55 protein-coding genes and 1 riboswitch (2 of these 56 running past the window's edge) are annotated in these 57,671 nt (G+C 39.2%); of the genes, 33 read left to right on the forward strand and 22 right to left on the reverse strand.

Annotated features, from left to right (window positions below; all coding sequences use genetic code 11):
• The 4 genes from crtI to ABJG98_RS17515 all read left to right on the forward strand — a co-directional run.
• Positions 1–399, forward strand: the end of a protein-coding gene (gene crtI / locus ABJG98_RS17500) for a phytoene desaturase family protein (protein ID WP_348280843.1). The gene continues 1,098 nt to the left of window position 1, outside the view; only the last 399 of its 1,497 coding nucleotides appear in the window; its start codon lies beyond the left edge, outside the window; its stop codon occupies positions 397–399.
• Entirely contained in the window at positions 399–1,241 is an 843-nt protein-coding gene (locus ABJG98_RS17505) for a phytoene/squalene synthase family protein (protein ID WP_348280844.1), read from the forward strand. Before crtI ends, ABJG98_RS17505 begins: the two co-directional genes overlap by 1 nt.
• A gap of 44 nt (positions 1,242–1,285) precedes the next feature.
• The gene (locus ABJG98_RS17510) at positions 1,286–1,735 is read left to right on the forward strand and encodes a beta-carotene hydroxylase (RefSeq protein ID WP_348280845.1); all 450 of its coding nucleotides are present in this window, start codon (positions 1,286–1,288) and stop codon (positions 1,733–1,735) included.
• A gap of 93 nt (positions 1,736–1,828) precedes the next feature.
• A complete protein-coding gene (locus ABJG98_RS17515) occupies positions 1,829–2,320 on the forward strand; it encodes an NUMOD4 domain-containing protein (protein ID WP_348280846.1) in 492 nt (163 codons plus the stop codon).
• A 146-nt stretch (positions 2,321–2,466) separates the two neighbouring features.
• Here the strand turns inward: ABJG98_RS17515 and rpmA are convergent, their stop codons facing one another.
• The gene (gene rpmA, locus ABJG98_RS17520) at positions 2,467–2,727 is read right to left on the reverse strand and encodes a 50S ribosomal protein L27 (protein WP_348280847.1); all 261 of its coding nucleotides are present in this window, start codon (positions 2,725–2,727) and stop codon (positions 2,467–2,469) included.
• A gap of 6 nt (positions 2,728–2,733) precedes the next feature.
• Entirely contained in the window at positions 2,734–3,045 is a 312-nt protein-coding gene (gene rplU / locus ABJG98_RS17525) for a 50S ribosomal protein L21 (protein WP_348280848.1), read from the reverse strand.
• A gap of 419 nt (positions 3,046–3,464) precedes the next feature.
• Between rplU and ABJG98_RS17530 the strand changes: the two genes are divergently transcribed.
• Both ABJG98_RS17530 and ABJG98_RS17535 read left to right on the forward strand, forming a co-directional pair.
• Positions 3,465–4,457, forward strand: a complete 993-nt coding sequence (locus ABJG98_RS17530; RefSeq protein WP_348280849.1) for a ribonucleoside-diphosphate reductase small subunit — start codon at positions 3,465–3,467, stop codon at positions 4,455–4,457.
• Positions 4,458–4,492: 35 nt separating this feature from the next.
• Entirely contained in the window at positions 4,493–6,883 is a 2,391-nt protein-coding gene (locus tag ABJG98_RS17535) for a ribonucleoside-diphosphate reductase subunit alpha (RefSeq protein WP_348280850.1), read from the forward strand.
• Between the two features lie 53 nt (positions 6,884–6,936).
• Here the strand turns inward: ABJG98_RS17535 and acs are convergent, their stop codons facing one another.
• Positions 6,937–8,832: an acetate--CoA ligase gene (acs, locus tag ABJG98_RS17540; protein ID WP_348280851.1), complete on the reverse strand. Its 1,896-nt coding sequence runs from the start codon at positions 8,830–8,832 to the stop codon at positions 6,937–6,939.
• A 159-nt stretch (positions 8,833–8,991) separates the two neighbouring features.
• Here acs and rpsT point away from each other — a divergent pair, with 159 nt between their 5' ends.
• From rpsT to lysA, 11 genes are all read left to right on the forward strand, one after another.
• Complete coding sequence (gene rpsT, locus ABJG98_RS17545) at positions 8,992–9,243, forward strand: 30S ribosomal protein S20 (RefSeq protein ID WP_348280852.1); 252 nt, start codon at positions 8,992–8,994, stop codon at positions 9,241–9,243.
• Positions 9,244–9,459: 216 nt separating this feature from the next.
• Complete coding sequence (radC, locus tag ABJG98_RS17550; protein ID WP_348280853.1) at positions 9,460–10,152, forward strand: DNA repair protein RadC; 693 nt, start codon at positions 9,460–9,462, stop codon at positions 10,150–10,152.
• Between the two features lie 37 nt (positions 10,153–10,189).
• Complete coding sequence (locus ABJG98_RS17555) at positions 10,190–10,786, forward strand: DUF1684 domain-containing protein (protein WP_348280854.1); 597 nt, start codon at positions 10,190–10,192, stop codon at positions 10,784–10,786.
• A 66-nt stretch (positions 10,787–10,852) separates the two neighbouring features.
• Positions 10,853–13,264 carry a phenylalanine--tRNA ligase subunit beta gene (gene pheT, locus ABJG98_RS17560; RefSeq protein ID WP_348280855.1) on the forward strand — a complete coding sequence of 804 codons (2,412 nt, stop codon included), beginning with the start codon at positions 10,853–10,855 and terminating at the stop codon, positions 13,262–13,264.
• Positions 13,265–13,266: 2 nt separating this feature from the next.
• Entirely contained in the window at positions 13,267–13,563 is a 297-nt protein-coding gene (locus ABJG98_RS17565) for a hypothetical protein (protein ID WP_348280856.1), read from the forward strand.
• Positions 13,564–13,579: 16 nt separating this feature from the next.
• Complete coding sequence (locus tag ABJG98_RS17570) at positions 13,580–13,864, forward strand: cell division protein ZapA (protein WP_348280857.1); 285 nt, start codon at positions 13,580–13,582, stop codon at positions 13,862–13,864.
• Between the two features lie 67 nt (positions 13,865–13,931).
• A complete protein-coding gene (gene rny / locus ABJG98_RS17575) occupies positions 13,932–15,497 on the forward strand; it encodes a ribonuclease Y (protein ID WP_348280858.1) in 1,566 nt (521 codons plus the stop codon).
• A gap of 23 nt (positions 15,498–15,520) precedes the next feature.
• Positions 15,521–16,024: a hypothetical protein gene (locus ABJG98_RS17580; protein ID WP_348280859.1), complete on the forward strand. Its 504-nt coding sequence runs from the start codon at positions 15,521–15,523 to the stop codon at positions 16,022–16,024.
• A gap of 29 nt (positions 16,025–16,053) precedes the next feature.
• The gene (locus ABJG98_RS17585) at positions 16,054–16,587 is read left to right on the forward strand and encodes a hypothetical protein (RefSeq protein WP_348280860.1); all 534 of its coding nucleotides are present in this window, start codon (positions 16,054–16,056) and stop codon (positions 16,585–16,587) included.
• 45 nt (positions 16,588–16,632) lie between these two features.
• On the forward strand, positions 16,633–17,133 hold the full coding sequence (locus ABJG98_RS17590) for a hypothetical protein (RefSeq protein ID WP_348280861.1): 501 nt from the start codon (positions 16,633–16,635) through the stop codon (positions 17,131–17,133).
• Between the two features lie 180 nt (positions 17,134–17,313).
• Complete coding sequence (lysA, locus tag ABJG98_RS17595; protein ID WP_348280862.1) at positions 17,314–18,522, forward strand: diaminopimelate decarboxylase; 1,209 nt, start codon at positions 17,314–17,316, stop codon at positions 18,520–18,522.
• Here the strand turns inward: lysA and ABJG98_RS17600 are convergent.
• Positions 18,516–19,556, reverse strand: coding sequence for a trifunctional transcriptional activator/DNA repair protein Ada/methylated-DNA--[protein]-cysteine S-methyltransferase (locus tag ABJG98_RS17600; protein WP_348280863.1), 1,041 nt, complete (start codon positions 19,554–19,556; stop codon positions 18,516–18,518). The two genes, lysA and ABJG98_RS17600, sit on opposite strands and share 7 nt — an antisense overlap.
• A gap of 72 nt (positions 19,557–19,628) precedes the next feature.
• On the opposite strand from ABJG98_RS17600, the gene ABJG98_RS17605 reads away from it, so the two are divergent.
• Both ABJG98_RS17605 and ABJG98_RS17610 read left to right on the forward strand, forming a co-directional pair.
• On the forward strand, positions 19,629–19,970 hold the full coding sequence (locus ABJG98_RS17605) for a TfoX/Sxy family protein (protein WP_348280864.1): 342 nt from the start codon (positions 19,629–19,631) through the stop codon (positions 19,968–19,970).
• A gap of 75 nt (positions 19,971–20,045) precedes the next feature.
• Positions 20,046–20,495: an SRPBCC family protein gene (locus ABJG98_RS17610; RefSeq protein WP_348280865.1), complete on the forward strand. Its 450-nt coding sequence runs from the start codon at positions 20,046–20,048 to the stop codon at positions 20,493–20,495.
• A 4-nt stretch (positions 20,496–20,499) separates the two neighbouring features.
• Here ABJG98_RS17610 and ABJG98_RS17615 read toward each other — a convergent pair whose 3' ends face one another.
• The gene (locus ABJG98_RS17615) at positions 20,500–21,696 is read right to left on the reverse strand and encodes an alpha/beta hydrolase-fold protein (RefSeq protein ID WP_348280866.1); all 1,197 of its coding nucleotides are present in this window, start codon (positions 21,694–21,696) and stop codon (positions 20,500–20,502) included.
• Positions 21,677–23,350, reverse strand: a complete 1,674-nt coding sequence (locus tag ABJG98_RS17620) for an AGCS family amino acid carrier protein (RefSeq protein WP_348280867.1) — start codon at positions 23,348–23,350, stop codon at positions 21,677–21,679. Before ABJG98_RS17620 ends, ABJG98_RS17615 begins: the two co-directional genes overlap by 20 nt.
• A 174-nt stretch (positions 23,351–23,524) precedes the next feature.
• Here ABJG98_RS17620 and ABJG98_RS17625 point away from each other — a divergent pair, with 174 nt between their 5' ends.
• The gene (locus ABJG98_RS17625) at positions 23,525–24,355 is read left to right on the forward strand and encodes a mechanosensitive ion channel domain-containing protein (protein WP_348280868.1); all 831 of its coding nucleotides are present in this window, start codon (positions 23,525–23,527) and stop codon (positions 24,353–24,355) included.
• A 63-nt stretch (positions 24,356–24,418) separates the two neighbouring features.
• Entirely contained in the window at positions 24,419–24,799 is a 381-nt protein-coding gene (locus ABJG98_RS17630; RefSeq protein WP_348280869.1) for a RidA family protein, read from the forward strand.
• Here the strand turns inward: ABJG98_RS17630 and ABJG98_RS17635 are convergent.
• Together ABJG98_RS17635 and ABJG98_RS17640 are read right to left on the reverse strand one after the other, a co-directional pair.
• Positions 24,796–25,719 carry an aldo/keto reductase gene (locus ABJG98_RS17635; RefSeq protein ID WP_348280870.1) on the reverse strand — a complete coding sequence of 308 codons (924 nt, stop codon included), beginning with the start codon at positions 25,717–25,719 and terminating at the stop codon, positions 24,796–24,798. The two genes, ABJG98_RS17630 and ABJG98_RS17635, sit on opposite strands and share 4 nt — an antisense overlap.
• Entirely contained in the window at positions 25,685–26,971 is a 1,287-nt protein-coding gene (locus ABJG98_RS17640) for an MFS transporter (RefSeq protein ID WP_348280871.1), read from the reverse strand. Before ABJG98_RS17640 ends, ABJG98_RS17635 begins: the two co-directional genes overlap by 35 nt.
• Positions 26,972–27,053: 82 nt before the next feature.
• Here ABJG98_RS17640 and ABJG98_RS17645 point away from each other — a divergent pair, with 82 nt between their 5' ends.
• Positions 27,054–28,094 (forward strand): helix-turn-helix transcriptional regulator, encoded by a 1,041-nt coding sequence (locus tag ABJG98_RS17645; RefSeq protein WP_348280872.1) that lies wholly within the window; start codon positions 27,054–27,056, stop codon positions 28,092–28,094.
• Between the two features lie 24 nt (positions 28,095–28,118).
• Here ABJG98_RS17645 and hutG read toward each other — a convergent pair whose 3' ends face one another.
• Both hutG and hutI read right to left on the reverse strand, forming a co-directional pair.
• Complete coding sequence (gene hutG, locus ABJG98_RS17650; protein ID WP_348280873.1) at positions 28,119–29,048, reverse strand: formimidoylglutamase; 930 nt, start codon at positions 29,046–29,048, stop codon at positions 28,119–28,121.
• The gene (hutI, locus tag ABJG98_RS17655; protein WP_348280874.1) at positions 29,041–30,267 is read right to left on the reverse strand and encodes an imidazolonepropionase; all 1,227 of its coding nucleotides are present in this window, start codon (positions 30,265–30,267) and stop codon (positions 29,041–29,043) included. Before hutI ends, hutG begins: the two co-directional genes overlap by 8 nt.
• Positions 30,268–30,333: 66 nt before the next feature.
• On the opposite strand from hutI, the gene ABJG98_RS17660 reads away from it, so the two are divergent.
• Positions 30,334–31,101, forward strand: coding sequence for a hypothetical protein (locus ABJG98_RS17660; protein WP_348280875.1), 768 nt, complete (start codon positions 30,334–30,336; stop codon positions 31,099–31,101).
• Here the strand turns inward: ABJG98_RS17660 and ABJG98_RS17665 are convergent.
• Together ABJG98_RS17665 and ABJG98_RS17670 are read right to left on the reverse strand one after the other, a co-directional pair.
• On the reverse strand, positions 31,098–32,366 hold the full coding sequence (locus ABJG98_RS17665; RefSeq protein WP_348280876.1) for a replication-associated recombination protein A: 1,269 nt from the start codon (positions 32,364–32,366) through the stop codon (positions 31,098–31,100). The two genes, ABJG98_RS17660 and ABJG98_RS17665, sit on opposite strands and share 4 nt — an antisense overlap.
• 56 nt (positions 32,367–32,422) lie before the next feature.
• On the reverse strand, positions 32,423–33,295 hold the full coding sequence (locus tag ABJG98_RS17670; RefSeq protein ID WP_348280877.1) for an EamA family transporter: 873 nt from the start codon (positions 33,293–33,295) through the stop codon (positions 32,423–32,425).
• Between the two features lie 103 nt (positions 33,296–33,398).
• On the opposite strand from ABJG98_RS17670, the gene ABJG98_RS17675 reads away from it, so the two are divergent.
• Positions 33,399–34,310 (forward strand): DMT family transporter, encoded by a 912-nt coding sequence (locus ABJG98_RS17675; protein WP_348280878.1) that lies wholly within the window; start codon positions 33,399–33,401, stop codon positions 34,308–34,310.
• Here the strand turns inward: ABJG98_RS17675 and ABJG98_RS17680 are convergent.
• Positions 34,294–35,310 carry a GntG family PLP-dependent aldolase gene (locus ABJG98_RS17680; protein WP_348280879.1) on the reverse strand — a complete coding sequence of 339 codons (1,017 nt, stop codon included), beginning with the start codon at positions 35,308–35,310 and terminating at the stop codon, positions 34,294–34,296. The two genes, ABJG98_RS17675 and ABJG98_RS17680, sit on opposite strands and share 17 nt — an antisense overlap.
• The gene (locus ABJG98_RS17685; protein WP_348280880.1) at positions 35,303–36,622 is read right to left on the reverse strand and encodes an HTTM domain-containing protein; all 1,320 of its coding nucleotides are present in this window, start codon (positions 36,620–36,622) and stop codon (positions 35,303–35,305) included. Before ABJG98_RS17685 ends, ABJG98_RS17680 begins: the two co-directional genes overlap by 8 nt.
• A gap of 392 nt (positions 36,623–37,014) precedes the next feature.
• Between ABJG98_RS17685 and sucD the strand changes: the two genes are divergently transcribed.
• Positions 37,015–37,887 (forward strand): succinate--CoA ligase subunit alpha, encoded by an 873-nt coding sequence (gene sucD / locus ABJG98_RS17690; protein WP_348280881.1) that lies wholly within the window; start codon positions 37,015–37,017, stop codon positions 37,885–37,887.
• Between the two features lie 46 nt (positions 37,888–37,933).
• Here the strand turns inward: sucD and ABJG98_RS17695 are convergent, their stop codons facing one another.
• Positions 37,934–38,395 (reverse strand): MaoC family dehydratase, encoded by a 462-nt coding sequence (locus ABJG98_RS17695; protein WP_348280882.1) that lies wholly within the window; start codon positions 38,393–38,395, stop codon positions 37,934–37,936.
• A 302-nt stretch (positions 38,396–38,697) separates the two neighbouring features.
• Positions 38,698–38,802: riboswitch (SAM riboswitch) on the forward strand.
• Positions 38,803–39,139: 337 nt separating this feature from the next.
• On the opposite strand from ABJG98_RS17695, the gene metX reads away from it, so the two are divergent.
• The gene (gene metX, locus ABJG98_RS17700; protein ID WP_348280883.1) at positions 39,140–40,120 is read left to right on the forward strand and encodes a homoserine O-acetyltransferase; all 981 of its coding nucleotides are present in this window, start codon (positions 39,140–39,142) and stop codon (positions 40,118–40,120) included.
• Positions 40,117–41,094 carry a homoserine dehydrogenase gene (locus ABJG98_RS17705; protein ID WP_348280884.1) on the forward strand — a complete coding sequence of 326 codons (978 nt, stop codon included), beginning with the start codon at positions 40,117–40,119 and terminating at the stop codon, positions 41,092–41,094. The genes metX and ABJG98_RS17705 overlap by 4 nt, the downstream gene beginning before the upstream one ends.
• A gap of 49 nt (positions 41,095–41,143) precedes the next feature.
• On the opposite strand, the gene lpdA is transcribed toward ABJG98_RS17705, so the two are convergent.
• Entirely contained in the window at positions 41,144–42,538 is a 1,395-nt protein-coding gene (lpdA, locus tag ABJG98_RS17710) for a dihydrolipoyl dehydrogenase (protein ID WP_348280885.1), read from the reverse strand.
• Positions 42,539–42,602: 64 nt separating this feature from the next.
• The gene (locus ABJG98_RS17715) at positions 42,603–43,220 is read right to left on the reverse strand and encodes a hypothetical protein (RefSeq protein WP_348280886.1); all 618 of its coding nucleotides are present in this window, start codon (positions 43,218–43,220) and stop codon (positions 42,603–42,605) included.
• An 88-nt stretch (positions 43,221–43,308) separates the two neighbouring features.
• Here ABJG98_RS17715 and fabG point away from each other — a divergent pair, with 88 nt between their 5' ends.
• From fabG to ABJG98_RS17745, 6 genes are all read left to right on the forward strand, one after another.
• Positions 43,309–44,055 (forward strand): 3-oxoacyl-[acyl-carrier-protein] reductase, encoded by a 747-nt coding sequence (gene fabG / locus ABJG98_RS17720; protein ID WP_348280887.1) that lies wholly within the window; start codon positions 43,309–43,311, stop codon positions 44,053–44,055.
• Between the two features lie 147 nt (positions 44,056–44,202).
• Complete coding sequence (locus ABJG98_RS17725; RefSeq protein WP_348280888.1) at positions 44,203–45,972, forward strand: DUF1800 family protein; 1,770 nt, start codon at positions 44,203–44,205, stop codon at positions 45,970–45,972.
• 99 nt (positions 45,973–46,071) lie between these two features.
• Positions 46,072–47,775, forward strand: a complete 1,704-nt coding sequence (locus ABJG98_RS17730; protein ID WP_348280889.1) for a DUF1501 domain-containing protein — start codon at positions 46,072–46,074, stop codon at positions 47,773–47,775.
• A complete protein-coding gene (locus ABJG98_RS17735) occupies positions 47,744–48,607 on the forward strand; it encodes an outer membrane beta-barrel protein (protein WP_348280890.1) in 864 nt (287 codons plus the stop codon). The genes ABJG98_RS17730 and ABJG98_RS17735 overlap by 32 nt, the downstream gene beginning before the upstream one ends.
• Positions 48,608–48,646: 39 nt before the next feature.
• Positions 48,647–49,867, forward strand: a complete 1,221-nt coding sequence (locus tag ABJG98_RS17740) for a hypothetical protein (protein ID WP_348280891.1) — start codon at positions 48,647–48,649, stop codon at positions 49,865–49,867.
• 126 nt (positions 49,868–49,993) lie between these two features.
• A complete protein-coding gene (locus ABJG98_RS17745) occupies positions 49,994–52,024 on the forward strand; it encodes a hypothetical protein (protein ID WP_348280892.1) in 2,031 nt (676 codons plus the stop codon).
• Here the strand turns inward: ABJG98_RS17745 and ABJG98_RS17750 are convergent.
• From ABJG98_RS17750 to ABJG98_RS17770, 5 genes are all read right to left on the reverse strand, one after another.
• Positions 52,021–54,108, reverse strand: a complete 2,088-nt coding sequence (locus ABJG98_RS17750; protein ID WP_348280893.1) for a carboxypeptidase-like regulatory domain-containing protein — start codon at positions 54,106–54,108, stop codon at positions 52,021–52,023. The genes ABJG98_RS17745 and ABJG98_RS17750 overlap by 4 nt on opposite strands.
• Positions 54,105–54,806 (reverse strand): tetratricopeptide repeat protein, encoded by a 702-nt coding sequence (locus tag ABJG98_RS17755; protein WP_348280894.1) that lies wholly within the window; start codon positions 54,804–54,806, stop codon positions 54,105–54,107. The genes ABJG98_RS17750 and ABJG98_RS17755 overlap by 4 nt, the downstream gene beginning before the upstream one ends.
• Positions 54,807–54,857: 51 nt before the next feature.
• Complete coding sequence (locus ABJG98_RS17760) at positions 54,858–55,142, reverse strand: transcriptional regulator (RefSeq protein ID WP_348280895.1); 285 nt, start codon at positions 55,140–55,142, stop codon at positions 54,858–54,860.
• Complete coding sequence (locus tag ABJG98_RS17765; RefSeq protein WP_348280896.1) at positions 55,139–55,711, reverse strand: hypothetical protein; 573 nt, start codon at positions 55,709–55,711, stop codon at positions 55,139–55,141. The genes ABJG98_RS17760 and ABJG98_RS17765 overlap by 4 nt, the downstream gene beginning before the upstream one ends.
• A gap of 101 nt (positions 55,712–55,812) precedes the next feature.
• Positions 55,813–57,671 carry the 3' portion of an ATP-dependent Clp protease ATP-binding subunit gene (locus ABJG98_RS17770; protein ID WP_348280897.1) on the reverse strand. 700 nt of this gene lie beyond the right edge of the window, so the window shows 1,859 of its 2,559 coding nt (coding positions 701–2,559); its start codon lies beyond the right edge, outside the window; the stop codon is at positions 55,813–55,815.

The raw sequence follows: 57,671 nt of genomic DNA on the forward strand, positions 1-57,671 counted from the left end.
GTAGCACCAAAAGGAAAAGAAAACCTGGTGGTGTTAATTCCAGTAGCTCCAGATATTGAAGACACAAACGAAACACGAGAGCGTTATTTTAACTTGATAATGGACAAATTAGAATTATTTACTGGTGAGAAAATTCGTGATCACATCATATCCAAAAGGAGTTACGCACATAAAGAATTCATCAGCGATTATCATTCTTTTAAAGGGAATGCTTATGGTCTCGCAAACACACTAAGACAAACAGCTATCTTGAAACCATCGCTTAAAAACAAGCGCCTAAAAAACCTGTATTATACGGGACAATTGACAGTTCCAGGACCAGGTGTACCTCCGTCACTTATTTCTGGAGAAGTGATCGCTAAAGAAATCGGAAAAGATTTTCCTATTTTTAAAAATTGATGGAAGAACTCTATACTCAGACCGCTTTTGAATGCAGTAAGCTTATTACTAAAACTTACAGCACGTCATTCTCTTTAGGCATCCGCACCTTGCACAAAAGATATCACAAGCCAATTTATGCCATCTATGGGTTCGTCAGATATGCTGATGAGATTGTAGACACCTTCCATGATTATGACAAGAGAATGCTACTTCAAAGATTTAAAGAGGATACTTACAAATCGTTTGAAGAAAAAATAAGCCTTAATCCGGTGCTTCATTCATTTCAGCATGTGGTAAATAACTATAAGATTGATCATGATTTAATTGAAGCCTTTTTGGTTAGCATGGAAATGGATTTAAGCAAGAAAGATTATGCAGATCCAGACTACAAAAAATATATCTATGGTAGTGCTGAAGTAGTTGGTCTCATGTGCTTGAAGGTATTCTGTGGTGGTGAAGAAAATGAATACCAAAGACTATTACCTTCTGCAAAACATTTAGGTTCAGCTTTCCAGAAAGTAAACTTCCTTAGAGATATCAAAAGTGATTATGATGAAAGAGGTCGCATATATTTCCCTGGAATAGATTTCAATAGCTTTAACGAAGAGGAAAAGAAACAAATAGAGGCAGACATTAAAGATGAGTTTAAGAAAGCTGTAATTGGAATACGACAATTACCCAGGGGAGTCCGAGGAGGCGTGTATTTAGCATACATTTATTATTCTGTACTGTTTAAGAAAATAATCAAACTCTCGCCCGAGCGTGTAAAGTCCGAAAGAATCAGGGTTCCTAATTTTCGAAAATTCATACTCTTGATTAAATGCTACTTGCTACATAAACTCAATCTAATTGTAGAGTAAAACAAGATACCTTTGTAAGAGTTAATTAGGTATACATCTTATACATGTCAATATTGATAAACATACTTATAGTAGTTGGAACTTTCTTTTTCATGGAAGGAGTTGCTTGGTTTACTCATAAATATATCATGCATGGATTTTTATGGAGTTGGCATAGATCACATCACAAAGTTCATAATCATTCACTGGAAATGAATGATCTATTCGCAGTGGTATTTAGTATTCCATCAATTCTTACCATTTATGTTGGTTTTGAAAACTATGAACAATATTGGTGGCTACTCTACACTGGAATTGGAATTCTATGCTATGGAATTTTTTATTTCATATTTCATGACATTATTGTGCACCGGAGAATAAAAATTCCGTTTAAAGCAAAGAGCAAATACATGAAACGAATCATGAAAGCTCACTACATACATCATGAAAAACACACAAAAGAAGAAGCTGAAGCCTTTGGTTTTTTATATGCACCAAAAAAATACGAGAAATAACGTTCTTACATTATCATTTGATAATGTGAAAAATTATTACATTTGATAATCATTAGGAATCAGCTTGTTTAATAACCAAAAAAAGCGAGCTAAATGGCAGATCAAAAAAAGGATGAGGAGTGGGGACCTATTGAAGGTTTCTCCAACTATGAAATATCCAATCGAGGCAAAATCCGTAGCAAGAGCAGGAAAGTTTGGCACAAAGGAAGCAAAACACACATGAAATTGCGTGGGAAGCTTATGCGTCAACGATGGAATAAAATATGCAAATGCTACTTCTTAGACTTAATTGATGATAACGGAAAAAGACGAACCGTATATCCTCATAAAGAGACGGCAAAGGTTTTCGTGAAAAGAAAAGATGGTGAAAAATCTATGATCATTCACAAAGACAACAACCCAAGAAATAATTACTTTGAAAATCTGGAGTGGATGACCCCTTCAGAGCATATGAAGTGGCAGTTTGAAGTGGGTAACAAAAACAACTACAAAGTTTGGAAGACGAGGAAGAAAAGATACAAGAACGGTTTTAAGCCAGATACAGTTCTTCCTGGTAGACCAAAGAAGAATAAAACAAAAGCATAACAAGAGTTGATGCAAAAGAGTAAGGGGTTCCAAATGGAACCCCTTTTTTTAATAACTCTAACTAACCTAACCTAAATCAATTAATGCAATATTTTCCCATCCATCACTAATAAGCGATAGTAATTTGTCAGATAAATAAATGGGAATTATTCAGCAGATGGCTCTACGCTCACGTAGGATCTGTCTTTTTTTCCTTTGTGGAATTTCACTACACCATCAGACAAAGCGAATAGGGTGTGATCTTTTCCAAGACCTACGTTTTCCCCTGGATGATGCTTCGTTCCTCTCTGGCGAACGATGATATTTCCAGCGATCGCTTTCTGTCCACCGAAGATTTTCACTCCAAGTCGTTTACTTTCCGACTCTCTTCCGTTTTTCGAACTACCTACACCTTTCTTGTGTGCCATGAGATTTTATCCTTTAATGTCTTCGATCAAAATTTTTGAAAACTGCTGACGGTGACCATTCTTCACTCGGTAGCCTTTTCTTCTTTTCTTTTTGAACACGATCACTTTGTCGTCTTTCACATGCTCAAGAATCTTAGCAGAAACTTTGGCTCCTTTCACAGTAGGCGCTCCTACCTTCACTTTGCCATCATTATCTACTAGTAGCACTTTATCAAAGTCTACTTTTGCACCCTCCTTACTGTCCATCAATGGAGCGTAAAGGAATTTGTCTTTCTCTGCTTTATATTGCTTGCCAGCAATGTCTACTATCGCGTACATTTTATCTTCTTTTGAAAAAAGGATTGCAAAGATAAGATTTCAATGTGAATATCCAAATAGGAAGTGCGTATAAAGTGTAGTTAAAATATTTTTAATTTTTTTTTCACTTTTTTTTACCCCCATTTCTGCGCGTTTTCCTCAAAGTTACGGTTACAAAATTGGATGCTAATCCACTAAAAAACAATTCGTTATCATAAATTAATAATATCCAAATCGCACCTTCCGCACCCGTAATAACTGCTTGGAATTCCGCTCTGTTTTGAACAGATTTGTAGATAAGCCACCGAGAAAAATAAACCACTCATAAGGCTGTATCCCAGGACTTAAAAAGTTTTTAAAAAAGCACACTCTTTTCGTGAGCTTAGGGACGTTTTATTGTTTATATAAATAGAATAAAACTATTTGAATTAACAGACACTATGAGCGACTTAGCAGCACATGCAGAAGAACCTATTCTAAAGGAGAATAAAGATCGTTTTGTTCTCTTTCCAATTCAGCATAATGACATCTGGGAGTTTTATAAGAAAGCTGAAGCAAGCTTTTGGACTGCCGAAGAAATTGACTTAAGTCAAGACTTGAAAGATTGGAACAACACCATGAATGATGAAGAGAAACATTTCATCAAACATGTTCTTGCATTCTTTGCTGCAAGCGATGGTATTGTAAATGAAAATCTAGCTGAAAATTTTGTTGCTGAAGTTCAGTATACTGAAGCCAAGTTCTTCTATGGTTTTCAAATCGCTGTAGAAAATATTCATTCTGAGACGTACTCCCTATTAATAGATACTTATGTAAAAGATCCGAAAGAGAAAGACTACCTATTCAATGCCATTGAGACAATGGACTGTGTGAAGAAGAAGGCCAACTGGGCATTGAGGTGGATTGATGAAGGATCATTTGCTGAAAGACTTGTTGCATTTGCAGCAGTAGAAGGGATTTTCTTCTCAGGCAGTTTCTGTAGTATCTTCTGGTTGAAGAAAAGAGGCCTTATGCCAGGACTTGCATTCTCAAATGAACTTATCTCTAGAGATGAAGGTCTTCATTGTGATTTTGCATGCCTATTATATACGAGTCATATAAAGAAGCAGCTATCAAAAGAGACTGTTCAAAAAATCATTCAGGATGCAGTAGCCATCGAAAAAGAATTTGTAACCGACGCACTCCCTGTGAAACTAATAGGCATGAACTCAGACCTGATGTGCCAGTACATTGAGTTCGTTGCAGATCGCCTACTGATCGAGCTTGGATGTGACAAAATATATAATTCAACCAACCCATTTGACTTCATGGAAATGATTTCTCTACAAGGAAAAACAAATTTCTTTGAGAAAAGAGTTGGTGAGTATCAGAAAGCCGGCGTTATGGATGGAGATAGCGGGAAATCCAAATTTTCATTGGATGAAGAATTTTAAAGAAATTATTGTAATCACCTTATCACGATAGCCCTATGTTAGTAGTAAAAAGAGACGGAAGACGAGAATCCGTAAAATTTGACAAAATCACAGCCCGGATAGAAAAGCTGTGTTATGGTCTAAATGCAGACTATGTAAAGCCAGTAGAGATTGCCAAAAAAGTAATTGATGGATTATACGATGGTGTATCTACAGTTGAACTTGATAATCTAGCTGCTGAAACTGCGGCGACCATGACTACACGTCACCCGGATTTCGCCAAGCTTGCAGCACGCATCTCTATTTCAAACCTTCACAAGGTGACTGAAACCTCATTCTCAAACACCATGAAGAGAATGTATGAGTACATCAATCCAAAAACGGGTGAAAATGCTGCGCTTCTTTCAAAAGAAGTTTATGGCATTATTCGATCCAATGCTAAAAAGCTGGATGATGCTATTGAGTACGATAGAGATTACAACTATGACTACTTCGGATATAAAACTCTAGAGCGCTCGTACCTTATGAAACTTGATGGCAAGATTGTGGAGCGTCCACAGCATATGCTTATGAGAGTTTCTGTGGGTATTCATGGTGAGGATATTCAATCAGCTATTCAGACATACAACCTAATGTCTGAGAAGTGGTTCACACACGCGACTCCTACATTATTCAATGCAGGAACACCAAAACCACAACTTTCCTCTTGCTTCCTTCTTACCATGCAAGATGATAGTATTGATGGCATCTATGACACGTTAAAGCAGTGCGCGAAGATTTCTCAGTCTGCGGGTGGGATTGGGCTGAGCATCCACAATGTGCGAGCCACAGGAGCATACATCAAAGGAACCAATGGCACTTCCAACGGAATCGTGCCGATGCTTCGAAACTTTGATATGACGGCACGCTATGTAGATCAAGGTGGAGGAAAGCGTAAGGGAAGCTTTGCGATTTACTTAGAGCCATGGCATGCAGATATCTTCGACTTCCTTGATTTAAGAAAGAATCATGGAAAAGAAGAAATGAGAGCACGGGACTTATTCTATGCACTCTGGATTCCAGATCTTTTCATGAAGCGTGTAGAGGAAAACGGAGACTGGACAATCATGTCTCCTGACGAGTGTCCGGGACTTTACGAGGCTTACGGCGATGAATTTGAAGCTTTGTATGAAAAATACGAACGAGAAGGAAAAGGAAAGACCATTAAAGCACAAGATTTATGGTTTGAAATTCTTGAAGCGCAAATAGAAACAGGTACTCCTTACATGCTATATAAGGATGCTGCTAACAAGAAATCAAATCAGAAAAATCTGGGTACCATCCGATCTAGTAACTTATGTACAGAGATCATGGAGTATACTTCTAAAGATGAAGTTGCTGTTTGTAATCTTGCTTCTATTGCACTTTCCAGATTCGTAATTGATGGAAAATTTGATCATCAAAAATTGTATGAAATAACCAAAGTGGTAACTCGAAACCTTAATAAGGTTATTGATGTGAATTACTATCCGGTACCTGAAGCAAGAAACTCGAACATGAAGCACCGACCAATCGGAATTGGCGTACAAGGTCTTGCTGATACTTTCTTATTACTTAAAATGGCTTTTGAGTCCGGAGAAGCACAGAAGTTGAACAAAGAAATCTTTGAGACTATCTATTTCGCTGCAATGGAGACATCCATGGAAATAGCAGAAGTAGAAGGTGCCTATGAGACGTTCAAAGGTTCTCCTGTATCTAAAGGCGTATTCCAATTTGATATGTGGGGTGTTACTCCAGATTCAGGCAGATGGGATTGGACAGAGCTGAAACAAAAGGTGAAGAAAAATGGTGTTAGAAACTCATTACTTCTTGCACCAATGCCAACAGCATCTACCTCTCAGATTCTAGGGAATAATGAGTGCTTTGAACCATATACATCCAATCTGTATTTAAGAAGAGTCCTTTCTGGCGAATTCATCGTTGCTAATAAGCACCTGATGAGTGAACTTATTGACCTTGGTCTTTGGGACGAGCGCATGATGAATAGAATCAAAGCAGAGAATGGATCAATCCAAAACATCGCTGAGATTCCAGATGAAATCAAGGAAAGATACAAAACTGTCTGGGAGATTTCTCAGAAAGCAATCATTGATATGTCTGCAGACAGAGGAGCCTATATCTGTCAGAGTCAGAGCTTAAATATCCACTTACAGGATGCCAACTTTGGTAAGATGACCTCTATGCACTTTTATGCTTGGAAGAAAGGCTTGAAGACAGGCATGTACTACTTGAGAACCAAGGCAGCCACAGACGCTATCAAGTTTACTGTATCGAAAGAAAAAGAAGAACAGCCAAAGGAAGCCACAGCCGCTCAGCCGGCAGCAGCGACGCAAGCTCAGATTGATCAGCAAGCAGCAATGCAATGCTCTCTTGACGATCCTGAAGGATGCGAAATGTGTGGTTCTTAAGAATTAAAGTGTAATTCTAATAAAGAAGCCTTGTTCGATTGAGCAGGGCTTCTTTATTTCAATCCTTTAATGATCTCTTCAACCACCTCAGGATTTAATAGGGTTGATGTATCGCCGAGATTTGAGGTGTCCTTACTAGCAATTTTTCGAAGAATTCTTCGCATTATCTTACCGGAACGAGTTTTAGGTAATCCAGGTACTAACTGTACTTGATCAGGTTTGGCAATTGCCCCGATCATTCTACTGACCGTTTCTCTAATCTCCTCCTCTATTCCATCTGTCTCTGCAATTACGAATGCATAGATACCTTGTCCTTTTATATCATGCGGAAATCCGACAACAGCCGACTCAACTACCTTCGGATGTTCATTGATAGCATTCTCAACCTCGGCAGTGCCCATTCTGTGCCCAGATACATTTATTACATCATCAACCCTACCTAGTATTCTTAAATAACCATCGTGATCTCTCCTGGCTCCATCTCCAGTAAAATACATATTCTTATACGTAGCGAAGTAAGTCTGTCTACAACGATCATGATCACCATAAGTGGTTCTTAAAATAGATGGCCATGGGAATTTTACACAAAGATTCCCTTCTACATTATTACCTTCCAATTCTTTACCTTCAGCATCCACGATTACTGGCTGGATGCCCGGAAGTGGTAAGGAGGCATGGGCTGGCTTATTAGGTGTAATACCCGCCAAAGCCGAGATCATGATACCTCCCGTTTCTGTCTGCCACCAAGTATCTACTAGTGGACACCTTCCCTTCCCTATTTGTTCATGATACCAATGCCAGGCTTCTTCGTTGATCGGCTCCCCTACTGATCCTATAACCCGCAAAGAGTCAAGCTTATGTTTTTTCACCGGATCCAACCCATGAGCTTGAAGTGCACGAATGGCAGTGGGAGCTGTGTAGAATTGATTCACCTGATGCTTATCGCATACATCCCAAAAGCGGCCAGCATCAGGGTAGGTAGGCACACCTTCAAACATTATGGTAGTTGCTCCGGTCAAAAGCGGTCCGTAGACAATATAAGAGTGGCCAGTAATCCAGCCTACATCTGCCGTACACCAATATATATCTCCAAACTTGTATTGGAAAACATTTAGGAATGAATAATAAGAATATACCATGTATCCTCCACATGTATGCACAACACCCTTAGGCTTGCCTGTAGACCCAGATGTATACAGGATAAATAACATATCCTCGGAATCCATTTCTTCAGCATCATTTTCCTCTGACATTCCTTTAATTGCGTCATGCCACCATAAGTCTCTACCAATTTTCATATGCACCTCAGATTTGGTACGCTGAAATACGATCACTTTATCTACACAATCACACCTCTCTAAAGCTTCATCTACAACACCCTTCACATTCATGGTTTTGGCTCCACGAAAATTTCCATCAGCCGTCAACACCATTCTGGCTTCACAGTCAGTAATTCTATCCGCCAAAGCACTGGAAGAGAAACCAGCAAAAACGACCGAATGAACCGCTCCGATTCTAGCACATGCCATCATTGCAATAGCAGCTTCTGGCACCATAGGCATATATATTATTACCCGATCTCCCTTTCCGACTCCATTCGCGATCATTGCGTTAGCAAATTGACATACCTTTTTATGAAGTTCATTGTAGGTAATTGATTGAGATGACTCTACTGGATCATTTGGCTCCCACAAGATCGCTACTTGATCCCCTCTTTCTGCCAAGTGTCTGTCAAGCAAATTTTCTGTGATATTAAGTTTCCCTCCAATAAACCATTTCACATCTGGCTCTTTAAAATTCCAAACTAAAGTTTGAGTCCATTTCTTTTTCCAAGTGAAAGAATCAGCTATCTCATTCCAGAATGTTTCGGGATCTTCAATGCTATGATCGTATTTTTTTGTGTACTCGCTAAGTGAGGAAATTCGGTGAGATTCATTCAAATTGTTCATAGTTTTAAATCTAACAAATGCACATCTTAGCACCATATGAATAATGGGCTTTATAAAATTGTGACAAGACCTATTTTTCTATTCTTAAAAAGCTTTTTCATTTAAAGAGAAAACTCCTATCTTTGCCGTCCGAAATTTTTAGAATACTAGAAACGCGTTATGGCAAACCATAAATCAGCACTTAAGAGAATAAGAAGTAACGAGTCGAAAAGACTGAGAAACAGATATCAGCACAAGACGACTCGAACGTTCATCAAAAGACTAAGAGAGACGACTGACAAGAAAGCAGGTGAAGAGCTTCTAACTCAGGTTATCTCTATGGTGGATAGACTTTCCAAGAAGAATATTATTCACAAAAATAAAGCTGGACACCTTAAGTCTCAATTGACTAAGCACGTAGCTGGTCTTTAAGCTTTAGATCAAAGAATTTTTTTTTACCCTGTGTAAGCAATTGCACAGGGTTTTTTATTTTTTCTATTTCCACCTCATTATTCCTAAAACTCCAAATCTCTAGCAACACTTTATAAATAGATTTATCTACCACTTTTTAGTTGATGCATTAATTTACACACGAATTATTACCATCGAAATTCTGCTGTCGGGTTATTAATCTCAGATAAAAAACTGATGGACGATAATCGATTAACAATCAAGCGATGGGCTGAGGAAGATCGCCCCCGTGAGAAATTACTACTCAAAGGGAAATCTGCGTTGTCGGAAGCTGAGCTTATTGCCATTCTTATTGGTTCCGGTAATACCGAGCAGACAGCTGTTGAACTCTCACAACACATTTTAAATCAGTGCGGAAATAGCCTGGCAAATCTGGCTAGACTATCGGTTAAGGATTTAGAAAAGTTTAAAGGTATAGGTGAAGCCAAAGCGATTGTAATTGTCGCCGCTCTTGAGATTGGTCGTCGAAGGAAAGAAGTAGAACCAGCCAAAAGAATAAAAATCACTTCCTCTACCGATGCATTCAATCTATTACATGGAGATTTCATGGATCTACGACATGAAGAGTTTTGGTTGATAATGATGAAGCGAAACAATGAGGTATTAAAAAAAGAGATGTTGAGCCGTGGGGGTGTTTCGGGCACAGTTGTGGACGCCAAGATTATATTCAAACGTGCTCTTGAAGAAACAGCAAGTGGAATAATTTTAGCACATAATCATCCGAGTGGTAATCTAATGCCCAGTCAGGAAGATATAACTTTGACTAAACGTTTGAGAACCGCAGGAATAACTTTGGATATTTCAGTTCTTGATCATTTGATCATCACGGATCAAGGTTTTTTCAGTTTCGCGGACGAAAGCATGATCTAATAGAATCAACATTTAAATTTGTAACAAATTACTCGCTATGAAGAAAATCTGGCTGATTCTAATACCGGCAGTCATTGTTGTTTATGTAATTACGCAATCTAGCGGTTCAGATGAAGTGTACATCCAGGAGATACAATCTTTTTGGAAAGAGCGAAATGAATTCTTTCAATCATCTGAAGCCAGTCCTTTTATTCAGAAAAATGAGGAACACAAAGAAGTAGCATACTTTGAGCCTAATTCGGACTACCGAGTGAGCGGCAAGCTATCGCGTTTCACAAAGAGGGAAACATTGGCCCTTGGCAATAGCGATGGAACAACTACCACCTACTTAAAATTTGCAAACGTCAATTTCAAAATCAAGGACAAGCCATGTTCATTACTAATTCTCAAAGCTCTCGGCTTTGGCAATCAATATTTATTGGCATTTGGAGATGCTACAAGCGGAGAGTCCACATATGGAGGTGGTCGTTACCTCGATGTTGTCATTGGTAAATCAGATCTGCTCACACTCGACTTCAATAAAGCATACAACCCATATTGTGCCTATTTTGATGATTTTACATGCCCATTACCACCAATTGAAAATCTTTTGGAAGTCTCAATTGAAGCCGGTGAAAAGAATTATCCGCATTAGGTTCAGAATCAAGCCTAGCAGCTAAGTAGATTCTTTATTTTTGCCCTCTTAATTCAGAGACTCGAGATGAAGATATCTTATAATTGGCTTAGAGAATACATTGACTTCAAAGAATCTCCTGAGAAATTGGGAGACATCCTTACACAAACAGGATTGGAAGTAGAGGGTATTGAAAAGGTAGAAAAGATACCAGGTGGTTTAGAGGGAATAGTAGTTGGTGAGGTAGTATCTTGTGATCAGCATCCAAATGCTGATAAGCTAAAAATCACCAAAGTTGATATTGGGGCAGATCAACCATCAGATATTGTTTGTGGCGCACCCAATGTTGCAAAAGGTCAAAAAGTATTAGTAGCTACCATCAATGCTACTATTCACCCTGCCAATGGAGAGTCCTTCAAAATCAAAAAGGCAAAGATTCGTGGCGAAGTTTCTGAAGGGATGATTTGTGCCGAGGACGAACTTGGGCTTGGAAGTAGTCACGATGGGATCATGGTGTTGGATACGGACAAGCCAAATGGCACTCCTGCAATTGAACTATTCGAAACAGGTGAAGATTTCATCTTTGAAATCGGGCTAACGCCAAATAGAGGTGATGCTACTTCCCACATGGGTTCTGCCAGAGACTTGAAAGCATATTTCAGGAAGGAGTTAACCATTCCTCAGCCTAAATCTTTCAAAATCAAAAATGATCGTCCCATCTCTATTGAGGTGAAAGATAACGAAAGGTGTCCGAGATTTTCCGGCGTTACAATTAGGGGTATAAAGGTTCAAGCCTCTCCTGATTGGTTACAATGGAAGCTCCGATCCATTGGCCTTGAACCAATCAATAATGTGGTAGATGTAACTAATTATGTTCTTCATTCAATTGGTCAGCCAATGCATGCATATGACGCAACGCATATCAAGGGAGGTAAGATCATTGTCGACACACTAAAAGATAACACCCCATTTACTACTCTCGAGGGTAAGGAAAGGAAGCTTAGCAAAGATGACCTTATGGTTTGTAATGGAGCGGGTGAAGGTATGTGTATGGCAGGTGTACTAGGAGGTCTGAATTCAGGAGTAACTGAAGAAACGACAGATATATTCTTAGAGAGCGCGTATTGGAACGCAGACGGTATTAGATCAACTGCTCAAAGACATACCATATCCACAGATGCTTCTTTCAGATATGAACGTGGTGCCGACCCTGAAATGACCATTCCAGCCGTGAAGCTTGGTACGTCATTAATTCTAGAGCTTGGAGGAGGGGATATAGCATCAGATATTGTAGATATATACCCCAACCCAATCAAGGAAAAAGAAATTGAAATTGAATTCAAAACATTCCATTGGCTAATCGGAAAAGAGCTTGATCATCAACTCATATTAGAAATCCTCAACTGGCTGGATATTAAAACCGAGGAGATATCTAAAAGTGGCTTCAAAGCAATTATCCCAGCTTACAGAAGTGATGTCACTCGCCCAGCAGACCTTGTTGAGGAAGTACTGAGGATTTATGGATTCAATGAGGTTGAGTTAGATGAGGAATTTTCAGCAGATTATCTGGCCGAATTTAATGAATATGAACCTTATCGAGTTCAAGAAGATCTTTCTCGTTTTCTAGCAGGTAGAGGTTACTCTGAGATTTTAACTAACTCTCTAACCAGTCCAAGGTACTATGAAGAATTTCCTCTCGGAGGTGAGCCTGTAAAGATGCTCAACCCTTCCAGTGAAGAATTGACCATAATGAAGACATCTCCAGTATATACTGCATTGGAATCTGTCTCCTACAACATCAATAGACGCAATCCGAATTTGAAATTTTTCGAGTTCGGACGTTCTTACAAAAAAGAAGAGAAAGATTACAAGGAGTCTGAATGGTTATCCTTCTACCTCACTGGCAATACTGCAGAAGCTAATTGGCTAGACGAGCCAAGGAAAAGCTCCTTTCATGATCTCAGCACTTCAGTTTTAGGAATGCTGAAATATGCTGGAATCAGAAAGACTGAAATTATACCTTCTGAGAAAGATACCTTGTATGAGTATGGTGTTGTGATCAAAAAAGAGGGTAAGATGCTTGGAATACTGGGGAAATTGAAAAAAGAGCTACTCTCAATTTATGGAATAAAACAGGCTGTTTTTCATGCACAGCTGGATTGGGTAAATATTATCAAACTTTATAAATCCGACATTGCCTACGCGCCTATTCCAAAGTATCCTGAAGTAAAGAGAGATCTTTCGTTAGTTCTGGATAAAAAGATAACTTATGCTGATATCCAACAACTTGCATACAGACAGGAAAAGAAATTATTAAATAGAATGAACCTTTTCAGTGTCTACGAGGGCGATAAAATAGAAAAAGGAAAAAAAGCTTATGCAATTAGTTTTTTTCTTCAAGATAAATTCAAAACTTTAACAGATAAACAGATCGACAAAAGTATGAACAGCCTAATAAGCTTATATGAAAAAGAGCTTGGAGCTGTGATACGAAAATAATAATGCCTAGCGAGAAATTATATCGTGAATTTCAAAATCTGGAACGAAAGATTCAGTTGGTACTTACCGAAAATAAGCGACTAAAAGATGAATTAAATCACACCAGAGATGAAAATGGTTTACTGAAAGAAAAAATGAAAAGTCAAGAGGCTAATCTGACTACCTTTCAGGATAAAATAAAAATAAATAAACTAGTAAATAGCACAGTAGTCAGTGAGGGAGATTCAGTTGAACTGAAAGAGACGATAGATGGCTACATCAAGGAGATAGATAAATGCATTGCCCATTTGGCAGGATAAAATAACTACAAACCGAATGGCTGAACTATCCATAAAAATCAGAATTGGGAACAGGGAGTATCCCATGAGAGTGAAAGCGGAGGATGAAGAAAGAATTAGGAGAGCAGGGAAATTATTAAATGAGAAAATAAAAAATTACCAAAATCAATTTGGGATAGACGATGCCCAAGATTTGGTTGCCATGGTAGCATTTGATTGTTTGGTGGAGAAACTCAAGCGTGAGGAATCATCTGAAGCTTCAGATGATTTCGCTCTAAGCGAGATTTCAAAATTAAATCAGCTCATCACAAATTCGATTTAGAATTCTGATATATCGCCCTTGATTTAGACATTTCTGACTGTCCTGCTATTTGATAAACAAATACACAATGGACACCGCAATCATCATAATTATCACCTCAGTTGTTGGCACGATAATAGGCCTTCTTGTAGGTAGAACCTTGCAAGGAAAGAATGCCAGTAAGAAGGTTAAGGAAGCCGAAGAGCAAAGCAAACTCATCTTAAAAGAAGCTGAGGTAACAGCAGAAAGCATAAAAAAAGATAAGATTCACGAAGCAAAAGAAAATCTCTTCAAAATGCGAAGTGAGTTTGAAGAAGAGGCAGCTCGAAAGAAAAACATTATCCTCACAAATGAGCAGAAACTCAAGCAGAAAGAAACTAATCTTAACAAGCAATTTGAGCAAGCCAAGCGAAAAGAGGATGAATTGGATGGTTTAAAAGAAACACTTACCAACCAAATGGAAATAGCGCGTCAGCGAAAAGATGAGTTTGAAAAAATGCAGAAACAACAGGTAGCCATTCTTGAAAAAGCTGCCAACTTACCTGCAGAAGAAGCTAAAGTTCAGCTCATGGAAGCATTGAAAGATGAAGCTCGCACAAGTGCATCTGCTCATATCAAAGAGATTGTAGAAGAGGCAAAAATGACAGCTACTAAGGAAGCTAAGAAAGTGGTGATAGAAGCCATCCAACGTACTGCTACTGAGCATGCTATTGAAAACACTGTTTCTGTTTTCAACATCGAAAGTGATGATATTAAAGGAAAAATCATTGGCCGTGAGGGACGTAATATCCGAGCATTAGAAGCAGCAACTGGAGTTGAAATCATTGTGGATGACACGCCAGAAGCTATCATCATTTCCGGTTTCGATCCGGTAAGAAGAGAAATCGCCCGGTTGTCTCTTCATCGATTAGTTCAGGATGGAAGAATTCATCCTGCTCGTATAGAAGAAATCGTGAATAAAACCTCTAAGAACATTGGTGATGAAATCATCGAAATTGGTGAGAGAACAGTCATAGATCTTGGAATACATGGACTACATCCTGAATTAATCAAAATGGTCGGCCGTATGAGATTTCGTTCATCCTATGGGCAAAATCTATTGCAGCATTCCCGCGAGGTTGCTAACCTATGTGCTACGCTTGCTTCTGAACTTGGATTAAATCCAAAGCTTGCAAAGAGAGCCGGTTTGCTTCACGATATTGGAAAAGTGTGGCCTGAAGAACCGGAAAAACCACACGCAATCATTGGGATGGAGCTCGCAAAGAAGTATAAGGAAAACGCAGAAGTTTGTAATGCTATCGGAGCCCATCATGATGAGATAGAAATGACTTCAATGATCTCACCAATCGTTCAGGCGTGTGATGCAATATCAGGATCACGTCCGGGTGCACGCAGAGAGATAATGGAGCAATACCTGAAGCGTCTTAAAGATTTAGAAGGGATTGCTTTGAATTTTGATGGCGTCAATAAATGTTATGCCATTCAAGCCGGACGTGAGCTGAGAGTTTTGGTAGACGCAGAAAATGTAGATGACAAGCAAGCAAGTGACCTTTCATTCAATATTTCACAAAAAATTGAAAAGGATATGCAATATCCTGGACAAATAAAAGTGACAGTTATAAGGGAAACGCGTGCTGTAGCGTTTGCTAAGTAAGAAGTAACTTTAAATAAAAAGATATGAAAAAGATATTACTCACACTTTCTATACTTTCCATCCTCATAATTAGCTCCTGTGGTAGTGACGATGGCGTAGCAGTCAATAATCAAATCACCATAGGAGATCAAACCTTTGATATTACAAATGGAGGGTTTGTAGATCTCGGAGAATCTGAAGGTACATCTCAAGGTGCATTTGCCTTGGCCGATGCCAATATTTCAGTTTCATCTCAATCTTCGTTTTCCATTGGAAGTTCTTCTTCGTTTAGAATCGTATTTAACCTGGTAGCGCTTGGCACAACCTTAGGTTCTGGGGCATACACTGAAGGTGATGTACTCAGTCCTGATGCTGGTAAAGTATTCTTCGTGTCCATACTACAAGCAGATGGGACATCCTATAATGTAGATAGTGGCTCAGTCCAATTTAGTGGTACAAGTCCAAATTTTACCTTAAGCTTTGATCTTACCCTTGATGGAGGTACCCAGATGACTGGCGGCTTTAGTGGTGAGTTTGCCACAAACTGATATTTAGAATATATTGAATCCCGCATATTATGAAAAAAATATTTTTAGCCATCTCAATCCTTTCTACACTCCTTATCACTTCGTGTGGTAGTGACGATACGGTAGAAATCGAGTTAGGATTATCCGGAACTCTTACATATTCTGGAACAGAAATAAGTGCAAGCGATGGCCTCTTCGGAGAGGTTGCAGATGGAGGTGAATATGCGGCTTCATTTTTCATATCAAATGCTCCTATCACCTTTAACGCTGAAAGCAATCAAGCAAATTTTCAAGGTGAATACCTGATCAACATCGTAATCTATCGAGAAGGAGATGCATTTGCGTCTGGCAATTACAATGTAGCAACTCTGGGGAGCCCTGTGGAAGATAAAAGCGCATTCGTGGTTTATGCAGATTTAGATAATGCAAGCTCAGGAGGAATCCTTGCTATCGGAGGCACAATTAATATTCAAGGTTCTGGAAACAACTTTACATTGACCTTAGCGGTCGATTTTGAAAATGACGTAGAACTTGTTGGAAATGTCGCTGGTGAATTTGAACGAATTGAGATTCCTGCTCAATAAGTATTTTATACGCTTACTTTTAATCATTAATATTCAATTACATAAATGAAAAATCTACTACTAATATTTACTATCACATTGCTAGTTTTTATCACCTCATGCGGTAAAGATGATGGAGCCGAAATTCAACTGGGATTAAGTGGGGCTGTAACATTTGATGGTACTGCTACCACTATGTCAGACGGATTGATAATTGATTTTGGCGCTGATGCCGGCGAATACAATTATGACTTTTATATCGCCAATGGAAATATCGCTGTGGATGGAGTTGAACTCACTGTAAGTGGAAATACATTGATTTACCTAGAATTGTACAATGAAGGTACAGCGTTTAGTCCCGGAACTTTCGCTGTTGCTCAAAGTGGTGCAAAGTATTGCTTTGCAAGTATCCGTGTGGACGATGAAACAAACATAGCCACCGGAGGTACTGTTACTGTTACAGGATCAGGTCAAAATTATGAGGCTGTATTCAATCTCGAATTTTCGGGTGAGAGAACGCTGACAGGAACCGTAGAAGGTGGATTCGCACTTCAAGGCAGTTTATAGTGAGAAAATATCTCTATTTTAGCGGCATGATATCCAGTAGTGCCAAGAACAATAAATTTAACAAGAAGTCAAATCGACTTCTGCTGTTCGGCTATTGATGATATTTTAGATAAAAGAATTTTCAAAAACCGGAGTTACTGCTTCGGTTTTTTTGTTTAACCTGATTTTAAAATTTAAAAAATGGAATTTGCAAGCTTAATTAAAGCCACTGAGTCTTATGGCTCTCCGCTCTATGTGTATGATGCCAATCAAATGATGGAGAACTACAAACAGTTCATCAAAGCGTTCAAGGTGGATAAACTTAAGGTCCATTACGCTTGCAAAGCATTGAACAATCAAGCCATCTTGAAGCTATTTAAATCAGCAGGTGCCGGATTAGATTGTGTTTCTATTGAAGAGGTGCATTTAGGGCTTCATGCTGGTTACTCTGCGGAAGACATTTTGTTTACTCCTAATAATATTTCCACAGAAGAATATGAACAGGCAATAAAACTCGGTGTGAAAATCAATGTGGACAATCTTTACACATTGGAGTATTTCGGGATTAATCATCCGAAAGTTCCTATTTACATCCGCATCAATCCTCATCTCATGGCCGGAGGTAACCAAAATATCTCTGTTGGGCATATTGATTCCAAATTCGGAATTTCCATACATCAGGTACCTAATATTGAGCGAATTGTGAAAAAACTAAATATCAATGTGATGGGGGTTCATGTACACACCGGATCTGATATTTTAGATGCCGACATATTTATTAAAGCGGCTGAGTTGGTATTTAGTGTGGTTGAAAAATTCGAATCAGTAACTCACATAGACTTTGGTAGCGGCTTCAAAGTCGCATATAAACCAGATGACTTGCATACTAACATTTCCAGTTTTGGGAAAAAATTCAGTAAGGCTTTCAATGATTTTTGCTCCAAACAAGGAAGGGATTACACGTTAGAATTTGAACCAGGCAAATACATGGTTAGCAATGCTGGGTATTTTATCGCTAAGGCAAACTTAATCAAGCAAACGACCTCATGCACATTTGTGGGACTAAACACCGGCTTCAATCATCTGATAAGACCCATGTTTTACAATGCTTATCATCACATTGAAAATCTCTCAAATCCGACCGGTGAAAAGAAAGTTTACAATGTGGTAGGATATGTTTGTGAGACAGACTCATTTGCATCTGACAGAATAATTCCTGAGGTGCGAAAAGGTGATTTGTTGGTTTTCAAAAATGCAGGCGCCTATTGTTCAACTATGGCATCCAACTACAATTCCAGACCCCGGCCAGCAGAAATTCTTTTTTACAAAGGCAAAGATTATTTAATTCGACGCAGAGAGACTCTTGAAGATTTACTAGGTACTCAAGTGGAAGCTGCTATTGACTATTGATTTTCGAATTCATGCTTCAGAAGCCATTGTTTGCGATGAACACCTCCACCGTACCCAACAATGCTTCCATCAGATCCAATGATTCTGTGGCAAGGGATAATGATTGAAATGCGATTTTCACCATTAGCTCTTGCCACAGCTCTTACTGCTTTTACATTACCAACTACGCCAGCTTGTTGCTTGTAAGATCGAGTAACCCCAAATGGTATCTTTATCAAGGCATCCCATGTTTTTTGCTGGAATTCGGTTCCTGGAACTACAAGAGGTATGTCAAATACCTTCCTTTTGCCTTCAAAATATTCACTGAGCTGAGATGAAATTTCATCAATCATCACGTGTTTTCCAGTTATCATCTCCGATTTCATTCTTCGCTTCAAAACGTCCAATTGCGTCTCTATCATTTTTCGATCAGTGAATTCCAGAAGACAAAGCCCCTCATCTGTCACTCCAATCATCATAGGACCGAGTGGTGTAGGTATTCTGTTAATTGTAATTATTTGTCCTTCAGTCCCTGGTGAAAATCCTGTCATATTCTTAAATGTTTCTGAAAATCCACTGAGTGAATTATATCCTTGTTCAAACGCCGATCGAGTAACTGTTTGTCCTTCTTTGATTTTCAAAAAAGCAGTATTGATCCTGCTCATCCTCAGATACGCTTGAAACGTAATACCATGTGTTTTCTTAAAATATCTCCTTACTCGACTTGGGCTAAATCCTAATTGTGCCAATTCGTAATCCTTCCACTTTTTATCTGGTTGACTTTCTATGAGTTTTAAAAGTGGTGTAAGCCATTCAGGGTTAGATTGATATGTTTTCATTGGCCTACACACTTTGCATGCTCGATAACCATTGGTCAATGCATCTTTTGTCGAAGAGAAAAACTCAACGTTTTTATACTTCGGTTTTCGTGCCGAACACGTAGGCCTACAAAATATGCCTGTTGTTTTTACACCTACGATAAAGACTCCCTCATATTGAGAATTTTTGTCCAGTAGCGCCTTATACATTTCGTCAGATGATGGAAGTGTAATCATTATTCAAAAATAGAATAAGCATTATTCATGGTACAACCGAAATTTGAACAAGCATTTTTTAAATTTATAAATATGGCTTTTAACGAACATTTGGCAGATAAACTACGGCAAGCTTTGAACGAACGTAGTGTTGTCTTTGAAGAAAAAATGATGATGGGTGGTCTATGCATTATGGTAGATGATAAAATGTGCATAGGTGTAATCAAAAATGATCTGATGGCACGAGTAGGACCGCATATTTACGCTGATGCTTTGCAAAGAATAAATGCCCGCGAAATGGACTTTACTAAGCGACCAATGAAGGGATATTTATATGTAAATGCCGAAGGTTGGGACGATGAAGCGGAGCTTGGTGAATGGATAGATCATTGTCTGGTTTACAACAAAGAAGCAATATCTTCTAAAAAGAAGTGATCACCCATTCAGGTGATTTTTCAGAAATACTTTTTAACTTTTATAGAAGATTCTATCATTGAAAAAAATAAAACCATGCATTACACCTGCGAAATCGACATTGACAAACCTCGACACGAGGTTGTGAAGCTTTTTGACAACTCTGATAACATGAAATATTGGCAGAAGGGGTTTGTAAGTTTCGAACACATTTCTGGAGAACCAGGCAAACCTGGAGCTGAATCAATAATAAAGTATGACTTAGGTAAGCGAAAAATGGAATTGATTGAAACAATTACTTTTCGGCAACTGCCTGATGAATTTCATGCAAATTTTACCACAAAAGGTGTGGTAAACATTCAAAAAAACTACTTTAAAGAAGTAGATGGTCAAACAAATTGGACATCTGAGGCGGAATTCAAATTTAGAGGCTTTATGAAAATAATGACCTTTTTCATGGGCAAGAAACCATTTCAGAAGCAAACAATGTCCTTTTTGGAAGATTTCAAAGCTTTCGCAGAAGGAAATCCTAAGTATGGGACTTGAATAGTTATTTAGGGAAAAAGAAGATCAGCATATCATCGATGGTTGCTCTCCAAAGCCCCCAACTATGTCCTTCATGCAGTTCTTTCCAGTAAATCTCATAGTCATTCTCAATGAGATAATCTCGTACGCTTCTCATATTTGGCGGAAGTGAACTTCCCTCATAAGTACCCCATATAGAAGCTATTTTGATGTCTTTTTTCACATCATCCATCACGATGGCGTTTGTATGGAAATTATTGGGTTGGAAAGCCCCGGAATGAATCCCACAATTACCAAAAACATCGGGATTTTGAAAGGCTATAATGGCCGAAATATTGCCACCATAAGAATCACCTATGACAGCTCTTCCACTAGGCTCAGCAATTGTATTGTAATTTGAATCGATATACAGAACCAGTTCGCTCACGAAAAATTCCGAATAATCGAACCGATCCTCAAAAGCGTACTCAACATTGCGATTATTAGGTACAACAAAAACTGCTATAAGTGACTGAATTGATCCATCACTGATAAGATTGTCAATTACATTGGCAGCATATGCCAGATTGAGATAGTCCGCACCGTCCTGGAAGTAAACAACAGGATAGCTTTTGGTTTCATCATATCCGTGAGGTAGATATATAAATGCCTCATAGGTTTTATTTGTATTGATGCTCGACAATTGAACGCTGGTGGTTGTCCCTTTTTCCTCAGTTTCTCTCGCTTGAATCTCTCCAGGTTGGACGTATTCAGGCATGGCCAATTCTGAATTAGCTCCGAATCCGCCTCCTATTTGATTTGGATTTTTTGGATCAAGGATCCAATTAGAGCCATTGATTACTAGTTTGTAATCAAGTCTAGCATCTGCCTCAAATGATTCAGTCCTGTACCAAAGCTGAGTATCTCGCAGTCTAACGAATCCTCTCCCAGATGGACTCCATCCGGTAAAGTCACCAGCCACTGATACACTGTTGGCATCTCCTTGATATAGAAAATAGACCGTACTGTCATTCTCTATGAAAGGAAAATCAATAGAATCGATAAAGTCCTCAACAAGCCCATATTGCATGGATGAATCTGATTCATCTACTATTGCAATAAGTTCTGAAAATGAACTTATCACATCTGTTTGTGCCATAGGTTCAGCACGTTCTTTTTTACAAGCAAAAGAAGCAAGCAAAATGCTTCCAACTAAATAAGTTTTACTCAGGTGTTTTTTCATCAGGATATTCTTTCTTGAAACCATCCCAGAAATCAGCAATTGTTTGCTTCATATCTTTTCTAAGCATCAATATACCAAAGAGGTTAGGCAATGTCATCACTGCTATTGTGATCCCCGAAAGGGTCCAAATAATGGTGGTATCAGCAAAAGAAGCAACGAAAAATGCCACGACATAAACCAGTCTATAATACTTGACGGACTTTGGACCAAAAAGATAGGTCATGGCTCTATCACCATAATAGGACCAACTGATTGCTGTACTGAACGCAAATAATAAAAGACCAATAGAAACAATGTATTTTCCTGAATCTCCAAAATAGCTTCTTGTAAATGCTTCGGCTGTAAGTGGCGCACTATGAACAAGTGACTTTCCTTCAAACACAAGCAAGAGGTCTTCTGGTTTGCCATTAATTATGTTAACAGATCCAGTGATAGGCATTCCATCACTTAGAATTCTAACGTCTTCAGCCAGAGATCTTGCGTTTATAATTGATACATCCTCTTGAATTTTGCCGTCTACAACATTGAGAGGTCCATTGAAAAGAGGCAGCGAATTAGACTCGCTTATGTGACCATAAAGTTCTTGCTTCCCTGAATCTGTTGCATCAGTATAAATTCCTTCAACTATCGACATATCTGTATAGTCAAACTCATTGTTAAGTTTTTCATTCCAAACTCCTGAAGAAAGAAGTACTAATGCTGTGACTGAACAAATGACTATTGTATCAATGAATGGCTCTAAAATAGCAACAAACCCTTCTGAAACCGGCTCATGGCCTTTTGCAGCAGCATGCGCAATCGGAGCACTACCTTGACCAGCCTCATTTGAGAATAATCCTCGTCCAACACCCTTATTAAACGCAAAAGCAATAGATGCTCCAAGGAAACCTCCGGTAGCCGCTGAACCTGAAAAGAGGTCGGCAAAAATTGAGACAAACGAAGGAACAATATTTCCGATGTTATAGAAAATCACAGCGAAAGCTCCGATGAAATAGATCAATGCCATAGCTGGAACCAACCGTGAAGTAACCGCAGCTATTCTCTTAATTCCTCCAATAATAACCAACCCAAGAAGTACTGCAAGCACGCCACCGACTAGCATTTCATCCAGTCCGAAGGTAGCATTCAAGGAATCTGCGATACTGTTTATCTGCGGAAGTGACCCTGTACCAAAAGATGAAAGGACAGTTGCTCCAGCGAAAATGGCAGCCAACCAGCCCATATTTAGTTTATTCTTCATGTAGTACATTGGTCCACCCGCCATGGTACCATCTGCTGTTTTTTCACGGTATTTATGTGAAAGTGTAACCTCCACGAACTTGGTACACATACCAACGGCTGCTGTCATCAGCATCCAAAAAACAGCGGCAGGTCCACCTATGTGCACAGCCAATGCGACTCCTGCTATATTACCTGTTCCTACTGTTCCCGAAAGCGCAGTTGTAAGCGCTTGAAAATGATTGGTATCTCCTTCATCATCTTCCTTATCAAACTTTCCCTTTACTACTTTAAAAGCAAATCGGAAATATCTTATCTGAGGAAATTTCAAATAGATTGTAAAAAATAAACCAGTTCCTAAAAGCGCATAGGGAAACCAGGCTGAGCTACCGATGTAACTATCTATTAAGGAAAGAAAATCGTTAAGTTCTCGCATTCAATCTGTTTTTAGGTTTTTTGGAATCCGACAAAAATAGCTTTTTTACTGAATCAACAGCCATTGAAAACATTTCATTAACTAAACTGTTTGATGGATGGATATGAAACGTATCTAAAAGATCAATTTTGTATCTTTCTAGAAACAATCGAAAACACCAAAACCTAACTTTTCATGGAAGAAGTAACGAATGAAGCATCCAAGTATACCGAAATGGCCATTGACCTGGCCATGACCTGGGGACCGAAAGTAATTGCAGCTATTGTCACCTTACTGATCGGCTTGTGGATAATTGGAATAATCACTCGTGCGGTTGGTAGAACCATGCAGAAAAAAGATGTCGATGCCTCGCTCAGACCTTTTATAAAAACATTGATTTCTGCCACACTAAAAGTGATGCTCTTTATTTCCGTTATTGGTATGGTAGGAATAGAGGCCACCAGCTTTGTAGCTGTACTAGGAGCTGCAGGTTTAGCTATTGGTTTGGCTCTTCAAGGAACACTTCAAAATTTTGCCGGTGGTGTAATTATTTTGTTGCTGAAACCTTTCAAAGTTGGAGACTGGGTTGATACAGGTAGTTACTCTGGCACTGTGCATTCTATCCAAATTTTCAACACCTATATGAAAACTCCGGACAATAAAACTATCATTCTTCCAAACGGGACTTTAGCCAATACATCATTGACTAACTATTCTACCGAGCCAAGAAGGCGGATTGACCTTACAGTAGGAGTAGGATATGGAGATAGCACTGAAAAAACGAGATCGACGTTAATGGAACTCATCAATGCTGATGACAGAATATTGAATGATCCTGAACCATTTATTGCAGTTGCCGAATTAGCTGACAGCTCAGTAAATTTCACAGTTCGATTATGGGTTGAAGCCGGAGATTTTTGGGGGGTAAAGTTTGACATGAATGAAAACATTTACAATAAATTCAACGAGGTAGGACTGAATATACCATTCCCGCAAATGGATGTGCACGTTCACAAGGAAGGGTGATTATTCATGAAATAAACAACTTAAAGTCCGGTTTTCGAATCGGACTTTTTTATTTTTATGGTAATGAGAAAGAATATTTCATCCGGCGCACCATGGGAGAATCAGATAGGCTATTGCCGAGCTGTACGAGTAGGCAATACAATTGAGGTTTCCGGAACAGCTCCAGTTCGTGATGGCAAAACAGTCGGTGACAATGCCTATGAACAGACCAAGGCTTGCCTTGAGATAATCAAGGAGGCAATAGAAAATGCTGGCGGTAAAATCGAAGATGTGGTTCGCACCCGAATGTTTGTAACCGATATCTCTCAATGGGTAGCCATTGGCAAAGCACATGGTGAGGTTTTCACCCAAATAAAGCCTGCTACAACCATGGTAGAGGTAAAAGCATTAATTGAAGCTGATATGCTAATTGAGATTGAAGCTACAGCTTTGGTAAGTAGTTAAAGCGCTTCGAAATGGGCAATCATCTTATTCCGCAAATCGCTATGTGGTAATCTGCCAAGGCCTGCTCCCATATTATCTCTCATATGCTTCTCTTTAGAAGTTCCTGGAATCACACAAGTCACAGCTGGATTTGATATCAAGTACTTCAGGAAGAATTGACCCCAACTTTTGCAATCAAATTCTGATGTCCAATCAGGCAGTTCCCTATCTTTTACTCTTCTGAAGAGTGAGCCACCCGAATAAGGTCTATTGATCAGCACAGCTGCACCATTATCTCGTGCTGTTGGAAGCAATGTTTTTTCCGCATTGCGATTACTTATTGAGCAATTCACCTGAACAAAATCAATATTCTCAGTTTTGATGATCCTTTCCAACTCATTGTGTGCCCCATCTTGATAATGGGTTATTCCAATATGTCTGATCAACCCTTTTTCCTTCCATTCGTACAAAGTCTTAATGTGGGTTTTCCAGTCTTGCAGGTTATGAATTTGCATGAGATCCATTGGACTGGCTTGCATTCTTCGCATGGAAGTATTCATCTGATCAATGCCGGATTGTTTTCCGCTGGTCCAGACTTTAGTGGCAAAAAACAGTCGCTCTTGCAGATCGGTTTGCTCAGCTAATTCACCCACTACGCTTTCTGATGAGCCATACATTGGTGAAGAGTCTACAACGGTACCCCCTCCTTCCGCAAGTGCACGAAGTACGGCTTTTAGCGGCTTTCTCTGAGACGATGAGTTTCCTACATCGAAAGTCTGCCAGGTTCCTAAACCAACAACACCTATCTTTTCACCCGAAGATGGTATTACTCTCTTCATGATTTGATCTGTTGATGCGAAAGTCAATTTAGGTATAGAAAGTGCCAATGCTCCAATACCTATTTGCTTAAGCGCTTTTCTTCGAGATAATGATTCTTTCATAGTTATCAGCTTTAGCCGTTTTTGCGTTGAATATTTTTCCTATGCTAAATCCTGTCAACATCCACACCGCAGCAATAGGAACTGCCAACAAAGAAATAACATGAAGCGAGGATATGAGAGCATTAAGCCCTGTAAAAAGCCATCCACTTATCGCATCTCCTCCACGATAGATTACCGTATCAATGAAATTTTTTGAATTATATTTTTCGTGAATGGTAAGCCCTGTGAATAGTAGTTCTCGTGATGGCCTTTGGATGGAAAAGTTTAAGGAACGATAGAGTACCTGAACGATGAGAAGTGTGATTACAGCTTGATGAAGTCCTAGAGATAGAAATCCTGCCACAGCAATTAATGGTACAATCATTAAAGCAATTACAATTCCGGCCTTCCGAAGAAATCGCTCGGTCAAAAAAAATTGTAATATTAAAGTGAAGCTATTTACAAGTAAATCTCGTGTGCCAAAATAAAAGGTACGATCTGCCGACGATGTGAAAGCATCAGAAATTATATGCGCTTGTTCAAAATAAAGGAAGGTAGATACGCTGGTATATAGTAGAATAAAAAGACCAATTTGCTTTAGAAAAAGTGATCGTCGCATCAAAAGTAAGCCTTGCCATACGCTAGATATAGAAGCGGTTTTAAAATTAACTTCTCGAGATTTTTTAGATTTTTTTACAAGATCGACAAGGAATAAAGTAGCTATCGCTAGTAATCCTGCGGAGATCAGAAGAAGATTATTTATTCCAACCAATCCAACGCAATAGGTGGCTATCAATGGCCCAAAAATAGCACCGCAACTACCCCCTGCAGAGATGGGACCATACAGCCTTTTTGCCTGTTCCGAACTAAAAAGATCCGCATTGAAACTCCAGAAAATCGAAATCACAAATAGATTGAAAACGCTTAGCCATATAAAAAAGCACGCTGCTAAAATTGGAGAAGGAGTGATCTTAAACAGTAAGTAGAACAATAGGATATTTGTGATAAAGAACACATAAATCTTAGGTAGGAGCTGATGCCTGGGCACTTTTTTCATAAGGAAACCAAAAATCGGAATGATGAAGAGCATGACTGTGAAAGTGCCTGTAAACAACCATTGCATGTTGTCTACACCCGCCTCAATACCCATTTCGTCTCTGACCGGCCGAAGGATGAAGTAGCTACTCATCAAAAAGAAAAAATAGAGAAAGGAAGACCTAGCCAGTCTCAACTCATTCTTCGAAAGATTAAATATACGTCGTGAAAATATCATGTATCGAAAATTCATATTCGAGTTACGTGATCATTCACAAGAAGTCTTCCGTATTAATTAATCTGTTAGGTTTATTAATTAATTGGCACTTTTATCGCTAATGGATATCAATTCACTTATTCTGATTGTCTGTGGAGCCGGCGTGATTCAAAGCTTATTTTTATCGCTTTTTATCCTTGCGTCTAAGCGCATTCAATTGGATGAAAGGATATTGTTAGGGTTGCTTCTAATTGCGATATCCTTACGCCTAGTTAAATCTATTGGGTGGTATTTCTTTGATGTCGAAAATCAACTTTTCCTGAATATTGGTTTTGCTGCTCATGGCTTTATAGGTCCTATTTTAGTTCTATACTTCGCCAAGAAAACTCAATTGTTAAGCAGCAGATTTTACCAAATACTGATTCTAGCTCCAGCTTTTGCCCTGTTTCTGGCATCTCCTTTTCTTCCCCTCAATGATTTTTGGTACGTAGGTGGATATAAAGCGCTGCTCTATTACACCGCATTCTTTTTGCTCTTTGCTGGATATTATTTATGGATAATTTATAGGGAGAAGAAAATCTATTTCCCCTGGTACAGAAATCTTTATTTGGGTGTGTCCATCTTTTGTGTGTCTTATTTCACAAACTACATTTTTGGACTCAATCCATATATCACTGGTCCAATTTTATATGCATTTGTAATTTATCTCATCAGCTTCATCATTTTTTCCAATCGTAAAATTTTCACGCCGCTTGGAGATAAAAAGAAGTACAAAAATATCAACCTTACTCCCGATCAAATAGCACATCATAAGACGAGAATAGAAAGAGTCATGACCGAACAAAAACCATACCTTAGTAGTGATTTCAGTTTATCAGAATTGTCACAACTCACATCTATTCCTAAGCATTTACTTTCCAGATTTTTTAGCGAGAATCTAAATCAGAGTTTTACTGATTTTACCAACAGTTTTCGAGTTTCTAAGGCAAAAGACTTACTGATAGATAAGAAATTTCGAAATCATAAAATAGCATTTATTGCTTATGAATGTGGCTTCAATTCGCTGTCTTCCTTCAATGCCGCTTTTAAGAAAATAGTGGAAAATTCCCCATCAGAATATAGGAAAAAGTTAAGCAGGTTTTGACGATTGTACTGGCACTGTGCACTCTTACGTTAAAAACATAACCACGTCGTAAATAAAACTGGCTGCAAGCTTAGCCGTACGACCATCATCATAGGGAGGGCTCATTTCAGCCACGTCAAAACTCACTACTTTTCCAGATTTATGTAGTTCATTCATTAGCGGTTTGATATGATGAGGCAATGCGCCATATGGATTGACGGCACTTACTCCAGGCGCTATTCCTGCTGAAAAAACATCTAAATCGAGTGTAATAGCTATGATATCCACCTGTTCATTGAAGTAATTGATTTGAGCCAATAGATCTTCCTTAGACTCAGTCAAAAGTTCTTCCATCGATATGAATGACTGTTTTTTTTTCCGCATTAGCTCAAACATAGGTGCGATGTTGACCGCTTCGTTTATCCCGATTGGGAAGTAATGAACGTTATCATACTCATCAAAGAGTTGTCTGGCCCAGCTTCCCGAGTGAGCGCCTTGAGGATACTCTCTGAGGTCAAAATGTGGATCGAAATTGACTATACCAACTTTCTTTTTAGGAAATGAATCCAGGACGCCTTTACCATGCGCATAGCTAATCTCGTGACCTCCTCCTAGCAAAATTGGAAACGATCCATTTTTGAGCATGGCTTCAACATATCTGGCCAGTTCTCGTTGTGAATTTTCAAGCTGATCACCACTTACTACCACATCTCCTACATCTGTGATCTTTTGGGATTCATCAAAATGTACTGCAAGATTCACCATCGCTCTACGTATGGCATCTGGTCCATCTACTGCACCTGTTCTTCCCAGATTTTTCTTCACTCCTATATCTGAGCAAAAGCCAAGAAAGCATGCACCTTTAGGTATTTTTGAGTTTAAATCCGCACACTCAACCACTTGATGCCAAACATCTCGCACAGATCCAGCATCTTGTCTGCCCTTCCATATTGACTTATTTCCGGGCTTATACATGATTGACTTCTTTGCCGTTTTTCCAGACCAGACTAGGTTTGATCTTGCCTTGGTTGTACAGAATTTCTCGATAATCGTTAACTGGAAATGCCGCAAGGTCTGCCTTCATACCATTAGCTATTCTTCCCCTATCATTAAGACCAAGTGCTTTTGCTGCTCGAAATGTGATCCCTGCAAAAATCTCTGCGGACGATAACTTTTCATAAATCCCAAGAATAGCAGCCTGTACAAGCAAGTCTCCCATAGGTGCCGATCCGGGGTTCCAGTCCGTGGATATCGCTAGAGAGGCTCCAGCATCTAGTAATTTCCTGGCTGGGGTAAAATTCATGCCTAGTCCGATGCTAGCCCCAGGAAGTGCTACAGCAACAGTTTCGGACTTAGCTAGTATGCGTACTTCTCGGTCAGTACTTGCTTCCAGATGATCTGCACTCCTGGCTCCAAGTTCTGCAGCAATTTGACTTCCTCCAATATGAAATTGATCTGCATGTATGGTCAGCTCAAAACCTAAGTTTTTGGCTTTGCTCAGATATTCTTTGGCCATTTCCATTGGAAAAGCTGATGGTTCCACGAAAATGTCAATCCGATTGGTGAGTCCTTTGACGAGTAATTGTGGTAGTAAATCATTTTCCAGGTAATTCAGAAATTCCCTTTTATCACTGAATTCCTTTGGGCAAACATGTGCGGCGAGGCATGTAGGAATCAAGTCTGAGATGACATCTGCTTTGGCATCTTTTACCACTTCTAGAATCTTTAACTCATTTTCAACATTAAGCCCATAACCACTCTTTACTTCAATAGTGGTCACACCATCCATTAAATGTCTATTTGCCCTCCTAATCAGCCCAGTTAGCAAGTCAGTTGAAGGTGCAGCTCGCGTTTTTTCCACTGAGTCAAATATGCCTCCACCTTGTTCCAGTATTTTCTCGTAAGATTCTCCAGACATCCTTAATGTATAGTCCCTAGCCCGTGTGCCGCCCCATACTAAATGAGTATGACAATCGATCAAACCAGGAAGTAAAACCTGATCACCAGCTATCTCTTCAACATCTGAAGTTTCAGATTTCAAAGTATCAAAATCGCCAACTTTCAAAATTTTTTCATCATCAACTAATACACCTGCATTTTGCACAATATCTAATGCAGAATCATCTAAAGCGCCTTTTTCCGGTGCACTTGAAAGTGTTACAATCTCTTTGAATGGGCCAATCAGCTTCGACATGGTACGAAAATTGAATTAAATCGAAAAGTTACGACTTTTGCTAATGTATAATGAACCACAATCATCATGAAAAAATACCTACTTATATCTTTACTTTCCTTAATCACTGTGTTCTCATTTGGACAGATGGGAAGCATTGGTTTTTCATTGGGACTGCCACAAAATGAATTCAAAGAAAATACTGATGCTACTGGTTTTGGTGGTGATCTATCATTTGCCTTTCCTTTTCAAAAAGGTACACCAATCTATCTTGGGCTTGACGTTAACTATATGATTTATGGCAGAAATGCCCAGAATGAAGATTTATTTGCTTCTATAAATGATCAGAATGGGAATGAACTGGCTCGTCTTGAAATTCCTCTACGTATTGTAAACACCAATAGTATTTTTGGAACTCATGCCTTTATACGAGCTGTAGCTCCATTAGAATTAATTCAGCCTTACGGTGAAGCACTGTTTGGATTCAGATACATCTCTACCAATACCAAAATTCTGGACAGATCAAACGACAGAAGGTGGGCAACAGAAGATGATTCGGATGTCATTTCGAGAGAAACGGTGTTGGATGACTGGATATTAAGTTATGGTTTTGGTGGAGGATTCCTTATCAAAATAGGGCCTAAAGCATTTATAGATCTTCGGGTGAATTATTTTAAAGGGCAAAGGGCAGAGTATTTCGATGGTCAGGATACAGAATCTTGGGAGGTAACTTTTTCCGGCAGCAACTTTGACGAAGCTACAGTAAGTGGTGACGATCTAACATTTAACACCTCACCAAGAGAATCAACGACAGATTTACTTGTGATAAAATTTGGTGTGGCTTTTAAAATCTAGTAACCGTATTTTTCTTTCCATCTGAGACGGAGGAATTTTCTTAATTCTTCTTCACGAACATTTTGACCTGGATTGTAAAGTTTCATTCCTTTGATCTCATCAGGCAAAAACTCCATTTCTGCAAAATTCATGGGATGGTCGTGAGCATATTTGTAGCCTTTTCCATACCCTTGGTCTTTCATGAGCTTAGTCGGTGAATTTCGAACAGCCATTGGAACGGGGAGATCGCCTGTCTTCTGAACCAACGCTTGAGCCTGGTTGATTGCCATATAGCTAGCATTGCTTTTCGGACTTGAAGCCAGGTAGGTTACACATTGTGAAAGAATGATCCGAGATTCGGGATAGCCAATCATATTAACTGCCTGAAAGGCATTGGTAGCCATCACCAAAGCTGTAGGGTTAGCATTGCCAATGTCTTCTGATGCCAGAATAACTAAGCGTCTCGCAATGAATTTCACATCTTCACCTCCTTCTATCATTCGTGCCAGATAGTAAACCGCCGCATTGGGATCACTCCCACGAATGGATTTTATGAAGGCCGAGATCACATCATAATGCATCTCTCCCTTCTTGTCATAAAGCACCGTTTTTCTTTGTGCGGCCTGCACCACTTTTTCATTGGTGATTACCTTTTTCTTGCCTTCATCACTTTTGATAACAAGCTCCAAAAGATTCAGAAGTTTTCGACCATCGCCACCTGAAAGATTGAAAAGCGCTTCCGTCTCCTGCAATTCGACTTGCTCTTTTCTTAAATCTTCGTCTTGAGACAGGGCTTTTTCTACGAGTGTTAAAAGATTTTCTTTTGAAAGTGCATTCAGTGTATACACTTGTGACCTAGAGATCAATGCAGAGTTTACTTCAAAACTTGGATTCTCGGTAGTTGCACCAATTAAAGTGATCACTCCTTTTTCCACAGCTCCAAGAAGCGCATCTTGTTGTGCCTTATTGAAACGATGAATTTCATCAATGAAAAGAATTGCCTTGTTCCCACGACTCGCTATCTGAATCACCTCGCGAACTTCCTTTACTCCTGCACTAATGGCACTTAAGGTATGGAACGGACGCCTTACTTCATTTGCGATAATATTGGCTATAGTAGTTTTCCCAGTACCAGGTGGTCCCCATAAAATCATTGATGGCACCTGTCCTGAGCTAATGGCTCTTCTCAATACACCATTGTCCCCTACGAGATGTTCTTGACCAACCAGGTCTGAAAGTCTGGCTGGCCGCATTCGCTCAGCTAGTGGTGATTGGTCTTCAAGCATTACGTAAAGTTATACTAATAATATTAGTATACTGAGTTGCTCTTTAAGTAACCGAATCACTTTTTAAGAACGATAATATTGCCTCCCAGGATTAAAATCATTCCTATTAATACGTGCCATCCAAGTACATAGTCTTCAAAAAAGACAGAAAGAGTGACTGCAATGACAGGAATTACAACGAGCACATAGCCCGCTTTGTCTGCACCAATCTTCCCGATAAGTGTCAAATAAGATCCAAAAGCAATGATTGACCCGAAAAAGGATAAGTAAAGTAGAGATGCAAAATATTCTAATTGAAAGTCGAATGTGATTGGAACGCCTGAAACAAATGCAACAATTGCGAAGATAATTCCTCCATAAAGCATTCCATATGCATTTGTCTGAATGACAGGCATCCCTTTGCTTTGATTGAACGCGGAAGTAATGTTTCCAAGAGATGCCACGATCACCGAGATAAAACATATGGTCAAATGGAAAGTCTTAAAATCTGCCTCTCCTAGTCCAAGAAGCTCCTGTTTAAAAAGGAGTAGTGTTCCTGCTATCCCAAGCATCGCACCTACATAAACCTTATTCTCGGTATTCTTCGCTAAAAATAGTTTTCCAAAAAAGGCATTTAGAAAAATGATGCATGAAAACATGATCGCTACCAAGGCGCTGATCAACTCTTGCTCTGCGATATAGACAAACCAGTAGTTGAACCCAAAAAGCAAGGCACCCTGAAGTACCATTCTCAAATGTTCCTTCGCGCTAAACTGGAGGTTTAATCCTTTTAATCTGGAATAAATCAGCAACAGAAGTCCTGCTAAAATAAACCGATAACTCACAGACCATGTAGGATCGACCACCCCAAGCTGAAACTTGATAACAAAAAAAGTAGATCCCCATATTAATGCAGGAACTACAAATAGTGAAGTAGAGCTTAACCGCATGCCCCGAATCTAGATTATCACTCGAGGATATACCGTATGATTTGGATGAAGATTTTTAATCCAAATCAAGTTTTTTCTTAATAGCTGGCATCAATTAATTGTAGTGGCACTGCCTACATTTGCCCGCGTGAATATTTCATCCATAAAAACCTATTCTGCACTTACACTTGTAAGCCTATTCTATGGAGTGAACTACAGTATTTTAAAAATTGTAGTGCCTGAATTTGTCGGTCCTTACGGCTTCATTGTATTTAGAGTCTTAGTAGCTTCGGTAGTATTCTGGATTATTCATTCGTTCAATCGCGAAAAAATAAATTGGAAGAAAGACGGAATTACGCTGACATTGTGTGCACTTACAGGTGTTGCTGTCAATCAACTATTATTTTATAAAGGTATCAGCCTTACTTCAGCCGTTAACGGGTCTATTATTATGACTCTTACGCCTGTTCTGGTACTGATATGGGCTTACCTACTCATTGGGGAAAAGATTACACGAGCTAAAGTTATAGGCGTAATTCTAGGTTTGATTGGCGCAATCATCATACTATATCAACCGGATGCCTTACTTACAACTGGAGATTGGAGGGGTGATATTTTGGTTTTGATAAATGGAGCTAGCTATGCTTGCTATCTGGTCTTGGTCAAACCATTGATGAAGAAGTACAAACCCATGACTGTTGTTACCTGGGTCTTTACTATCGCAATCATTTTTGTGGTTCCGGTAGGTATCTCACAAGCCATCAACGTAGAATTCAGTAGTCTACCGCCAAAGATTTGGTGGAGTATGGGGTATGCAATCATTGTTGTAACGGTTGTAGTGTATTTCCTCAATGCCTGGACGCTTGTCAAGGTCAATTCGTCCGTAGTAGGTGCATTTATTTATCTACAACCAGTATTTGCCACAATCACTGCAATACTCTTTTTTGGAGAGGTTTTCCTCCTCAAACACCTTGTTGCTGCAACTTTCGTATTCACTGGTGTTTGGCTTGTGACCATGACTAAGAAATCTTTTTGATTACTTCTGCAAATTGATTTAGGCTATTATCAGCAAAGTCAAGATGTGTCACAAACCGAATAAGGCCTTTGCCAAAGCCAACGGCAAGTATTCCTTGGTTTTCAAGTTCTTTAAGTAGCCACTTTTCGGATTTACCTTCCACTAGCTTGCCTATGACTATATTGGTTTCTACTGGATACACCTCTTGAATAAAAGACAATTCTTGCAAGGTCTCACCTATTTTTTGAGCACGATCATGATCTTCTTGTAAGCGACCAACATGATTATCTAAGGCATGAATGCACGCTGCAGCTAAATACCCAGCTTGTCGCATACCACCACCGAAAACCTTTCTCACTCTTCGGGCCTCTTTAATCTGGGCTTTAGTACCTAGCAAAACAGACCCTACAGGAGCACCAAGACCTTTTGAAAAGCATATGGATATAGTATCGAACAGTTTTCCATATTCTGCTGGATGTTCTCCTGTTTTTGCAATGGCATTAAAAAAACGAGCACCATCAAGGTGCAGCTTCAGGTTTTTATCATCACAGACTTTTCGAATATTTTTAATATCCTCGATTTTATAAACTGCTCCACCTCCTTTATTCATCGTGTTCTCAAGCACAACCAGCCGTGAATTTGGAAAATGAATATCATCTGGATTGATACTATCTTCAATTTGCTGGGCCGTGATCATACCTCTATCACCTTCCAGGAGCTTAGGCGAAAGCATGGAGTTGTACATCATCCCTCCACCTTCATACAAATAAACATGTGAGTATTTGTGACAAATGACTTCATCTTGCGGACGGGTATGGATTCGCATAGCTATCTGGTTGGTCATCGTCCCCGAAGGACAATAAAGTGCGTCTTCTTTTTCGAATAGCGAAGCAATCTTTTCTTGAAGCGCATTTACAGTTGGGTCATCACCAAAAACGTCATCACCTACTTCCGCCGACATCATTTCCTTGAGCATTTCAGTCGTAGGCTTCGTTATTGTATCACTGCGTAAATCAATCATAAGAATCGTAAGTTAAAATCCAGTAAGAATGCTTGAATGTATCCCACCGAACATTAGCAATATCTACTTCTTTGTCAATTAGTGCTTTCCTTTTATGTCCATTGAGAGATACTTTAGCATCTGCATATACTGCTACATCTTTTCCTTCTTCTTTGTACTCTTTTTTCAATCGTTGAGCAAATTGCCATATCATATCAGGCTGTCCTGCAATCGCTGCTTGCTGATCAGGGGATAAATAGCTTTTTAAATTTATACGCTCTCGATCACCGGTATTTTTATCTTCAATAGACACATTGATGTATCCAGATTTGGCTCTTAGCATCATTCGCCATGAAAGCCGGTGCCCTTCCTCAGTAAAGCCTACATCCCCATCAATTAAATGATGACGTATCGGCAGTACCAACTGAATTAAAAAATATACAGCCAACAGATATGTCCATACACTAGACAATTGCTTTCGTATAGGGTAAATCTTGACTTTCTTTTTAAAAAAGACACGTCGGATAGTGTCCGGTGGAAAAAAGAAGACTGTTAATCCAATCATCAAATAAGGAAAAATTCCAATCTGAAAAACGAATGAATTGAACAGATTAAAGAAAATAGAAAGAACAAATCCAACTTTACGGGTCTTGGGATGAAGTAGTAAAAAGAAAATCGTTCCATCATAAATTACACCCCCCCATGCAATGGCATATTGAAACCAATTTTCCTGAAGCAATGGTCCTATCAGCCAATAATTCGATTTGTACTGAAACCAAATGCTGATTGGACGTGCATCCAGCCAATCCCAATTCATTTTATGAATACTCGCATAGACATAGACAATCAATATTTGAATGATGAAAAAATAGTGGCAAACTCGAGCGCAGGACTCTTTTGCGATCGTAAAACCAAAATGAGCATCCAAAGACTTGCTTTTATGTGCAGGTAATAGAAGCATTGCTGCGCTTAGTAAAACAAGAAGGTAATAGTGATTATTATAATGAGTTTTTTGCATGATATAAACCACCGTCCACATACTCAAAAAAACGAATGAGGATGCCCGATAGAATAATCCCAGCATGATACAAAGTGCCGCCACTCCCATTACAAAGAAATAAATAATCATTCCATTGTCTTCGATAGGTTGCAACCATTCAAATCCAATCATGGTGAAAGTGAATTCTGGAATGATAAAGGTTTTCTTAACCCAACCAGTAGCAATAGCTCCAAAACTTTCGGCAGCTGCTAAAAAGCCAAAAACTATTCGAAATAATACAAGTGGGCTATTGTCAACCTCTGTTCCTAAAAATGTCCTTGCGGATTGAAGCATTTCACGCGGTTTCTGCTGTGAAAATAGCAGGAAGCTAAAAGAATAACCTGATTTTGATAATAAAAAAAGGAGCTCGAAAGCTCCTTATTCTAAACCTAAGTAAATATGAAGAGGATTAATTTACTTTCTTTTTTTACGCTTATATGCCTTCTGGGTTTTGCTGTTTAACGATCTTTAACCTTCCGACTGACCTTTTTATCGAAAGATTAAACCCCAAGAGGAAATATTGAAGAATTAAATAGCTAAAAGTGTGCCAATTCCATCTATATAAATCCAAACTTGAAAAAATATTTGTGTTCATATGCACAATTGAGGAGGATTTCTAAAATGGAATCCATTTAGTAATTGGCTGACAGTTTTAATCGTATATTTTTGCGGAAAATCTAAAAGAAATGAGTGTTCTCGTAAATAAAGATTCAAAAATCATTGTACAGGGTTTCACAGGCTCTGAAGGTACTTTTCACGCTGGTCAAATGATCGAATACGGCTCCAATGTTGTAGGCGGAGTTACACCCGGTAAGGGCGGGCAAACTCACCTGGACAAGCCCGTATTCAACACAGTGAAAGAAGCAGTAGATAAAACTGGTGCAGATGTAACCATCATATTTGTACCACCTGCGTTTGCTGCTGACGCAATCATGGAGGCAGCCGATGCTGGCATCAAAGTAATTGTAACAATTACTGAAGGCATTCCTGTCAAAGACATGATGAATGCTAAACCATACGCCAAATCAAGAGGAGCTGTACTTGTTGGGCCAAACTGTCCCGGAGTAATCACGCCAGATGAGGCCAAAGTTGGGATCATGCCAGGCTTTGTTTTCAAAAAAGGTAAAGTAGGTATCGTATCAAAGTCAGGTACCCTTACATATGAAGCAGCGGATCAGGTAGTAAAAGCAGGAATGGGTATCTCAACAGCTATTGGTATCGGGGGAGATCCAATCATTGGAACATCTACTAAAGAGGCTGTTCAAATGCTGATGGAAGATCCTGAGACTGATGGAATCGTAATGATTGGTGAGATTGGCGGATCGTATGAAGCGGATGCTGCAAAGTGGATTCAGGAAAACGGAAACAAAAAACCTGTGGTAGGATTCATTGCCGGACAAACAGCGCCTCCGGGTAGAAGAATGGGGCATGCCGGAGCTATTATTGGTGGAAAGGATGATACTGCAGAAGCCAAAATGAGAATCATGGGTGAATGTGGCCTTCATGTAGTTGATTCACCAGCTGATATTGGAGCAGTGATGAAAAAAGCATTGAGCTAAGATTCGTTTAAAAGAAAAAAGTGAAGCCCCAAACGGGGCTTTTTTGTTACTCAAAATGATATAAGAATACCATAGTCGCAGTAAATGCTGGCTTTTTCTCACCTGCTATTTCAAGAAGTGCATCTACCTCGGCTTTAGATATTCCTCTAAGATTCACGAGGGATTTTAAGGTTGCTGTAAGCTTTACTTCATCGTTTACTTTTACCGCCTGGCCAAATTTCAACTTGTCAATACCGTAATTCACCAACATCTTCACATTATTGAATTGAGCAATTTGCTCCCATAGAAACGGCATAAGTGAAAGGGTGAGGTATCCATGAGCGATTGTAGTACCGAAGGGTCCTTCCTTGGCACGTTCTGGATCCGTATGAATCCACTGATAGTCCAAGGTTGCATCTGCAAACTTGTTGATTTGATCTTGAGTGATCTTGTGAAACTCTGATACGCCCAACACCTTACCCAGGTGTTGCTCAAACTCTGTGTGATTATTGATGATTAGTTTACCCATAATTCGTAATTAGGTCAAATTTTCTTTCAGGATTCAAAGGTAGAACAGACTATTAAGAAAACTTCATATAGATTTTTCAAAAAATAATTATTGTTTTAAAAGAAGAAATCTTCCCTTACAAGGATGGCAGCATTATATTCTGATAACCAGTGTTTTAAACAAAATTTTATTAATAATATTATTATATTTTATACAACGTAACAATAGTTAATCATTAAAGAATAAATAATATTTTTCTTCTAAAAATTTGGTTAAACCAAAAATCCTGATCTAGGTTTGCATCATCAAATCGATAAGGTATCGATTTATAAAGAAGCGCCGAGAGACAGGCTCTATGACGCGCTAGCAACCCTCCGAAAATTGGAAACGGTGCTAATTCCTGAACGATAAATTGATTGCTATGAACACACAACATTACATCGTTCCCCAAAGTATTGACTTACAAGTCCGAAAGGGAAATTACGTCTTCTCATCGATTCGCCATTCATTTTACATTTGTTGCTGTTGCAGCTTTAGGTAATCATTTGATCCATTTGGGTTTGCGATCATCTTAGGAAGAAGTGCACCTTCTCCGGAAAAATCCCTTCATGCAACATTACTCATCAGTTGTTCATGATTAATCCACAAAATCACGATTTACTTCACAATGAATTTGAAAAAAATCATGTTAAAAGAATTAGAAAATGAATCCATTCAGCTCAGCTCTGATAGCAAATTCAAATTCAAACAAGCATTAGAAAGCGTATGCCAGTCTTGACACAGCACACGTCTAAACCGCATGGTTTTAAGGTTGAGGAGCCTTTGGTCCTGGAGTGTGGAAAAGCACTCCGGGATCTTAGGATCCATTACACGACTTATGGTGAAATGAATGACACTAAATCCAATGTTGTTTGGGTATTTCATGCACTTACTGCCAATAGTGATCCATCGGATTGGTGGTCCGGACTCATTGGTCAGCATGATCTTATCAATCCGGATGAGCATTTCATTATTTGCGCTAATATGCTCGGCTCCTGCTATGGAAGTACTGAACCTTTCGATTTCAAATTTCCTGAGATCACAATTAAGGATATGGTCAAGGTCCATAATAGACTCAGGCACCATTTGGATATTGATAAAATCAAAATAGGTATCGGTGGATCCATGGGAGGACAGCAACTACTTGAATGGTCGGTGCAGGAGCCTGAACTATTTGAAAACATTGTGCCAATAGCTACCAATGCAAAACACTCAGCATGGGGAATAGCCTTCAATGAAACTCAGCGGATGGCAATTAAATCTGCTTCCAATCCTGATGATGGACTTGAGGTAGCACGAGCAATTGCCATGCTATCCTATAGAAATCAAGAGACTTACAACGTCACTCAAAACGATGATGATAATCGGATGAAAGATTTTTCTGCTTCATCATATCAGCGATACCAAGGTGCGAAGTTGAGTAGGCGATTTTCACCAATCAGCTATTACTATTTATCTAAGGCTATGGATAGTCATAACCTGGGAATTGGCAAAAATGGATTAGAAAATGCTCTGAAAAATGTAAGGTCTAAGGCTATTGTTATTGGGATTGAAACGGATATTTTGTTTCCATTGAATGAACAAAAATTTATTTCCACCCATATTCCAAACGCTGTTTTTCATCCAATTCAAAGTCTATATGGGCACGATGGATTTTTAATCGAGACTCATCAGATCTCAACCATATTAAAAAAAGAATTACAATGAATGAACATAAAAAAATAGGACTTTTTGGTTTCGGAACTGTAGGGCAAGGGTTTTATGAAAATCTAAAAAAACACCCCCAATTGGCTGCTTCCATTGACAAGGTCTGTGTAAAAAGAATTGATCTTCCTCGAATAGGTCATGAACTCTATTTTACTGATGATCCAAATGAACTTCTTTTAGATCCAGCGCTAGATATCATTATTGAGTTGATTGATGATGCTGAAGCTGCTAAACAATATGTACATACTGCGCTTCGTAATGGAAAATGTGTAATAAGCGCCAATAAAAAAATGATTGCCGAATCGCTCAAGCAAATAGATCAATGGCACAATCAGTTTGAAACCACCTTTTTATATGAGGCGGCAGTCGGTGGTGGTATCCCAATTGTACACACCGTTGATGGTTTTTTAAGAGATCAAGAAGTGCTAAAAATTCGAGGTATTTTAAATGGATCTTCAAACTACATTCTCACCCAAATGCAGCTACATCAATGGAGTTTTGAGAAAGCATTGAATGATGCTCAGATGAAAGGATTTGCAGAACGTAATCCTACGCTTGACATTAGTGGAGTCGATGCTTCTTATAAGCTATCCATTTTAGCATATCATGCATTTGGAGAAGTTTTTTCGATGAGTAGCTTTTCTTCTGAAAGTATTGAAAACATTACAAAAGAAACTATCAAGAAAGCTAAATCCCAAGGAAAAAAGATTAAGCCTGTTGCTACAATAGAGCGAACTGAAAAAGGAATCGTGTGTACAGTAAAACCGGAAGCAGTTGGTCCAGATGATGAACTATACAGTATTGATTTCGAAAATAATGCTATCAGCGTAGAAACACTCATTAGTGGTAAGCACATAGCAGCCGGCAAGGGTGCGGGATCGTTACCTACAGGCTCTGCTGTGTTGGAGGATTTAAAGCGTCTTCTCAGTAGCTACAGTTATCAGGTTAGTAAAGCGATAAAGACTGTAGCTTAAAAAAGCCCTGACGAAATCGTCAGGGCTTAAATATTTTGTTTTCTTTATTCTATAAGTGAATTACTTCATCATAAGCGGCGGCGGCCGCTTCCATTACCGCCTCGCTCATCGTTGGGTGTGGGTGAACGGTTTTGATAATCTCATGACCTGTTGTTTCGAGTTTTCTAGCAGCCACAGCCTCTGCAATCATCTCAGTTACGTTTGCTCCGATCATGTGTGCTCCAAGCCACTCGCCATATTTGGCATCAAAAATTACTTTCACAAAACCATCTGATGCTCCAGCAGCTTTTGCTTTGCCAGATGCTGAGAATGGAAACTTGCCCACTTTTACTTCGTATCCTGCATCTTTAGCAGCTTTTTCTGTATACCCAACAGATGCGATCTCAGGTGAGCAGTAAGTACATCCTGGGATGTTGTTATAATCGAGTGGCTCTACATGCATGCCTTTGATTTTCTCAACGCAAATGATTCCTTCTGCTGACGCCACGTGTGCCAAGGCTTGTCCTTTCACAATATCCCCGATTGCGTATACTCCATCCACGTTGGTTTTGTAAAAATCATCAACTAAAACCTTACCCTTCTCTGTCTTTACACCAACTTCTTCTAGGCCAATTTTTTCAATATTTGTTGCTACACCTACAGCAGAAAGAACAACATCACAATCCAACTGCTCTTCGCCTTTCTTTGTCTTCACTGTTACTTTGCAGCCAGTTCCTTTGGTGTCTACTTTCGTCACTTCAGAGCTAGTCATGATCTTCATGCCTGCCTTTTTGTAAGTTCTCTCCAGCTGCTTACTTACCTCTTCGTCCTCTACAGGGACTATTCTATCCATGAATTCAACAATGATGACTTCCGTACCTATAGACTTGTAGAAATAGGCAAATTCAACACCAATAGCTCCCGAACCAACAACAACCATTTTCTTAGGTTGCTTATCAAGAACCATTGCCTCACGATAACCAATTATTTTTTTACCATCGATAGGTAAATTTGGCAGTTCGCGAGCTCTGCCACCGGTAGCCAAAATGATGTGATCCGCATCATAGGTAGTTACTTTTCCACTTTCATCCTTCACTTCAACTTTCTTGCCCTTCTTTAATGTACCGTATCCAGCTATGTGATCGATCTTATTTTTCTTAAATAAAAACTGAATGCCTTTGCTCATTCCTCCAGCTACGTCCCTGCTTCGCTTCACCATTCCAGTAAAGTCAGCTTTTGCATCTTTTACTTTGATCCCATAATCTTCTGCGTGATTGATGTATTCGAAAACCTGAGCGCTTTTAAGCAATGCTTTGGTCGGGATGCATCCCCAGTTCAAACAAACGCCTCCAAGCTCCGACTTTTCAACTACACCCACTTTCATTCCTAGCTGAGATGCGCGAATAGCCGCTACATATCCACCAGGCCCGCTTCCGATTACAATAAGATCATATTTAGATGCCATGCTATATACTTTTTAAAATTGAGCCGCAAAGATAGTATCTAAGATGATTGTTTGTAAGTAAAAACTAATTTCCGATTGATTTTCCTGTGTTTGAAGTTCCACTTGGAGATGATCCGCCAACTGAGTTTCCGCCTCTCAAGCTTGCATTGCCAGATCTACTAGTTCCAAACGAACTATTGACAGCACGATCCTCGTCACTAGGTGTATACACAACTGATTTTAATCGATCTGCATCAAGTCTTTCAATTAAAGTATTGTCAATGATGAGGGTATTGAAAACTATCTTCTCCCCATCTCTTCTAAACGTAGGGTCTTTCACTTCCCATTTATCATAATCATAAGAATTAAAGATGTATTCCATCATAAACTGGTTGTCACCTATCAAGTAGTATGCAGCATACTCAGCAACCGGACGCTTAAATCGATACCAGAATTTCTGAGTAAACCAGTAGTAATAATCCGCCCAGGTATTTATTGAATAATACGTTTCATTGAACTCATAAAAGTCTCTGTCTGGATAAATGTTAGATAAGGAATCGCTTAGCTCTCCATAACCTCTAATCGTAGGATGGGACCAATCGAAAGCCATTGGACTAGACCAATCTGATATTGAAAACATTACGTGCTGTGCAGGTAAGGAAAAACCGAATACTATTAGAATAGAAAATAAAAGCTTTTTCATGGGATAAATCGTTTGGTGTAATTAAGATAAAGCCAATTTCATGCCAGTTGCCGATCTTAATTAACTTCGCACAATAATCAACTGAACAATGAAACTATTAGAAGGAAAAACCGCACTCATCACCGGCGCATCTAAGGGAATTGGAAAAGCAATAGCAGAGCAATATGCCGAACAAGGTGCCAATGTAGCATTCACCTACCTTTCAAGCATCGAAAAAGGGGAAGCTCTTGAAAAAGAGCTAGCTGCTAAAGGTATTAAAGCTAAGGGCTATCGTTCAGACGCTTCCGATTATGAAGCAGCTCAGGAACTTATTAATAATGTAGTGACAGATTTTGGTTCATTGGATATTCTCATCAATAATGCTGGTATCACCAAAGACAACCTCCTTATGCGAATGGGTGAAGCAGATTGGGATGCTGTCATGAATATTAACTTAAAATCATGTTTCAATACCGTGAAGGCTGCCTGCCGTACAATGATGAAGCAAAGAAGCGGATCGATTATCAATATGTCTTCAGTAGTAGGCGTAAAAGGCAATGCGGGTCAGGCAAATTACGCTGCATCTAAAGCAGGTATTATTGGCTTTACAAAATCGATTGCGTTGGAGCTGGGCTCTCGTGGTATCCGGTGCAATGCAATTGCTCCTGGTTTTATAGAAACTGAAATGACTGATGCACTAGATGAAAAGACGGTTCAAAGCTGGAGAGATGCAATTCCACTCAAAAGAGGTGGCGCTCCTGAAGATGTAGCTAATGCATGCATTTTCTTAGGATCAGATATGTCTTCATACATTTCTGGACAAACAATTCAGGTAGACGGTGGCATGCTCACTTGACAACCAAACCCCTAAAACATTAAGCCCATTGTATCCCAATGGGCTTTTTTATTGTTTTAACAATTAATTAAACTATTTGAATATTTTTTATCACTTATTTTATAATAAATAAACTAATTTTAGTGTTCTATTACCAAAACAGCTCCAATGCCTTTAAATGCACTGACCAGCACATTAGGGAAAAAAAGAGCTGCTCACCTTCTACGTCGGACATGCTTTGGCGGATCTATTTCTGAGATAGATACCTTCGCCTTGCTTACTCCGGCCCAAGCAGTTGCGCAGCTATTTACCACAGGTTTACCGGACCCAGTATTGCCCGTAGATCCGCTTACTGGTACAGAATGGATCACTACAGGAAACGCTCAAAGCGAAGGATTTGAACTCGAAAGATATTTTCTTGCCTGGCATGTCGGGCAAATGTTGGCTAACGATGTGGAAGATTCTCTCAAGCTCCCATACATATTTCGCGAAAGACTTGTCTTCTTTTTTCATACCCACTTTACAACCAAACGATCTGTCATAAACAGCTCACGAGCACTATTCTATCAGCAAGCACTCTTTAGATTATTTGCAATTGATGGCGAAGACATTACTATTCCTGCAGATGATCCAATGGATCCAGATGTGGTGGTGCCGAAAAATCTAAAGCAGCTTACAAAAAAATTGAGTGTAGATAATGCTATGCTAGTGTTTTTGGATGGCAGGTTTAATGTTAAAGGCAGTCCAAATGAAAATTATGCCCGCGAACTTATGGAGCTTTACTCCATTGGTAGAGGCTTGGAGGGAAATGTTCCAGAACCAGAATTTGATGGGGATTATTTTAACTATACCGAAGAAGACGTTCAGGCTGGAGCACGGGTACTTTCCGGATTTAATGTGGATGCATCCTTCTCAAATATTGATGAAGAGACAGGTTTGCCGCGCGGTGTTGTAAAAGGCGGTACTGTCGCATCAAGCCATGAGGAAGGAACTAAAACCTTTAGCTCACGAATGAATAATGGGGTTGTAGCACCGGATGCTAACCTTTTGCTAGGAGGAAACCCAACAGAGGAAAGTGTGCTTGACGAAATCAGTCAGTACATTGATTTAATCTATGATCAAGCAGAAACTGCAAGAAGCATATGTCGGGAATTGTATCGTTTCTTCGTTTATCATCAAGTTGACCTTGCCCTACAAGATGATATCATCCAGGAGATGGCTGATATCTTCACTGCTAATGAATTCAAAATACAACCAGTACTAGAAGCCCTTTTTACAAGTGAACACTTTTATGAGGCAGAAGCCGGAAGTGATGACAATAATTTCGGCAGCCTCATTAAATCTCCGCTTGATTTAGTCCTGGGTTTCATGCGGAATTTTGAACTGAGTCTACCAAATTATCAAACCGAACTTAATGAATACTATGGGTTAACAATCGGCTTACTTGGTGCTATAGATGTACAAGGTATGGACTATTATGAACCTTTTGAAGTTGCCGGATATCCAGCCTATCATCAGTTTCCAATTTTCAATAGAAGCTGGATTACAACAAATTATTTGACGAATCGGTACAATTTCATACGTGGATCAATAGTAAGCCAGGACCCGGAAATGGGTCAAGTAGATATCCTTCAATTTATTCAAGATAATTTTTCTGGTGTCGCAGCTGATGCAAGAGATTTGATTATCGCAATCTCAGAGTATCTACTTCCTTCTTCGGAGAATCTAACGTTTGATACGCCTGATGTGGGTGAGCTCACCGTTGAGCGCTTGAATTACTTCATAACTGCATTCCTTTACTCCCCTCAGTTTGATGCAGATCCCGAAGCGGCGTGGACAAACCGATGGACGAATGGAATTGACATGGATACCGTCAGAAACCAGCTGACCAATTTATTTAATGCAATGCTGCAATCGCCCGAATATCAACTCATGTAATCCAGCATATGAAATGAACGCGCATAGAAAAAATATCATCCATAGGATAAGATCCAAGTATCCGAATTCCATGTGGCATTTTGTAAAAAGATAATACACATGAAAAGAAGGAATTTTTTAAAGAAGATAGGATTTGCAGCTGGTGCACCAATTGCGTTTCAGGGTGTGCCATTAAAACTCCTGGCATCACATCAAGAATTTCAGCACCTTGCCCAACAAAGCACAAATGATCGTGTTTTGATTATCCTTCAAATGCATGGAGGGAATGATGGCTTGAATACAGTTATCCCTATCTCAAATTACGATGAGTACTACAGCAGAAGAGCCAATATTGCAATACCTTATAAAGTAGGAAACCGAACACTTATCCCTTTGGATAGTACTGTTGCTAACGAAGAGCAGGTAGGACTCCATCCGGATATGCACGATTTCAAAAATCTATATGATAGAGGTAAAGCTGCTGTTTTTCAGGGGGTTTCTTATGAAAGAAATAATGGATCTCACTTCAGAGGAAGAGATATCTGGTTTATGGGTGGAGATGCAGACGATTACTTTAGTTCAGGATGGATTGGCCGTTATCTCGGCAAAGAATACGAGCCGCTCACTTACCCAGAAGACTTTCCAACTGAAGAAATGCCAGATCCTTTGGCATTGGAAATGGGCAACGATGTTTCTTTACTTTTTCACCAAGATGGAAATATCCCAACTTCAATATCTCTAGGAAGTAGCCCTGGAAATTTAGCTAACCTTATAGATCAGCTTGAAGGCTTTGAAGATGAGGGTGTCGACCCAAGAGGGAATCCACCGGCATTTCTAAACAACTCACCATACGGCCAGGAAATGAACTGGATACTGGGGTTGGAAGATAAATCTGAAACTTACATTAGGAGGTTGGCAGAGATCTATGATTCAGCGGCAGAAACCTCAGTTACATATCCGGAAAATTATCCATTTAATGCTCCAGATGGTTCCAAAAGAAACCCCCTGAGCAACCAACTCAGACTAGTTGCCAGGCTCTTAGCTGGTGGTGTGAAAACAAAAGTTTTTCTTGTTAAAATGGGAGGTTTTGATACACACGCGTCACAAGTTGAGAGCTATGATCCCACCATGGGAGTCCATTCTGCGCTTTTATATCATATTTCTTCGGCAATGGCAGCATTCCAAAAGGATTTGAGATCGCGAGGACTTGAAGAACGAGTACTTACATTGACCATGTCTGAATTTGGAAGACGTATAGGATCTAATGGTAGCTATGGTAGTGATCATGGTACAGGTGGCCCTATCATGATGTTTGGAGCCGGTGTAAAACCGGGGATTTATGGCACAGTACCTGACGTCTCTCAAGGCAACGTTGGGATGCAATTTGACTATCGTCAGATTTATGCTAATATTCTCTTTGAATGGATGGGCGTGGAAAAGTCGGTCATTGAAAATGACATCTTCTTCCAGGATTTCATTGAAGGTCCTGATCCGAACGGAGGAAATTACGAACCTATGGACTTGATAAAAGACGTAATCTTAGGTGAAAAAGATCACCTCAAAAAGAATTACCGCTTAGAATCAGTCTACCCTAATCCAGCTTCTAATTATACTCAAGCCAAAATTTTTGTGAATAATCATCAGACAGTTAATGTACAGCTCATTAATGTGAGGGGTGATATAGTTTCACAGAGCTCCAGAAAGGTAAATCCTGGAGAGCACACCTTCTCTTTTGTACTAGATTCGCTCAGTCCCGGGTTCTATTTTATCAAAGCAAAATCTGAAAATTTAGATGATACAAAAAGACTCATCATCCGTAAATAAGCTTGGCTTCTTAATCATTATGCTGCTTTTATCGGGCAGCCTTATGGCGCAAAAGAAGCCAGCCGCCAATCCATTAGAATCATTCCTTGACACTCAATTCTGGCTTGGTTTGAAAATGGGCATCAATTATACTCAAGCATTTCCTGATACTAGAAATACGGGCTTCAGCCCAATTGACTATTCACCGGATAGCCTTCGAAAAAGCTATGATGATTTTGCTTTACCTGGTGCTCACATGGGCCTTGAAATGAATTTCTATCATCGAGGATTTTCAGCTTCTTTTCAACCTGCATATAAAAGAAGTAGATATAAGTATAACAGTATCTTGGAATGGCGTGGAGAATCTTCCGGAGATAGATTTGAAACTCGCTACGATGTAGAACAGCGGTTGGATGTAATTGAACTACCATTGATTATCAAATACGACATCATCCGTAAGGGTAAGGTTAGACCGTTTGTCATGGCAGGTGGGTTTCATTCATTTATTGCATCCGCTCAGAAAGATGTAAAAATTACTCAAATTGATTACTCATCCGGAAACCCTCTTGAATCGTCTGGAGGTACAAGTACACTTGGTGTTAAGGATGCATTTAAGGGTTATTCTGGAGTTTCAGGTGGAATTGGTGTAAATCTGGACTATTGGAACATCCGAACTGTATTTGAGGTGAACTACAAACGATCACTTACCTCGGCAACTCAGCCAAATGTGCAACAAAATGAGCTTGCATCTTTAGGTGAAACTAATGATGAAATTTTCATTAGAGATATCAGCATTTCACTGGGATTTGTGTTTCCATTCCGCTTCATTGATCAACAGTTTAAAGCCTACTAACGCGTGACGCTTGACCCATTCATAGAGAAAATTATTCACATGAAATCAAAAGTATACCACATATTAGATTCCGCTGCTTTGCCTAATGTGCTGTTTTTATTCCTGGCAGTCATCTTTTTAGGCGGTTGCGCTGACGATGAACCTGCATTGAGTGAGTCGTTTCTGAAAATTTATGATGACTCCAATATTGATGTAAGTTACCGACCAATCGACGTGGTAGAAACCGTCGATGGGTACATAATTCTGACTGGCACTGAACTTTCCAATACAGACTTTATGGGTATACGGCTTATCAAAGTTGATGAGGAAGGAAACTACGTTAGTGACGCTGAATTGGACGATTATGTAGTGCCAATTGGTAGTATGCATCTGAATGCTAGCGATAGCAATAGTTATTTCTTTGCGATGAATCCAACGTCTTTAGAGGCTGCGTTAATAGGTGTGAATCCTCAGCTTGGAATAGAGGTAGAAACGCTCATTGGGGGAATCAACTACCCACTTTCCTCCAGCTTACTTAGTAATGGAAATTTTTTACTTCAAAGCTATGATCCCTTAACTCTAGAAACCGAGATTTCAGAAATATCTCAAGATGGAATGTATGTAGGTGGGAATCGATATTCTATCGGGCCAGGAAGTAATGTAGAAGAAGAAATCATCAATCATTACCTCAATGCCAGCGAGCGACCATTGCCATTTTTTTGTGGTGAAATTTCTTCAGGAAACTATTATTTCAATGGATTTTACAATTATAGTTTCTCTCTTGTTTTCACAAATTTTTCTGACTCGCCAAGTGGCGTTGTACAGGGTCAGTCATCAAATGCTGGATTACGTGCTGTCCTCCCATTGAGTGGGAGTGAGTTTGCGGTCGCCGGCTTCCAGTTCACTGACAACTATCAATTAGCCAACTCTACACTTTCAACGGGTGGTATTACTTCAAGTGCTGATCTATACCCGGGTAATATGGCGGAATTAAAATCTTATACACCTACGCAGATCATCAGCTACAGTACGGGGTCTAACTATTCTGTATTTGTTGCTGAAACGAAGGGTGGCCAAATTTTACTTAATTTCTATACAGATGCGGGTGAGATTGGAGGTACACATCGAATTGGTTACTTGAATCCATTCACATTTTCATCTATCCGCGTTGGATCTGACAATGCACTTCTCGTGCTTGGAACGACATTTGTCGCTGGTCGATTTGAACGGATTACTTTGAATAAAATTTCAGAGTCTGAGGTTTCTGGAATCGTAAACTAACCTCTCAACACAAAATAGTATCTTAAAAAAAATCAACTCGTATTGATCTTTTGAGTTAGATTTCACGTTGGCTTTTTGAGTCAATTAGTCGGCTTATTTTCGCAAAGCAATTCGAATGCGCAATTAATGGATAGAAGCTTTCTTTATTTAGAATATTCCGGATGGTGGTTAATTCTCATCATTATCTTGTCAGCTTCGCTTTCTTATTTTTTATATGCCAAAAAAAATGTTCCCTGGAATGCTACCCAAAACTGGATTCTGGCGTGTATACGTTTCCTTGGGATTGTAGCATTACTTACACTATTGCTATCACCTTCTATTCGGAAGGTCACTAATCGCGTGGAAACCCCAATAATTGCAATTGCCCTGGATAATTCGCAATCGGTAACCCAGCGAGGAACCTCCGAAGCAGACATTCGACAACTTGTAAGCGAAATAGAGGACGAACTGGAAGGTCAAGATATAGCAGTAGATGTTATCACATTCAATGATTCTACGAATTTCGATTTCTCCACTTCCAATCTTTCAGACCTACTAAAACGAATGGAGGACAAGATGGAGCAACGTCATTTCGTAGGCACAATACTTATCACAGATGGTATTTATAATCGAGGTAGTTCGCCACTTTATAAAAATTACATTGCACCTGTATTTACTGTAGGACTAGGGGATACGATTCCACCTAAGGACGTAAATATTTCACGGACACTTTATAATAAGGTGACTTACAAAGGGAATGAAAACCCGATTAGGCTTGAAATAAGCCAAAAAGGATATACCAACAGAGAAATATTAGTCCAACTCAGAGAAAAAGGTAATCTAGTGTCAGAGCAAAAGGTTAGACTCAAAAATCAAATTCAAGAAGTTGAGTTTATTATCAAATCCGAAGAAGAAGGACTGAGGCACTTAGTAGCGTCTATATCTGATTTGGGCGATGAATCTACACTTGAAAATAATCGATCCAATATCTTTATGGAAGTAATTGATGGTCGGCAGCAAGTGCTAATTGTGGCAAATGCTCCTCATCCTGACATCAAGGCTATACGAACAACCCTTGCAGAAACTGGTAATTACCGCACTGAAGTTTACATTCCGGAAATTCACGAGGAAAAACCAAATGAAGTTTTTGATGTTGTCATTTTTCACGGAGCTTTTACTTCAGGCATAAATTTTAGTCCAAAAGAGACTCCAGGAATATGGTATATTCTGAGCAATGAGAGTTCCATTACCTCAGTAAATAAGACGCTTCCGTTTATTAATGTAGAGAGAAGAGGATCGAAGCCAGATAAGGTTGTAGGATCATTTAATCAGAACTTTAGTAAGTATAAAATAGAAGATGTATCTGCATTCGAAGAATATCCTCCAATAGAGGTCCCATTTGGAAACTACCGCGTAAGTGGTCCAGCGGAAATCCTCATGTATCAGAAACTTGGGAGTGTCAAAACGCAAAAGCCACTCATGATTGTCTTCGATGATGGCACTCAAAAAAGTGCTGTTTTGCTGGGACAAAACATTTGGAGATGGAAGCTTCAAGAGGCAGCTATTCATGGAAATGCCGATCAGTTTAAAAACTTAATTACGAAGACTGTCCAATTCTTGTCTGTGAAAAACGATAAGAAACAATTTCGATTCAAGCCTCGACAAAGCAATTTTACGGATTCCGAACAAGTTCTGTTTGACGCTGAGATATATAATGATATCTACGAGCGGATTCATGGAAACACGATAAACCTCGCCATTACTTCTGAAGCTGGTGAACGACAAAATTTTTTATTCACAGACTCCGAGCTCAATAGCACTTTCCGATCACCTACTTTCAGCCCTGGCATTTATCGATATCACGCAAGTGTTCAAATTGGAGATAAGACTTTGATCGATCGTGGAGAGTTCTCCGTTCAAAATATAAATCCAGAATTTTCAAATTTGACCGCAGATCATCGATTACTGAAAAACCTTTCGCGTAATTCGGGTGGCATCTACAGTCACTTCAGCCAAGCTGATCGAATCATTCGTGAGATTGAAATCCAAGATTTTAAAAAAATTATCAAAAGTGATGAGTACATGATCCCACTTTATCGAACATGGTGGTGGTATTCAATCATTTTTATACTCTTTTCCAGCGAATGGTTCTTGCGAAAATTTTGGGGAGGCTACTAAAAGTTAATCACTGCTCCAAGATATCCAGTACGCTGGGAATACAAACTTTCTTCTTGCCTGGTATAATCGTAGTTGTATTTAAAGCTACGAACGTTGGCTCGATCAAATACATTATTGAGGCTCGCAAATGTGATTATATTCATCTTTTCTGAAATCGTAAAAATCTTACTTATTGAAAGGCCGACATTCGAATATGGCGAGAGTCTGGTTGGCTGATCTGCATAGCTTGGTTCATATGCATCCAATAAATTATTATACATCGCCGATGAGATTTCTGAAAGTGTGGTTCCTTCTCGAGCTACAAGCGTAGATTCAATGGTCCAAAATCTACCTGGAGAATAAGAGATATTACCTCTAATAAAATATGACAAATCATAGGTATAAACTTCACGTTCACTTGAAGCATCTAGAAACGTGAATGAAGCTGAAGCATTTAGCTTAGATGAAAATCGATAATTTGTAAAAAACTCTGCACCACTTGCTGTGTATTTCACGTCATTAATCTCTCCATTTTTATCGAATAAACTTAGCGCAATTTCCAATCCACTTTGCACCCTTTTTATATCTATTGATTTCTGCTCACTCTCAGACTCAAAAGGCTCTCCGGTGTTCTCCATCAAGCCATTTTTGTGATATACACCTGCACCTAAAGTTATCGTCCACACATCATCATAATAAGAAATATTGGCCTGGTTGCTCAAGTAATTATCTATGTTATCCACGGGAATATTCTTTCTTATGCCAGCACCAAATGCGATTTTATCTGAAATGAAATATTTCAAATACGAATATCCCTCGAGTACTTTGAGATGCGCTTCCTCATCAAATTCAATAGTAGGGTGATCGATATCCAACGCATAGCCAAACTCATGAAAGTTTCCAATCACGGTCGATAATCTACCATCATAGCTAAGGCCAGTTTTCAAGCTGAATTTTGTCTTTGAAATTAAATAGCTGGCGCCTATGAAAAAATCTTTTTTCTTCACATTAAAAGCAACGTTAGAGTACGTATAATCTCCACTACTATAGCTCATGCCATTATTTAGGCTTAATGATCCATTTGCGAATGGTCTCTCTAAATTAGAGATGAGAAAGCTTCTCTGTTTTTTCTGATCAAATATTCCCGCAAAACTTGGATGCTCAAAATTGAATTGGTACGCTTCTGTTACAGAGTAACTCAGGACTTTCCAGCTGACCTTACTCCCATTACCATACCAATACAGGCCAAGATCATTTGAAGTAAATGATTCAATATCCTCCAATGCTTCTTCATTAAGCATCTTTATAGGGCCACTTGGCTGCCAATTGGTGAACAGCTTAAGGCTCTGTTTGTCATTCACCTTTTGTTCTCGTGAGTATCCAATATTGGCAAGACTTAGTATTAGTGAATTTGCATTTCCGTCGAGTATTTGGTCGTCTGTTTGCATTGCGATAATCCCGGAAGTCACATTGCCAAACTCCAATGGTGGATTTCCTGGGAATATTGTAACTCCTTTTATGATCGCTGTATTAAATATGCTAAACGTACCAATACCATTGAGCTGAGAATAACGCACCGCATCGTATATCGGTACGTTATTCAGAAATACTCCAGTCTCCAAAGGACTGCTGCCTCGCAGGCTAATATTAGCTGACTCGTCCGTAGTAGTCGCAGATGGTAAAGAATTAACAGCAAGAATCGGATCAGCCTTAGCTGCTGGGTTAGTGTAAATATCAATTTTCTTGATTTCCATATACTTAAACTCCTCGGCTATCAATGGTTTAGCGGTAACAACTACTGTTTCACCTGCTAGCTCCATCTCTTTTAGTTCTATTTTCATATTGACTGAAACTGGAACAATCTGTTCATGAAATCCAACGTAAGACACAATAAGAGAATCATTCAAATCCTGCATTTCTAGATCCAAGCTAAATCTACCTTCAAGGTCTGTAATAGCTCCTTTTCTCCAGTTTTTAAGTAAGTATATATGAGCACCAATCAACCCTTCTTTATTACTTGAGTCAACAACTAATCCTTCGACCATATGCTGAGAAAAGAGAGAGCAGGTGCTAAGTAAAAGCCATATGGAAAAGACGACTTTCATAATTTTTTGAATTGCTCCAAAGTGGCCTTTGCCCAATAGTACTGCGGTTCCATCTCAATCGCTTTTTCAAGGATCGCCTCTGCCTTTTCTTTTTCCTTCACTTTGTTATAAGCCATTGCTAAGCCCATATGAGTGTCCATGTAAAGCCAGTTTTCCTGAGTATCAACTTCTTCGTAAAGCTCAATTGCCTTTTCAAATGCAGCTACCGCTTTTTTGGCATCCCCTCCAAACATTTCTGGTGTGTACAATTTCGATCCTCCAAAAAGCTTTTGAACAAGAGGAGAATCTGATGATAGTCTGAGAGCCTCGTCCATCAATGAAGAGCTTTTCATTCCATACATCATTCCTTTCATTGGGCTGTAGGCCATTACTAATCCATATACTGAAGAAAGCACTGCATGAGCTTCTCCAAGCTCAGGATTGTTTTTGATGATTTCTTTAAGTAAATCGATGGTTGGATCTACGTTATCATCGAAAGTTTCCTCGTCCTGTGTTGCCATTGTATTGTTGAGTAAACCATACATGGCCAAAGCTTTTTCGAAACTTTCTTCACCACTTTCTTTTTCAGCGAGCAAGATGCTTCTCTCCCACATCGTTTTACTCGCGTTTAAATAGGCAGCATATTGAGTTTGCGTTGATGTTTGTGCCAATGAAAGCCCAGCTAACATTAGCAACGATACTGATAAGATATTTTTCATAATTACAATGTTTAAAGTAGTTTATTTTATAAACTACATATTCAAAAAAATTTACTCGATGTATTGTTTAAGATTATTGACATAATCTTCAAATGCTTTGATCCCTACTTTGGTAATGCTACAAGTGGTTAATGGCTTCTTTCCTTTGAATGACTTGGTTACACTTATGTACCCTGCACTAGAAAGCTTATCAAGCTGTACACTTAAATTCCCTGCTGTAGCTCCTGTCTTTTCCTTTATAAACACAAACTCCGCCGAGTCAACACCTATCAGTAAAGACATAATAGCAAGTCTCAGCTGAGAGTGTAACAAAGGATCTAGTTGGGCAAAACTCATTTTTCTGCTTTTCTAAGTAAATAACCTGGAATCAAATAGCCTGCTAATATACCTGCAGCACCAACTAAATATTGATCCAACGGTGGCAAATTAAATGCAATGATACTAGCAACCCAAAGCGCCACACCTCCCATGATTAATGGGCTAAAACGTAATGCTTGACCAGAAATGAAAGTTCCAATTCCTGCAAATACTAGAATAATGGCATTGGCATTATAGTTTATATCTGACATAAAAAAGAGAATTATTAACACTCCAACAAATACAGCCATCCAAATTTGACTATACAATCGATCAAGATGACTTTTCACCTTTGCTTCTTTGCTTCTCTTTGCACCATGCACCATGGATATAATCCCTGCTGGGATTGTTAAAATCCAAACGATATACGGATAGTCTAACCAATCGTATTTTGCAATAAGGTAGTGACCGATATTTGCAATCATTACTACCCATCCCCAAAGTAGAAAATAGAAACTTCCTCCTTTTGCTACGTTGTGTTTAGCTTGACCAATCATATTGGTGATTAGGGCTAAACTTTCGTCTTTTGACAATTCTTTGTTACTCATAATTTTATAGGTTTTACTATAAATACGTTACAATTATAAATAAGTTTATTTTATAAACCAAATATTTAACAAAAAGGACAACTTTCGTTATCCTTTTATACTTATTTCTCTTTTTTATCCTGTGCTTTGGATGCCTTCTTTTTCTTGAGCTTAATATTCAGTTCTTCTTTCTTTCCATCCCAATCTGCTACCAAAGTATCTCCCTCCTGTATTTCTCCTTTTAGAATCTCTTCGGCTACCGGATCCTCAAGATGCTTTTGTATGGCACGAGCTAATGGTCTTGCTCCATATTGAGGATCATAGCCTTTTTCAGCTAAGAATTCTTTTGCCTTTTTAGTCAACTCAATAGCGTATCCTAAGTCCGTAATTCGTGAGAAAAGTTTTCCTAATGTGATTTCAATAATCTTAAAAAGATGTTCTTTCTCAAGTGAATTGAAGATGATAACATCATCGAGTCTATTCAAAAATTCTGGACTAAAGGTCTTCTTCAAAGCATTATGAATAGTGGATTTCATCATGTCATCCATGTTATTCTTTCTACTCTGTGTTGCAAAACCAATTCCGGCACCAAAATCTTTGAGATCTCTTACTCCAATGTTGGAAGTCATAATAATTATAGTATTACGAAAATCGACTTTTCTTCCTAAGCCATCTGTTAATACCCCATCATCCAATACTTGAAGCAAGATATTAAATACATCTGGGTGAGCTTTTTCGATTTCATCCAACAGAACAACGCTGTATGGTTTCCTTCTAACTTTTTCTGTTAGCTGTCCTCCTTCTTCATATCCTACATATCCAGGAGGCGCTCCAACGAGTCTCGATACAGAGAATTTCTCCATATACTCACTCATATCTATCCGAATCAAAGAGTCCTCTTTGTCAAAAAGGAAGCTTGAAAGGACTTTTGCCATCTCCGTTTTACCAACACCCGTCGGACCGAGGAATACAAAAGAACCAATTGGTTTCTTTGGATCTTTTAACCCGACTCTTGTTCGTTGTATTGCTTTAGATAGCTTTTTAACAGCTTCGCTTTGCCCAATCACCTGACCTTCAAGGTCTTTACTCATGGTTACAAGTTTGGCGCTTTCATTCTCTGCAATTCGCTTAGTTGGAATGCCGGTCATCATCGCAATTACATCGGCCACATTATCTTCTCCAACTTCGTATCGCTTTGTTTTTGTCTCTTCTTCCCACCGCGTTTTTTCATCTTCCAACTGAGCGATGAGTTTCTTCTCCTTATCCCGTAACTGAGCAGCCTCTTCATATTTTTGGCTTTTCACCACTTTATTCTTCTCCTTCTTCACATCTTCTATCTGCTCTTCCAGTTCTGTTATAATCTTTGGAACATTGATATTATTAATATGAACGCGTGCACCAGCTTCGTCCATTACGTCAATGGCCTTGTCCGGTAGGAATCGATCTGAAATGTAACGATCAGACAGAGTCACACAAGCTTTGATTGCTTCTGCGGTATAATTTACATGGTGATGGTTTTCATATTTATCCTTGATATTCTCGAGAATTTGATGAGTCTCTTCGGGTGATGTTGCATCAACCATTACCATTTGAAAACGACGAGCTAATGCTCCATCCTTCTCAATGTATTGCCTATACTCATCCAAGGTGGTAGCTCCAATACATTGAATCTCACCTCTTGCTAGCGCTGGTTTGAACATATTTGATGCATCTAGTGAACCAGAAGCCCCTCCTGCACCCACTATAGTATGAAGCTCATCTATGAAAAGAATAACTTCAGGAGATTTTTCAATCTCATTCATTACTGCTTTCATTCGCTCCTCAAACTGTCCACGGTATTTTGTTCCAGCCACCAATGAAGCAAGATCAAGTGTCACTACTCGCTTCCCGAAAAGTATACGAGACACTTTTTTCTGTACGATTCTAAGAGCAAGTCCTTCAGCTATCGCTGTTTTACCCACACCTGGTTCGCCAATAAGGA

This window comes from Ekhidna sp. (assembly GCF_039960695.1).
Classification (GTDB): domain Bacteria; phylum Bacteroidota; class Bacteroidia; order Cytophagales; family Cyclobacteriaceae; genus Ekhidna.

What these genes read in the sequence shown, in the direction of transcription:
- ABJG98_RS17620 (WP_348280867.1), bottom strand. Translation starts at nt 23,350, where the DNA reads ATGCGAGAACTTAACGATTTTCTTTCCTTAATAGATAGTTACATCGGT.
- ABJG98_RS17705 (WP_348280884.1), top strand. Translation starts at nt 40,117, where the DNA reads ATGAATGAACATAAAAAAATAGGACTTTTTGGTTTCGGAACTGTAGGG.
- lysA (WP_348280862.1), top strand. Translation starts at nt 17,314, where the DNA reads ATGGAATTTGCAAGCTTAATTAAAGCCACTGAGTCTTATGGCTCTCCG.
- ABJG98_RS17515 (WP_348280846.1), top strand. Translation starts at nt 1,829, where the DNA reads ATGGCAGATCAAAAAAAGGATGAGGAGTGGGGACCTATTGAAGGTTTC.
- ABJG98_RS17610 (WP_348280865.1), top strand. Translation starts at nt 20,046, where the DNA reads ATGCATTACACCTGCGAAATCGACATTGACAAACCTCGACACGAGGTT.
- ABJG98_RS17625 (WP_348280868.1), top strand. Translation starts at nt 23,525, where the DNA reads ATGGAAGAAGTAACGAATGAAGCATCCAAGTATACCGAAATGGCCATT.
- ABJG98_RS17585 (WP_348280860.1), top strand. Translation starts at nt 16,054, where the DNA reads ATGAAAAAAATATTTTTAGCCATCTCAATCCTTTCTACACTCCTTATC.
- ABJG98_RS17735 (WP_348280890.1), top strand. Translation starts at nt 47,744, where the DNA reads ATGATACAAAAAGACTCATCATCCGTAAATAAGCTTGGCTTCTTAATC.
- ABJG98_RS17570 (WP_348280857.1), top strand. Translation starts at nt 13,580, where the DNA reads ATGGCTGAACTATCCATAAAAATCAGAATTGGGAACAGGGAGTATCCC.
- ABJG98_RS17740 (WP_348280891.1), top strand. Translation starts at nt 48,647, where the DNA reads ATGAAATCAAAAGTATACCACATATTAGATTCCGCTGCTTTGCCTAAT.
- ABJG98_RS17535 (WP_348280850.1), top strand. Translation starts at nt 4,493, where the DNA reads ATGTTAGTAGTAAAAAGAGACGGAAGACGAGAATCCGTAAAATTTGAC.
- sucD (WP_348280881.1), top strand. Translation starts at nt 37,015, where the DNA reads ATGAGTGTTCTCGTAAATAAAGATTCAAAAATCATTGTACAGGGTTTC.
- ABJG98_RS17580 (WP_348280859.1), top strand. Translation starts at nt 15,521, where the DNA reads ATGAAAAAGATATTACTCACACTTTCTATACTTTCCATCCTCATAATT.
- radC (WP_348280853.1), top strand. Translation starts at nt 9,460, where the DNA reads ATGGACGATAATCGATTAACAATCAAGCGATGGGCTGAGGAAGATCGC.
- ABJG98_RS17635 (WP_348280870.1), bottom strand. Translation starts at nt 25,719, where the DNA reads ATGAAAGAATCATTATCTCGAAGAAAAGCGCTTAAGCAAATAGGTATT.
- ABJG98_RS17725 (WP_348280888.1), top strand. Translation starts at nt 44,203, where the DNA reads ATGCCTTTAAATGCACTGACCAGCACATTAGGGAAAAAAAGAGCTGCT.
- hutI (WP_348280874.1), bottom strand. Translation starts at nt 30,267, where the DNA reads ATGTCGAAGCTGATTGGCCCATTCAAAGAGATTGTAACACTTTCAAGT.
- ABJG98_RS17760 (WP_348280895.1), bottom strand. Translation starts at nt 55,142, where the DNA reads ATGAGTTTTGCCCAACTAGATCCTTTGTTACACTCTCAGCTGAGACTT.
- ABJG98_RS17765 (WP_348280896.1), bottom strand. Translation starts at nt 55,711, where the DNA reads ATGAGTAACAAAGAATTGTCAAAAGACGAAAGTTTAGCCCTAATCACC.
- fabG (WP_348280887.1), top strand. Translation starts at nt 43,309, where the DNA reads ATGAAACTATTAGAAGGAAAAACCGCACTCATCACCGGCGCATCTAAG.
- ABJG98_RS17695 (WP_348280882.1), bottom strand. Translation starts at nt 38,395, where the DNA reads ATGGGTAAACTAATCATCAATAATCACACAGAGTTTGAGCAACACCTG.
- rpsT (WP_348280852.1), top strand. Translation starts at nt 8,992, where the DNA reads ATGGCAAACCATAAATCAGCACTTAAGAGAATAAGAAGTAACGAGTCG.
- ABJG98_RS17665 (WP_348280876.1), bottom strand. Translation starts at nt 32,366, where the DNA reads ATGCTTGAAGACCAATCACCACTAGCTGAGCGAATGCGGCCAGCCAGA.
- ABJG98_RS17730 (WP_348280889.1), top strand. Translation starts at nt 46,072, where the DNA reads ATGAAAAGAAGGAATTTTTTAAAGAAGATAGGATTTGCAGCTGGTGCA.
- ABJG98_RS17530 (WP_348280849.1), top strand. Translation starts at nt 3,465, where the DNA reads ATGAGCGACTTAGCAGCACATGCAGAAGAACCTATTCTAAAGGAGAAT.
- ABJG98_RS17630 (WP_348280869.1), top strand. Translation starts at nt 24,419, where the DNA reads ATGAGAAAGAATATTTCATCCGGCGCACCATGGGAGAATCAGATAGGC.
- ABJG98_RS17660 (WP_348280875.1), top strand. Translation starts at nt 30,334, where the DNA reads ATGAAAAAATACCTACTTATATCTTTACTTTCCTTAATCACTGTGTTC.
- ABJG98_RS17745 (WP_348280892.1), top strand. Translation starts at nt 49,994, where the DNA reads ATGGATAGAAGCTTTCTTTATTTAGAATATTCCGGATGGTGGTTAATT.
- ABJG98_RS17590 (WP_348280861.1), top strand. Translation starts at nt 16,633, where the DNA reads ATGAAAAATCTACTACTAATATTTACTATCACATTGCTAGTTTTTATC.
- ABJG98_RS17750 (WP_348280893.1), bottom strand. Translation starts at nt 54,108, where the DNA reads ATGAAAGTCGTCTTTTCCATATGGCTTTTACTTAGCACCTGCTCTCTC.
- lpdA (WP_348280885.1), bottom strand. Translation starts at nt 42,538, where the DNA reads ATGGCATCTAAATATGATCTTATTGTAATCGGAAGCGGGCCTGGTGGA.
- ABJG98_RS17640 (WP_348280871.1), bottom strand. Translation starts at nt 26,971, where the DNA reads ATGATATTTTCACGACGTATATTTAATCTTTCGAAGAATGAGTTGAGA.
- ABJG98_RS17555 (WP_348280854.1), top strand. Translation starts at nt 10,190, where the DNA reads ATGAAGAAAATCTGGCTGATTCTAATACCGGCAGTCATTGTTGTTTAT.
- ABJG98_RS17565 (WP_348280856.1), top strand. Translation starts at nt 13,267, where the DNA reads ATGCCTAGCGAGAAATTATATCGTGAATTTCAAAATCTGGAACGAAAG.
- ABJG98_RS17600 (WP_348280863.1), bottom strand. Translation starts at nt 19,556, where the DNA reads ATGATTACACTTCCATCATCTGACGAAATGTATAAGGCGCTACTGGAC.
- rpmA (WP_348280847.1), bottom strand. Translation starts at nt 2,727, where the DNA reads ATGGCACACAAGAAAGGTGTAGGTAGTTCGAAAAACGGAAGAGAGTCG.
- ABJG98_RS17505 (WP_348280844.1), top strand. Translation starts at nt 399, where the DNA reads ATGGAAGAACTCTATACTCAGACCGCTTTTGAATGCAGTAAGCTTATT.
- pheT (WP_348280855.1), top strand. Translation starts at nt 10,853, where the DNA reads ATGAAGATATCTTATAATTGGCTTAGAGAATACATTGACTTCAAAGAA.
- ABJG98_RS17685 (WP_348280880.1), bottom strand. Translation starts at nt 36,622, where the DNA reads ATGCTTCAATCCGCAAGGACATTTTTAGGAACAGAGGTTGACAATAGC.
- acs (WP_348280851.1), bottom strand. Translation starts at nt 8,832, where the DNA reads ATGAACAATTTGAATGAATCTCACCGAATTTCCTCACTTAGCGAGTAC.
- ABJG98_RS17510 (WP_348280845.1), top strand. Translation starts at nt 1,286, where the DNA reads ATGTCAATATTGATAAACATACTTATAGTAGTTGGAACTTTCTTTTTC.
- ABJG98_RS17680 (WP_348280879.1), bottom strand. Translation starts at nt 35,310, where the DNA reads ATGATTGATTTACGCAGTGATACAATAACGAAGCCTACGACTGAAATG.
- ABJG98_RS17755 (WP_348280894.1), bottom strand. Translation starts at nt 54,806, where the DNA reads ATGAAAAATATCTTATCAGTATCGTTGCTAATGTTAGCTGGGCTTTCA.
- ABJG98_RS17670 (WP_348280877.1), bottom strand. Translation starts at nt 33,295, where the DNA reads ATGCGGTTAAGCTCTACTTCACTATTTGTAGTTCCTGCATTAATATGG.
- metX (WP_348280883.1), top strand. Translation starts at nt 39,140, where the DNA reads ATGCCAGTCTTGACACAGCACACGTCTAAACCGCATGGTTTTAAGGTT.
- ABJG98_RS17715 (WP_348280886.1), bottom strand. Translation starts at nt 43,220, where the DNA reads ATGAAAAAGCTTTTATTTTCTATTCTAATAGTATTCGGTTTTTCCTTA.
- hutG (WP_348280873.1), bottom strand. Translation starts at nt 29,048, where the DNA reads ATGTATAAGCCCGGAAATAAGTCAATATGGAAGGGCAGACAAGATGCT.
- ABJG98_RS17605 (WP_348280864.1), top strand. Translation starts at nt 19,629, where the DNA reads ATGGCTTTTAACGAACATTTGGCAGATAAACTACGGCAAGCTTTGAAC.
- rny (WP_348280858.1), top strand. Translation starts at nt 13,932, where the DNA reads ATGGACACCGCAATCATCATAATTATCACCTCAGTTGTTGGCACGATA.
- ABJG98_RS17615 (WP_348280866.1), bottom strand. Translation starts at nt 21,696, where the DNA reads ATGAAAAAACACCTGAGTAAAACTTATTTAGTTGGAAGCATTTTGCTT.
- rplU (WP_348280848.1), bottom strand. Translation starts at nt 3,045, where the DNA reads ATGTACGCGATAGTAGACATTGCTGGCAAGCAATATAAAGCAGAGAAA.